Source organism: Streptomyces sp. NPDC005492 (assembly GCF_040605995.1).
In the GTDB taxonomy this organism is placed as follows: Bacteria; Actinomycetota; Actinomycetes; order Streptomycetales; family Streptomycetaceae; genus Streptomyces.
The window spans coordinates 1-57,671 of the sequence record NZ_JBEXDX010000003.1 but is presented as its reverse complement, the minus strand read 5'-3'; the positions used below and the strand labels follow the sequence as shown (position 1 = coordinate 57,671).

Annotated in this window: 47 protein-coding genes (1 of these 47 running past the window's edge); 18 read left to right on the top strand and 29 right to left on the bottom strand. The window is 71.4% G+C overall.

Features of this window, described 5'->3' with window-relative positions; genetic code table 11:
- Both ABZT04_RS05320 and ABZT04_RS05315 read left to right on the top strand, forming a co-directional pair.
- On the top strand, positions 1-95 hold the final stretch of the coding sequence (locus tag ABZT04_RS05320) for an RDD family protein (RefSeq protein ID WP_356053186.1). It extends 496 nt beyond the left edge of the window; only the last 95 of its 591 coding nucleotides appear in the window; its start codon lies off the left edge, out of view; it ends in the stop codon at positions 93-95.
- A gap of 172 nt (positions 96-267) precedes the next feature.
- Positions 268-720: an ALF repeat-containing protein gene (locus tag ABZT04_RS05315; protein WP_356053184.1), complete on the top strand. Its 453-nt coding sequence runs from the start codon at positions 268-270 to the stop codon at positions 718-720.
- Positions 721-1,175: 455 nt separating this feature from the next.
- Here ABZT04_RS05315 and purH read toward each other — a convergent pair whose 3' ends face one another.
- Both purH and purN read right to left on the bottom strand, forming a co-directional pair.
- Entirely contained in the window at positions 1,176-2,741 is a 1,566-nt protein-coding gene (gene purH / locus ABZT04_RS05310) for a bifunctional phosphoribosylaminoimidazolecarboxamide formyltransferase/IMP cyclohydrolase (protein WP_356053181.1), read from the bottom strand.
- Positions 2,738-3,367 carry a phosphoribosylglycinamide formyltransferase gene (gene purN, locus ABZT04_RS05305; protein ID WP_355923803.1) on the bottom strand — a complete coding sequence of 210 codons (630 nt, stop codon included), beginning with the start codon at positions 3,365-3,367 and terminating at the stop codon, positions 2,738-2,740. Before purN ends, purH begins: the two co-directional genes overlap by 4 nt.
- A 318-nt stretch (positions 3,368-3,685) precedes the next feature.
- Here purN and ABZT04_RS05300 point away from each other — a divergent pair, with 318 nt between their 5' ends.
- Complete coding sequence (locus ABZT04_RS05300; RefSeq protein ID WP_356053179.1) at positions 3,686-4,450, top strand: hypothetical protein; 765 nt, start codon at positions 3,686-3,688, stop codon at positions 4,448-4,450.
- A 13-nt stretch (positions 4,451-4,463) separates the two neighbouring features.
- On the opposite strand, the gene ABZT04_RS05295 is transcribed toward ABZT04_RS05300, so the two are convergent.
- Entirely contained in the window at positions 4,464-6,212 is a 1,749-nt protein-coding gene (locus tag ABZT04_RS05295; protein ID WP_356053177.1) for a DUF6350 family protein, read from the bottom strand.
- Between the two features lie 96 nt (positions 6,213-6,308).
- Here ABZT04_RS05295 and ABZT04_RS05290 point away from each other — a divergent pair, with 96 nt between their 5' ends.
- Positions 6,309-7,262: an RNA polymerase subunit sigma-24 gene (locus ABZT04_RS05290; RefSeq protein ID WP_356053175.1), complete on the top strand. Its 954-nt coding sequence runs from the start codon at positions 6,309-6,311 to the stop codon at positions 7,260-7,262.
- Between the two features lie 73 nt (positions 7,263-7,335).
- On the opposite strand, the gene sucD is transcribed toward ABZT04_RS05290, so the two are convergent.
- The 6 genes from sucD to ABZT04_RS05260 form a co-directional block, all read right to left on the bottom strand.
- Complete coding sequence (sucD, locus tag ABZT04_RS05285) at positions 7,336-8,220, bottom strand: succinate--CoA ligase subunit alpha (protein ID WP_355923795.1); 885 nt, start codon at positions 8,218-8,220, stop codon at positions 7,336-7,338.
- Positions 8,221-8,242: 22 nt separating this feature from the next.
- Positions 8,243-9,421 carry an ADP-forming succinate--CoA ligase subunit beta gene (gene sucC / locus ABZT04_RS05280; protein WP_356053173.1) on the bottom strand — a complete coding sequence of 393 codons (1,179 nt, stop codon included), beginning with the start codon at positions 9,419-9,421 and terminating at the stop codon, positions 8,243-8,245.
- 525 nt (positions 9,422-9,946) lie between these two features.
- Positions 9,947-10,780: a hypothetical protein gene (locus tag ABZT04_RS05275; protein WP_356053169.1), complete on the bottom strand. Its 834-nt coding sequence runs from the start codon at positions 10,778-10,780 to the stop codon at positions 9,947-9,949.
- Between the two features lie 65 nt (positions 10,781-10,845).
- A complete protein-coding gene (locus ABZT04_RS05270) occupies positions 10,846-12,027 on the bottom strand; it encodes a VWA domain-containing protein (protein ID WP_356053167.1) in 1,182 nt (393 codons plus the stop codon).
- 139 nt (positions 12,028-12,166) lie between these two features.
- A complete protein-coding gene (locus ABZT04_RS05265) occupies positions 12,167-14,524 on the bottom strand; it encodes a DUF5682 family protein (RefSeq protein ID WP_356053165.1) in 2,358 nt (785 codons plus the stop codon).
- 84 nt (positions 14,525-14,608) lie between these two features.
- A complete protein-coding gene (locus ABZT04_RS05260; RefSeq protein ID WP_356053163.1) occupies positions 14,609-15,739 on the bottom strand; it encodes an AAA family ATPase in 1,131 nt (376 codons plus the stop codon).
- A 156-nt stretch (positions 15,740-15,895) separates the two neighbouring features.
- On the opposite strand from ABZT04_RS05260, the gene ABZT04_RS05255 reads away from it, so the two are divergent.
- Both ABZT04_RS05255 and ABZT04_RS05250 read left to right on the top strand, forming a co-directional pair.
- Positions 15,896-17,248, top strand: coding sequence for an SWIM zinc finger family protein (locus ABZT04_RS05255; RefSeq protein WP_356053161.1), 1,353 nt, complete (start codon positions 15,896-15,898; stop codon positions 17,246-17,248).
- Between the two features lie 32 nt (positions 17,249-17,280).
- Positions 17,281-18,885 (top strand): DUF5691 domain-containing protein, encoded by a 1,605-nt coding sequence (locus ABZT04_RS05250; RefSeq protein WP_356053159.1) that lies wholly within the window; start codon positions 17,281-17,283, stop codon positions 18,883-18,885.
- A gap of 39 nt (positions 18,886-18,924) precedes the next feature.
- Here ABZT04_RS05250 and ABZT04_RS05245 read toward each other — a convergent pair whose 3' ends face one another.
- Positions 18,925-19,341: a cobalamin B12-binding domain-containing protein gene (locus ABZT04_RS05245; RefSeq protein ID WP_356053157.1), complete on the bottom strand. Its 417-nt coding sequence runs from the start codon at positions 19,339-19,341 to the stop codon at positions 18,925-18,927.
- Positions 19,342-19,568: 227 nt separating this feature from the next.
- On the opposite strand from ABZT04_RS05245, the gene ABZT04_RS05240 reads away from it, so the two are divergent.
- Positions 19,569-20,435, top strand: coding sequence for an alpha/beta fold hydrolase (locus ABZT04_RS05240; protein ID WP_356053155.1), 867 nt, complete (start codon positions 19,569-19,571; stop codon positions 20,433-20,435).
- Positions 20,436-20,441: 6 nt separating this feature from the next.
- On the opposite strand, the gene ABZT04_RS05235 is transcribed toward ABZT04_RS05240, so the two are convergent.
- Positions 20,442-20,627, bottom strand: coding sequence for a hypothetical protein (locus ABZT04_RS05235; protein ID WP_356053153.1), 186 nt, complete (start codon positions 20,625-20,627; stop codon positions 20,442-20,444).
- Positions 20,628-20,962: 335 nt separating this feature from the next.
- Between ABZT04_RS05235 and ABZT04_RS05230 the strand changes: the two genes are divergently transcribed.
- Positions 20,963-22,489 (top strand): M23 family metallopeptidase, encoded by a 1,527-nt coding sequence (locus ABZT04_RS05230; RefSeq protein WP_356053151.1) that lies wholly within the window; start codon positions 20,963-20,965, stop codon positions 22,487-22,489.
- 12 nt (positions 22,490-22,501) lie between these two features.
- Here the strand turns inward: ABZT04_RS05230 and pcrA are convergent, their stop codons facing one another.
- Positions 22,502-25,003, bottom strand: a complete 2,502-nt coding sequence (gene pcrA, locus ABZT04_RS05225; protein WP_356053149.1) for a DNA helicase PcrA — start codon at positions 25,001-25,003, stop codon at positions 22,502-22,504.
- A gap of 235 nt (positions 25,004-25,238) precedes the next feature.
- Between pcrA and ABZT04_RS05220 the strand changes: the two genes are divergently transcribed.
- A complete protein-coding gene (locus ABZT04_RS05220) occupies positions 25,239-26,390 on the top strand; it encodes an NlpC/P60 family protein (RefSeq protein WP_356053146.1) in 1,152 nt (383 codons plus the stop codon).
- 97 nt (positions 26,391-26,487) lie between these two features.
- A complete protein-coding gene (locus ABZT04_RS05215) occupies positions 26,488-27,471 on the top strand; it encodes a tellurite resistance/C4-dicarboxylate transporter family protein (protein WP_356053144.1) in 984 nt (327 codons plus the stop codon).
- Here ABZT04_RS05215 and ABZT04_RS05210 read toward each other — a convergent pair.
- Complete coding sequence (locus ABZT04_RS05210; RefSeq protein WP_356053142.1) at positions 27,449-27,802, bottom strand: hypothetical protein; 354 nt, start codon at positions 27,800-27,802, stop codon at positions 27,449-27,451. The genes ABZT04_RS05215 and ABZT04_RS05210 overlap by 23 nt on opposite strands.
- A gap of 415 nt (positions 27,803-28,217) precedes the next feature.
- Between ABZT04_RS05210 and ABZT04_RS05205 the strand changes: the two genes are divergently transcribed.
- Positions 28,218-29,297 carry a C40 family peptidase gene (locus ABZT04_RS05205; protein WP_356053140.1) on the top strand — a complete coding sequence of 360 codons (1,080 nt, stop codon included), beginning with the start codon at positions 28,218-28,220 and terminating at the stop codon, positions 29,295-29,297.
- 13 nt (positions 29,298-29,310) lie between these two features.
- On the opposite strand, the gene ABZT04_RS05200 is transcribed toward ABZT04_RS05205, so the two are convergent.
- Positions 29,311-30,030, bottom strand: coding sequence for a response regulator transcription factor (locus ABZT04_RS05200; RefSeq protein ID WP_356053138.1), 720 nt, complete (start codon positions 30,028-30,030; stop codon positions 29,311-29,313).
- The gene (locus ABZT04_RS05195) at positions 30,027-31,355 is read right to left on the bottom strand and encodes a PspC domain-containing protein (protein WP_356053136.1); all 1,329 of its coding nucleotides are present in this window, start codon (positions 31,353-31,355) and stop codon (positions 30,027-30,029) included. Before ABZT04_RS05195 ends, ABZT04_RS05200 begins: the two co-directional genes overlap by 4 nt.
- 119 nt (positions 31,356-31,474) lie before the next feature.
- Between ABZT04_RS05195 and ABZT04_RS05190 the strand changes: the two genes are divergently transcribed.
- Both ABZT04_RS05190 and ABZT04_RS05185 read left to right on the top strand, forming a co-directional pair.
- The gene (locus ABZT04_RS05190) at positions 31,475-32,896 is read left to right on the top strand and encodes a PspC domain-containing protein (RefSeq protein WP_356053134.1); all 1,422 of its coding nucleotides are present in this window, start codon (positions 31,475-31,477) and stop codon (positions 32,894-32,896) included.
- Entirely contained in the window at positions 32,883-33,125 is a 243-nt protein-coding gene (locus tag ABZT04_RS05185) for a hypothetical protein (RefSeq protein ID WP_356053133.1), read from the top strand. Before ABZT04_RS05190 ends, ABZT04_RS05185 begins: the two co-directional genes overlap by 14 nt.
- On the opposite strand, the gene ABZT04_RS05180 is transcribed toward ABZT04_RS05185, so the two are convergent.
- Together ABZT04_RS05180 and ABZT04_RS05175 are read right to left on the bottom strand one after the other, a co-directional pair.
- Positions 33,126-33,656: a DoxX family protein gene (locus tag ABZT04_RS05180; protein WP_356053132.1), complete on the bottom strand. Its 531-nt coding sequence runs from the start codon at positions 33,654-33,656 to the stop codon at positions 33,126-33,128.
- A gap of 138 nt (positions 33,657-33,794) precedes the next feature.
- Positions 33,795-35,075, bottom strand: coding sequence for a hypothetical protein (locus ABZT04_RS05175; protein WP_356053131.1), 1,281 nt, complete (start codon positions 35,073-35,075; stop codon positions 33,795-33,797).
- 152 nt (positions 35,076-35,227) lie between these two features.
- Here ABZT04_RS05175 and ABZT04_RS05170 point away from each other — a divergent pair, with 152 nt between their 5' ends.
- Positions 35,228-36,118 carry a DUF4429 domain-containing protein gene (locus ABZT04_RS05170; RefSeq protein WP_356053129.1) on the top strand — a complete coding sequence of 297 codons (891 nt, stop codon included), beginning with the start codon at positions 35,228-35,230 and terminating at the stop codon, positions 36,116-36,118.
- A gap of 5 nt (positions 36,119-36,123) precedes the next feature.
- Here ABZT04_RS05170 and ABZT04_RS05165 read toward each other — a convergent pair whose 3' ends face one another.
- A complete protein-coding gene (locus ABZT04_RS05165) occupies positions 36,124-36,918 on the bottom strand; it encodes a class II aldolase/adducin family protein (protein ID WP_356053127.1) in 795 nt (264 codons plus the stop codon).
- 118 nt (positions 36,919-37,036) lie between these two features.
- Here ABZT04_RS05165 and ABZT04_RS05160 point away from each other — a divergent pair, with 118 nt between their 5' ends.
- On the top strand, positions 37,037-37,510 hold the full coding sequence (locus tag ABZT04_RS05160) for a pyridoxamine 5'-phosphate oxidase family protein (protein ID WP_356053125.1): 474 nt from the start codon (positions 37,037-37,039) through the stop codon (positions 37,508-37,510).
- A gap of 3 nt (positions 37,511-37,513) precedes the next feature.
- On the opposite strand, the gene guaA is transcribed toward ABZT04_RS05160, so the two are convergent.
- The gene (gene guaA, locus ABZT04_RS05155; protein ID WP_356053123.1) at positions 37,514-39,085 is read right to left on the bottom strand and encodes a glutamine-hydrolyzing GMP synthase; all 1,572 of its coding nucleotides are present in this window, start codon (positions 39,083-39,085) and stop codon (positions 37,514-37,516) included.
- 292 nt (positions 39,086-39,377) lie between these two features.
- Here guaA and ABZT04_RS05150 point away from each other — a divergent pair, with 292 nt between their 5' ends.
- Positions 39,378-39,635, top strand: coding sequence for a chorismate mutase (locus tag ABZT04_RS05150; protein WP_356053119.1), 258 nt, complete (start codon positions 39,378-39,380; stop codon positions 39,633-39,635).
- Positions 39,636-40,195: 560 nt separating this feature from the next.
- On the opposite strand, the gene ABZT04_RS05145 is transcribed toward ABZT04_RS05150, so the two are convergent.
- The gene (locus ABZT04_RS05145; protein WP_356053116.1) at positions 40,196-41,332 is read right to left on the bottom strand and encodes a hypothetical protein; all 1,137 of its coding nucleotides are present in this window, start codon (positions 41,330-41,332) and stop codon (positions 40,196-40,198) included.
- Positions 41,333-41,454: 122 nt separating this feature from the next.
- On the opposite strand from ABZT04_RS05145, the gene ABZT04_RS05140 reads away from it, so the two are divergent.
- Positions 41,455-42,561, top strand: coding sequence for an LAETG motif-containing sortase-dependent surface protein (locus tag ABZT04_RS05140; protein ID WP_356053114.1), 1,107 nt, complete (start codon positions 41,455-41,457; stop codon positions 42,559-42,561).
- A 75-nt stretch (positions 42,562-42,636) separates the two neighbouring features.
- On the opposite strand, the gene ABZT04_RS05135 is transcribed toward ABZT04_RS05140, so the two are convergent.
- From ABZT04_RS05135 to ABZT04_RS05120, 4 genes are all read right to left on the bottom strand, one after another.
- Positions 42,637-44,415, bottom strand: a complete 1,779-nt coding sequence (locus ABZT04_RS05135) for a GMC family oxidoreductase (RefSeq protein WP_356053112.1) — start codon at positions 44,413-44,415, stop codon at positions 42,637-42,639.
- Positions 44,416-44,456: 41 nt separating this feature from the next.
- Positions 44,457-46,088, bottom strand: coding sequence for a succinic semialdehyde dehydrogenase (locus ABZT04_RS05130; RefSeq protein WP_356053110.1), 1,632 nt, complete (start codon positions 46,086-46,088; stop codon positions 44,457-44,459).
- Between the two features lie 104 nt (positions 46,089-46,192).
- On the bottom strand, positions 46,193-47,680 hold the full coding sequence (locus tag ABZT04_RS05125) for a serine/threonine-protein kinase (protein WP_356053108.1): 1,488 nt from the start codon (positions 47,678-47,680) through the stop codon (positions 46,193-46,195).
- A gap of 44 nt (positions 47,681-47,724) precedes the next feature.
- Complete coding sequence (locus tag ABZT04_RS05120) at positions 47,725-48,618, bottom strand: MBL fold metallo-hydrolase (RefSeq protein WP_356053106.1); 894 nt, start codon at positions 48,616-48,618, stop codon at positions 47,725-47,727.
- Between the two features lie 102 nt (positions 48,619-48,720).
- Here ABZT04_RS05120 and ABZT04_RS05115 point away from each other — a divergent pair, with 102 nt between their 5' ends.
- Positions 48,721-49,641 (top strand): AraC family transcriptional regulator, encoded by a 921-nt coding sequence (locus ABZT04_RS05115; RefSeq protein ID WP_356053104.1) that lies wholly within the window; start codon positions 48,721-48,723, stop codon positions 49,639-49,641.
- Here ABZT04_RS05115 and ABZT04_RS05110 read toward each other — a convergent pair.
- From ABZT04_RS05110 to ABZT04_RS05090, 5 genes are all read right to left on the bottom strand, one after another.
- Positions 49,638-49,979, bottom strand: a complete 342-nt coding sequence (locus ABZT04_RS05110; RefSeq protein WP_356053102.1) for a hypothetical protein — start codon at positions 49,977-49,979, stop codon at positions 49,638-49,640. The genes ABZT04_RS05115 and ABZT04_RS05110 overlap by 4 nt on opposite strands.
- Positions 49,976-51,598: a serine/threonine-protein kinase gene (locus ABZT04_RS05105; RefSeq protein WP_356053100.1), complete on the bottom strand. Its 1,623-nt coding sequence runs from the start codon at positions 51,596-51,598 to the stop codon at positions 49,976-49,978. The genes ABZT04_RS05110 and ABZT04_RS05105 overlap by 4 nt, the downstream gene beginning before the upstream one ends.
- A 49-nt stretch (positions 51,599-51,647) precedes the next feature.
- Complete coding sequence (locus ABZT04_RS05100) at positions 51,648-53,264, bottom strand: serine/threonine-protein kinase (RefSeq protein WP_356053098.1); 1,617 nt, start codon at positions 53,262-53,264, stop codon at positions 51,648-51,650.
- A gap of 29 nt (positions 53,265-53,293) precedes the next feature.
- The gene (locus ABZT04_RS05095) at positions 53,294-54,934 is read right to left on the bottom strand and encodes a serine/threonine-protein kinase (RefSeq protein WP_356053812.1); all 1,641 of its coding nucleotides are present in this window, start codon (positions 54,932-54,934) and stop codon (positions 53,294-53,296) included.
- A gap of 157 nt (positions 54,935-55,091) precedes the next feature.
- Entirely contained in the window at positions 55,092-57,632 is a 2,541-nt protein-coding gene (locus ABZT04_RS05090; RefSeq protein WP_356053810.1) for a protein kinase, read from the bottom strand.
- Positions 57,633-57,671: the final 39 nt, after the last annotated feature.

The following is a 57,671-nucleotide window of genomic DNA, read 5'->3' as shown; positions in this document are numbered from 1 at the left end:
CGTGCTACCTGGGCTGGCTGTGGCCGGCCTGGGACGCGAAGCGTCAGACGTTCGCGGACAAGATCATCGGCTCGATCGTGATCCGCACCCAGTAGGACGCACTCACGCCTCGGGGCCGTGTCACCAGGTGGTGATACGGCCCCGAGGCGTTTCCACGGCAGCAACGGCCCCCACAACACTGCCTGCACGCGGCAATGACTCCTGGAACCCGGCGGTGCGACGATCACCGCTCATTCCAAGTCCCGCTCTCCGAAGGCAGGTTCACCAGTGAGACCCACCCGCCGAGCCGCGCTGTTCCTCGCGGCCACCGCCGTCACCCCGGCCCTCCTGCTCGCCGCACCGGCGCACGCGGCCGACGCGACAACGACGACCACCGTCGTGGCCGCCTACTCCCCCGTCGACCCGACGACGGTGGACACCATGTCCGAGGACGACCTGCGGATAGCGGTCCTGCGCATCCTGGCGGACCCCGACTCCGGCAAGGCGGTCACCCGCGAGGCCAACAAGGCCCTCGACGGCACGGTCGACGACCTCCGCACCTTCCTCAAGACGGGCTACCGCCTCGCCCAGGCCGAGGACGACCGAGTCGCCGTCTTCCGCATCCTGGCCGACCCCACCATCAGCACGGCCCTCCGGGCGGCAGCGGAACAGGTCATCGACGGAACTCCGGAGGAGCTGCGGTACTTCATCGAGGTGGGCCAGTACGAGGTCGACGGCTAGTCCCAGCCACCGCACCGATGCCCTGATAGAAGAAGCGGACCGAACCACCCGGCTCCACCACGGCCTTGACGCCCGCCTCGACGAGGACCTGCGGTACCTCACGAGGCGGGGCAATACGAGACCGACGGCCAGGACCCACCGGGGGCGAGTCCCCACCACCACCCCGGCGCCCCAGCGGAAGAAGCGGACCGAACCGCCCGGCTGGACCACGGCCTTGACGCGAGCCTCGATGAGAACTTGCGGTACTTCATCGAGAGTGGGGCAGTGGGAGGCCGACGGCCAGGACCCGCCGACGAGGGTCCCAACCACCCACCCCGGCGACCTAGTAGAGGAAGCGGACCGCACCACGGCCTTGACGCCCGTCTCGGCGAGGAGCTGCGGTACCTCACGAGGCGGGGCAGTACGAGGCCGACGGCCAGGACCCGCCGACGACGGGTCCCAACCACCACGGTGACCTAGTGGAAGAAGTGCCGCGTCCCCGTGAAGTACATCGTGACGCCCGCCTTCTTCGCGGCCTCGACGACGAGTTCGTCGCGGACCGAACCGCCGGGCTGGACCACGGCCTTGATGCCGGCCTCGGTGAGGACCTCCAGGCCGTCAGGGAAGGGGAAGAAGGCGTCCGAGGCCGCGTACGACCCTCGTGCCCGCTCCTCGCCCGCCCGCTCGACCGCCAGCTTCGCGGAGTCCACGCGGTTGACCTGGCCCATGCCGACGCCGACCGAGGCGCCGTCCTTGGCGAGCAGGATCGCGTTGGACTTCACCGCGCGGCAGGCCTTCCAGGCGAAGGCGAGGTCGGCGAGGTCGGACGCGGACAGCGCCTCGCCCGTCGCCAGCGTCCAGTTGGCCGGGTCATCGCCGTCGGCCTGGAGGCGGTCGGCGACCTGGAGCAGCACTCCGCCGTCGATCGGCTTCAGTTCGACGGGGTTCGTCGGAGCGCCCGCGGCCTTCAACACCCGGATGTTCTTCTTCTTGGCGAGGATCTCCAGCGCGCCGTCCTCGTAGTCGGGCGCGACGATGACCTCGGTGAAGATCTCGGCCACCTGCTCGGCCAGTTCCTTCGACACCGGCCGGTTGACCGCGATCACCCCGCCGAACGCCGACAGCGGGTCACACGCGTGGGCCTTGCGGTGCGCCTCGGCGACATCCGAACCGACCGCGATGCCACACGGGTTGGCGTGCTTGATGATCGCGACACAGGACTCGGCGTGGTCGTACGCGGCCCGGCGCGCGGCATCCGTGTCCGTGTAGTTGTTGTACGACATCTCCTTGCCGTGCAACTGCTCGGCCTGCGCGAGCCCACCGCCGTCGGCGGACACGTACAGCGCGGCCGGCTGGTGCGGGTTCTCGCCGTAGCGAAGGGTGTTCTCCCGCTCCCAGGTGCCGCCGAGGAAGTCGGGGAACTGCGACTCGTCCACGGGCGCGTACGCGCTCGCGAACCAGCTCGCCACCGCCACGTCGTACGACGCCGTGTGCTGGAAGGCCTCCGCCGCGAGCCGCTTACGGGTGGCGAGATCGAACCCGCCGGTCCCCACGGCGCTGAGCACGTCCGCGTACCGGGCCGGGCTGGTGACCACGGCGACCGAGGGGTGGTTCTTGGCAGCGGCACGCACCATCGACGGACCGCCGATGTCGATCTGCTCCACGCACTCGTCGGGGGACGCGCCCGAGGCGACCGTCTCCCGGAACGGGTAGAGGTTGACGACCACCAGGTCGAAGGGGGCCACACCCAGCTCGTCGAGCTGCTGCCGGTGGCTCTCCAGGCGCAGGTCGGCGAGGATGCCGGCGTGCACCTTGGGGTGCAGGGTCTTGACCCGTCCGTCCAGGCACTCGGGGAAGCCGGTCAGCTCCTCGACCTTGGTGACGGGGACACCCGCGGCGGCGATCCGCCCGGCGGTGGACCCGGTGGAGACCAGCTCGACGCCGGCCTCGTGCAGGCCGCGCGCCAGCTCTTCCAGGCCGGTCTTGTCGTAGACGCTGACCAGCGCGCGACGGATGGCCCGCTTGTTGCTCTCGGCGGTCACTGGATAACTACCTTTCGTCCCTCGATGCGATAGCCGTTGCGGGCGAGCCGCCCCACGACATCGACGAGCAGCGTTCGCTCGACTTCCTTGATGCGCTCGTGCAGAGCGCTCTCGTCGTCCTCGTCCCGGATCTCGACCACGCCCTGAGCGATGATCGGCCCGGTGTCGACGCCGTCGTCGACGAAGTGGACGGTGCAGCCGGTGACCCGGGCGCCGTACGCGAGCGCGTCCCGTACGCCGTGGGCTCCCGGAAAACTGGGCAGCAGGGCGGGGTGCGTGTTCACGACCCGGCCGCCGAAGCGGGCGAGGAACTCCTTGCCCACGATCTTCATGAACCCGGCCGACACGATCAGGTCGGGCTCGTACGCGGCGGTCGCCGCGGTCAGCGCCGCGTCCCACTCCTCGCGGGTGGCGAAGTCCTTCACCCGGCACACGAAGGTGGGCAGCCCGGCGCGCTCGGCACGGGCGAGGCCCTCGATGCCCTCCCGGTCCGCGCCCACGGCCACGATCTCGGCCCCGTACGCCTCGACACCGACGGTCTCGACGGCGTCCAGGAGCGCCTGCAGATTCGTACCGGATCCGGAGACCAGCACGACAAGGCGCTTGGCCACGGGCTTGGCGGCCACGGCGGGGCCCTTTCTCGGGGGAGCGTCTTCAGTACGGCCGACTCGTGCGTCCACTCGTGCGTTCATACGAATGCTTCGCGCCCCGGGATACGGGGAAGTCTACGAAGCGGCCGACCGTCAGCAACGATACCGGCACACCGGACAGCCCCCACGGGACGGGGGCGTGGCCGGAAGGTAGCGTCTGGGGCGAGCGGGTTCGGGAACGCGGCTGCCGTACGGCACGTTCACGAAGCGACAGCTCGTGTCAGCTCATGTCGGAGACGTATCCACCAGACGTATCCACCAAGACGTATCCATCAAGGGGAAGACGCTCATTTGATGCCGGACCGCAGTCTGCGACTTCTCACGTTCCCCCCGCAGTCGGTGCTGCTCCGAGAGCGGCCCTCCTCGCCGCCCGACGCGCCCTCGGAGGGAAAGAGCGGTGCGGGGCAGGACGACAACCCGTTCGCGCCGCCGCCCGAGGACGCCCCGGACCGGCCGTGGCAGCCCCGGCGCCCGGAGGGTCGCGACGGTGACGACGCCCCGCAGGGTGACGGCGGTCGTTCGCCGTGGGGCAGCCAGTGGAGCGACCAGCAGCCGGGGCGCTCCCAGGGCGGCTTCGGCCAGCGGCCCGGCAGCCCCACCGGACAGGGCGGTCCCGAGGGCCCGGGCAACGGCGGTCCCGGCCAGGGAGGCATGCGCTGGGACCCGACGGACCCGGTCCAGCGCCACGCCCGTTACTCCCTGCTGAGCGGTATGTGGGCCTTCTTCTTCGCCCTCTTCAGTTGGCCGTACGTGGCCCTGTTGCTCGGCGCGCTGGCCCTGTACTGGGGCGGCAGCGCCCTGCGCGCCAAGTCCGGCCCCACCGACCCGGACACCCCGGCCGTGCCCGAGGCGCAGGCCCGCCCGCAGACGACGGCGGCGGTGAGCGGCGTGGTGACCGCGGTCCTCGCCATCGCCCTGGTCGCCGCGATGTTCGCCGCGCAGCTCGCCTACAGCGACTACTACACCTGCGCCAACGACGCCCTCACCAACGAGGCCAAGCAGTCCTGCAACCAACTGCTCCCGAAGGATCTGCGGGGGTTGCTGGGCACCGCCAACTGACGGACTGCGTCGGTCAGTTCGGCTCGGGCGGCCCGGCTTCGTCCGACTGTTCCGGTGGAGTGGACGCCTCCCTCAAGGCCGCCCAGCGGTCCTCGCGGGAGGCGTTGTCGTACCAGGGGGTGGGCGAGGGCTCCGGCGGTACGTCGACAGGCAGGAAGTCGTACGGGTCGAACGTGGGGTCGCGGTCGTAGGCGATGTACGGCTGCTCGACGGAGGCCTGCACCGGTACGGGCATCGGCGTCTCCTTCGGCTTGCGGGTGAACCAGCCCCGGACGACCGTGAACGGCCTCCGGAACCAGCGCCGTCCCGGGTCCCCCACCACAGGCGCAGGCGCAGGCGCAGGTGTCGGTGCCGGTGCCGGTGCCGGTGTCGCCCTCGGCACCCGGGGTGCCCGCAGTCGCCAGGCCCTCACCCCCACCGCCGTGGGCACCGCCACCACCGCGATCCAGCCCAGCACCGCGCTTCCGGTCTGCCACCACACCGGCCCGAACCGGGCGAGCGCGGCGCCCCCGAGCGGGCCGCCGGACAACTCCGCGAGCAGCGCCAGCGCCACGGCGCACAGGACGGCGGCGAGCAGGGCGGTGGCGGCGGTACGGCCCAGCGGCCAGGGGTCCGGCACCGGAGTTGTCGCACCTCGTGAGCCGCTCGTGGCTTTCAACTCGCCCTCGCCGTCGCCCCGTTGACCCGCCGCCACCCGCGCCACGAACCAACCGGCCGTCACCCCGGCCGCCAACGGCACCAGCCCCGCCAGCCAGTTCAGTGGGGTTCCGGTGCCCGCGTCCGGGACCGCCGCGAGGAGGGGGAACGGCGGGAGGAGGGGGGCCGGGTCCGAGGTGAGCGGCGCGACCGTGTGGCTGACGCCGAGCGCGAAGCCGGGGCCGAGGCCGTAAGAGGCGGACCACACCGCCGCGTTGGGGATCAGCGCGATGCAGAGCAGCACGACGGCGAACCGGCCCGACAGCCCCTCCGTCAACTGGAGGAAGGACGTCCGGGCCGCGCCGCCGTGCCAGACCAGGGACCCCCCGAGCAGCAGCGCACCACCTCCGACGAGCACCGCCGTGCCGAGTCCCGCGGCACGCGCGGCCGTACCGATCCGGGCCCGGGACACGCTCGCCTCCGGGCCGAGGACGAGCCGCCGCAGCCCGGCCGGCAGCAGGATCAGCACGCTCAACACCGGTTCGCTCGGGCGCCCGTACGCCGTCCACACGCCCGACCCGGCCGCGCCCGCGGCGAGCAGCGGCAGGCAGATGGCCGTCCAGCCCCAGGAGGGGGAGAGTTCACCGCCGGAGGCGTAGAGGGCGGCGGCGGTGCCTACGCCGAGGTAGCCGAGGGCGACGCCGGTCCAGGCGGTGCGGGCCGGCACCGGTGGGATGTCGGTGGCGTCGCCGGCGTCTCCCCCGCCCAACACCGCGTCGCGCGCCGCCCGGTGCAGCAGCCACACCGGCAGGGCGAGCAGGAGCAGCGGGGTGACGCCCACGGGGGCCGGGACTCCGGAGAGGGTGTGGGCGCGGACCAGTTCGACGCCGTGCGCGAGGAGCCAGAGCGCGGCGGCCATGTGCAGGGCACCGCCGGGCCCGCTGTCGGGGTACGGCGAGCTGATCCACAGCACCATCACGAGCGCGGCGAACGAACCGAGCCCGAGCCCCGCCGCGACCGCGCCACCCAGGAGGCTGGCGCCCAGTCCGGGGGATCGGTCGCGCATCCGGGAGAGCAGGGGCGACAACGACGGTCGGCGGTGGGTCATCGGCATCACGCCCGCCATGCTCCCAACGACACGCGCTTTTCCGTCGTAACAGGCGAACCTCCGAAGTGTCGCTCAATATACGTTTATGTACTTTTTCGCACGAAGGGGCGCCCGGTGACGCAGAAGTCCGCAACCCCGCTCCCTCCAGCGACGGTGACGGAGCCTCAGCAGAAGCCACCGGCCCAGGTGGTGTCGCTGGTCAAGGGGGTGGACACCCCTGCATCCGAGCCCGTACTCGTGCCCCTGTCGATCGAGGAACCACCCCGCGCGCCCCTGACGCCCGCTCAGGCCTTCGACGCGCTCTACGCGTTCTGCGCACCCGCCCTCGTACGGCAGGCCTATCTGCTGACCGGGCGGCGTGAACTGGCGCGGGAGTCCGTGGAGCGGGCCTTCCAGGTCGCCTGGGAGCGCTGGCCGGAGGTAGCGGTCGACCGGGACCCGGCCGGCTGGGTGCGCGCGATGGCGTACGAACACGCCCTCTCCCCCTGGCACCGCTTCCGCCCCAGATACCGACACCCGGAGCCCCCGCCCCCCGACACCGCCGACCGCGCCCTGCTGACCACACTCCTGCGCCTCCCGCCGTCGTACCGCCGCACGCTCCTCCTCTACGACGGGGTCGGGCTCGGGCTCGCGGAGACCGCGGCGGAGACGGAGTCGAGCACGCCGGCCGCCGCGAACCGGCTGCTGAACGCGCGCGAGGCGATCGCCGCGCACCTCCCGGAACTGTCGGACCCGGCCGAACTGCACCGACGGCTGACCGAACTGGCCTCCACGGAGCGGCTGCGCGCGGCCAAGCCGCCGACGGTGCGGATCGTCGGCGAACGCCGGACCCAGTTCTGGACCCGGGCCGCGATCGCGCTGACGGCCGCCGTCATCGGCACCACGACCCTCACGCTGCGGACCGCGCCCACGCACTACGAACCACCGGTGCCGTTGAGTCAGCGGGTGGAGGGAGTGCCGCCGCGGGTGGTGCAGGGGGCGCTGTCGGACGCGGAGGTGGAACTGCGGGACAAGCTGCGGAGCGGGATGACGAGCGGGCCGGAGCGGATGATGCCCGAGCCGAGGTGAGGCGAGGTGAGCATGCGTAAGGGCCCGCGCCTCCGAGGAGGTGCGGGCCCTTGCACGTTCAGGCGATGCTGCTTCAGCCGGCCAGGATCTCGCGCGCCAGCTTCGCCGTCTCGGTCGGCGTCTTGCCGACCTTGACGCCGGCGGCCTCAAGGGCCTCCTTCTTCGCGGCGGCCGTGCCGGAGGAGCCGGAGACGATGGCGCCGGCGTGGCCCATGGTCTTGCCCTCGGGCGCGGTGAAGCCCGCGACGTAACCGACGACCGGCTTGGTCACGTTCTTCGCGATGAAGTCCGCGGCCCGCTCCTCGGCGTCGCCGCCGATCTCACCGATCATCACGATCAGGTCGGTGTCGGGGTCGGCCTCGAACGCGGCGAGCGCGTCGATGTGCGTCGTACCGATGACCGGGTCGCCACCGATGCCGACGGCGGACGAGAAGCCGATGTCCCGCAGCTCGTACATCATCTGGTAGGTCAGCGTGCCGGACTTCGAGACCAGACCGATGCGGCCCGGCTTGGTGATGTCGCCCGGGATGATGCCGGCGTTCGACTGGCCCGGGGTGATGAGACCGGGGCAGTTCGGGCCGATGATCCGGGTCTTGTTGCCCTTGGCCACGGCGTACGCGTAGAAGGCGGCCGAGTCGTGGACGGCGATGCCCTCGGTGATGACGACCGCGAGCGGGATCTCGGCGTCGATCGCCTCGACCACGGCGGCCTTGGAGAAGGCCGGCGGTACGAAGAGGACGGATACGTTCGCGCCCGTCTTCTCGATCGCCTCGGCGACCGTGCCGAAGACCGGGATCTCGGTGCCGTCGACGTCGACCGTGGTGCCCGCCTTGCGCGGGTTGACGCCACCGACGATGTTCGTGCCGTCGGCCAGCATGAGCTTGGTGTGCTTCATGCCCGTGGAGCCGGTCATGCCCTGGACGATGACCTTGCTGTCCTTGGTGAGGAAGATAGCCATGGCTGTGTCTGTCCCTCTTCCCTTACTTCGCAGCCGCGAGCTCGGCGGCCTTGTCGGCCGCGCCGTCCATGGTGTCCACGCGCTGGACCAGCGGGTGGTTGGCGTCGGAGAGGATCTTGCGACCCAGCTCGGCGTTGTTGCCGTCGAGGCGGACGACGAGGGGCTTGGTGACTTCCTCGCCCTTGTCCGCGAGGAGCTGCAGCGCCTGCACGATGCCGTTGGCGACCTCGTCGCAGGCGGTGATGCCGCCGAAGACGTTGACGAAGACCGACTTGACGTCGGGGTCGCCCAGGATGATCTCCAGGCCGTTCGCCATCACGGCAGCGGACGCGCCGCCGCCGATGTCGAGGAAGTTGGCGGGCTTGACCCCGCCGTGCGCCTCACCGGCGTACGCGACGACGTCGAGGGTGCTCATGACGAGACCCGCGCCGTTGCCGATGATGCCGACCTCGCCGTCGAGCTTGACGTAGTTGAGGTTCTTCGCCTTGGCGGCGGCCTCGAGCGGGTTGGCGGAGGCGTGGTCGACCAGCGCCTCGTGCTCCGGCTGGCGGAACTCGGCGTTCTCGTCCAGCGAGACCTTGCCGTCGAGGGCGATGACACGGCCGTCGGCGACCTTCGCGAGGGGGTTGACCTCGACGAGGAGGGCGTCCTCCTTGACGAAGGTGTCCCACAGCGTCACCAGGATCTCGGCGACCTGCTCGGCGACGTCGGCCGGGAACTTCGCCTGCGCGACGATCTCACGGGCCTTCTCGATGGAGACGCCCTCATTGGCGTTGACCGGGACCTTCGCGAGGGCCTCGGGGTTCTCCTCCGCGACGACCTCGATCTCCACGCCGCCCTGGACGGACGCCATGGCGAGGAAGGTGCGGTTGGTGCGGTCGAGGAGGTACGAGACGTAGTACTCCTCGACGATCTCGGGCGCGGTCTCGGCGATCATCACCTTGTGGACCGTGTGGCCCTTGATGTCCATGCCGAGGATGTCCGTCGCACGCGCGACGGCCTCGTCCGGGGTGGCGGCGAGCTTCACGCCACCGGCCTTGCCGCGGCCGCCGACCTTCACCTGGGCCTTGACGACGGACTTGCCACCGAGCCGCTCGGTGGCTGCGCGGGCCGCCTCAGGCGTGTCGATGACTTCACCGGCCAGCACCGGTACATCGTGCTTGGCGAAGAGGTCCCTCGCCTGATACTCGAACAGGTCCACGCGCTTCCGTCCTCAGTGATCTCGCGGTTCGTTGGATGCGTGGGCGTGCCGCGAAGGGCAACGTGACGTCCGCTGTCACAAGGGAGGCGCACACGGTGACCGAGCGCGCGGCATGTCCGTCTCGCAGGTTATCGCTGGTTGCAGGGGGCCCCTAAATCGAGGGTCACACCTGAGCGGTGATACCTGTCACATGATGCCGGATTCCGTGACACGGAGTGCCGTGGACGGATCGTTCGTGCGGGACCTCACTGGGCTGGGGTCGGCCCAGTGAGGTCCCTTGTACGACCCCTTAGGGGTGCGGGGCGGATGATTCCCACCCCAATGAGAATCTTTCCGCCTATACCGTGGGATTCACCCCGGACAAACCGATGGCTTTCGACCGTCCGGGGTCACTGCCTCACGGAGTCGGTTGCTCCCGGCGCCGGACGGCCCGTCGCGGTTCCCACCGCGCGGCCGGTCCGTGTGCAGACATTGCGTGCGGCCCGTGCGCTCTGGGCGCAGGCCACCTGCCGGGAGGGGGGCTGTCTAACCTGGGAAAACCGGAATGTCCCGGTACCTGTCCCGAGTCTCGGCCGCGTCCACACGCGCGGCGACACCGGGCACGAATCGCACGGGCACGGGGTTCTCCGAGGTCACGGCGTGCGCGTCACAGTGCCGCGAGGTGCCGTTGTCCACGGCCGACTGGTTGCGCAGCGCGCCGTCGAGGTCGCCGTTCGGCGCCTGGTGCGTGGGCGCGGGCCCGGACCTCGCGCGATGCGCGTCGGGGTGGTGCGGTACGGCAACCGCGACATCGGCGACGAGATGCGGTCCGTACGAGGCATGGGAGGCGTCGACGGTCACGTCGGCGGGAGCCGGAGCCGAGTCGGCCTTAGGAGTCGGGGCTGGCGCCGTATGCGCTGCGGGCATCGTGTGCGCCGGAGACGTCTGCACGGGAAGCCCCGGCTGACTCGGTTGAGTCGGTTGGACCGGCTGGGTCGGCGCGCTGGGGAGTGAGGGCAACGTCGTGGGTGCCTTGGTCAGCACCTCGGTCACCGTCTTCTCCACCACGTCGCTCACGGGCCGCACGACCCGCTCCACGGTGTCCGAGACCGGAGCCAGCACCGGAGCGAGAACGGGGACCTGCGCCGGGGCCCGCACCGGGACCTGCACCGGGACGGGGAGGGACTTCACCACCGAAGCCACCACCGGTATCCCCGGCTGCTGCCCCGGAACCCCCTCCGCCGCCTGCGCCTGCCCTCCGCACAGGAGGCCTAGCGCGAACAACCCGCCCACCAGCAGCGCCAGTTGCAGCGCACGCCGCCCAACCGCCGTGCGCGTCACGCGCAGAGCGGCAGCGGGCAGGGGGGTCGGCCAGTTCATGAGGCGTCGATACTTGCACGAGCCGCCCTCGGACGCGCAACCCCCCTGTCCCCCAAGCCCGTTCGTCACACGGTGTCCGGTATCGGCAGCGGCCGCTTCTCGATCGCCGCGGCCATCACCTCCGGGAACAGGTCGGGGGTGCACGCGAACGCCGGCGCCCCCAACGCACCGAGCGCGGCGGCGTGTTCACGGTCGTAGGCGGGCGCGCCCTCGTCGGACAGCGCGAGCAGGGTCACGAACTGCACCCCCGACGCCTTCATCGCCGCGACCCGCTTGAGCATCTCGTTGCGGATCCCCCCTTCGTAGAGGTCGCTGATCAGCACGACCACCGTCTCCGCGGGCCGGGTGATCTGCGACTGGCAGTACGCGAGCGCCCTGTTGATGTCCGTACCGCCACCGAGCTGTGTCCCGAACAGCACGTCCACCGGGTCGTCGAGCTGGTCGGTGAGGTCGACGACCGCCGTGTCGAAGACGACGAGCCGGGTGTTGATCGACCGCATGGACGCCAGCACCGCCCCGAACACGGAGGCGTAGACGACGGACGCCGCCATCGACCCGGACTGGTCGATGCAGAGGATCACTTCCTTCTTCACGGACTGGGACGCGCGCCCGTATCCGATCAGCCGCTCGGGCACGACCGTCCGGTACTCCGGCAGGTAGTTCTTGAGGTTGGCCGCGATCGTGCGGTTCCAGTCGATGTCCTGGTGGCGCGGCCGGTTGATACGGGCGCTGCGGTCCAGGGCGCCCGTGAGGGTGGCCCGGGTGCGGGTGGCCAGCCGCTTCTCCAGGTCCTGGACGACCTTGCGCACCACCGCCCGCGCCGTCTCCTTCGTGGTCTCCGGCATCGCCTTGTTGAGGGAGAGCAGCGTGCCGACGAGGTGCACGTCGGCCTCCACCGCCTCGAGCATCTCCGGTTCGAGGAGCAGCGTGGACAGCCCGAGCCGGTCGATGGCGTCGCGCTGCATGACCTGGACGACGGAGGACGGGAAGTACGTCCGGATGTCCCCGAGCCAGCGCGCGACGGACGGCGCCGACGCCCCGAGCCCCGCCGAACGGTCCTTCCCCGGCCGCCCCTTGTCCCCTCTGCCGTACAGCGCGGCGAGCGCCCCGTCCATCGCGACGTCCTGCCCGGACAGCTCGCACCCGGTGCCGTCGGCCGTATCGCCCCCGAGCACCAGCCGCCAGCGCCGCAACCTCTCCTGGCCCGGGTCCGCGACCCCGCTGACACCGACCGCCTCGGTCGTCATCCGCGCACCCCCTTGCTCAGCCCTTCCCACAGCGGTACGACCCGCACGGACGTCGCCGGGCGGTCCTCGGCCCGTCGCCCGGCACCCGCCGCTTGAGCCTTCTCCCCGGGCCTCGTACCCTGCCTGCCGCCACTCGTCGTCATCCCGCCACCCCCGCAAGCTCGTTGTCGGTGTTCCCCGCCATCTCGTCCAGCCCCAGCAGCAGCCGCAGTACCGGCACCACCGCGTCCGCGCGCCCGGCGTCCAGCTCCGCGCCGAACCCTGGTACCCCGGCAGCCGTCGCCGTCACCCCCATCCCCTTCCCCGGCCCGCGCCGCACCAACTCCCCGAGCGTCCGGCGCACCCCCGGTTCGTACGACGAGAACGTGCGCCGCAGCAGCGGCAGCACATCGGTGAACGCCTCCGCCGGCACCCCGGTCAGCCACGCGTCCACCAGCCCGAGCAGGCGCTCGTCGTGTACGAGGAGCAGCCCGCCCCCGCCGCCGACGAAGCCCTCGATCCACGCGGCCGCGTCCGCCGGCGGCGTCCCGGGCGAAAGCACCAGCCCCATCAGCCGCGCCGCCTCGTCCGCCTCCAACTCCCCCTCGTCCAGCAGAAGTCGCACAGCTCGCCCACGGATGACCCCCGGCACTGTGTCCCGCATGGCGAGCGTCCGCAGCACGGCACGCCAGCGGTCACGCAGGTACCGGTGACCGGCAGCGTCGCCGTGCCCGGATCCGGGGACGTCGTCCAGCAGGGCCACCGCCCCGTGCACCGCGTCCACATGCCGCCGCATCTCCTCGGCGGCGTCCGTGTCCAGGGCTGCGCAGGCCGGGGGCAGGCCGACGAAGACCCGCTCGGCGAGGCCCGCGGCGACCTCTGTCAGCGCCTGGGTGTCGGTGCCGCGTACATCGCCGTAGCGCAGGGAACGGACCAGGGCGGGCAGGGCCTGGGCGAGGTGGCCGACGTCCGCGTCGAGGGCCGCGCGGTCGGCGAGGACCTTCATCACCACCGGGAGCGCGTCGGGCAGTTCGGCCAGCAGGCAGTGCTCGGCGAGTGCGGTGACGTCGGCGAGGCTCTGCGCCCCGACGGCGTCCGCCTCCGCCTTGGCGGTCGACGCGGCGAGCACGGTGGTGCCCCACACGCCCGCCTCGGCGACCCGCACCGCCAACTCCGGTTCCCAGCGCAGCCGCCACGTCTCCCGGAACGTACCCGTGCTCCCCCGCGAGGCGACCGGCTCGCCCCACTCGATACGCAGCAGCCGCAGCCGGTGCAGCAGCCTGCTCCGCCCGGCGTCGGTCTCCTTGCGCAGGTCGAGCTCCAACTCCCGCTCCAGCGCCTCCGGTTTGAGCCGCAGCCTGCGCTGCGACCGGTCCAGGTCGCGCTGCAACGGCACGGCGGGCGCGCCCGGCGGCACCTCGCCCAGCACATCCCCGACGACGAGGCGGTCGTGCACCAGCGACAGCGGGACGTCCGAGCCCTCGCACAGCACCGCCCGCACCGCGTCGGTGGTCTCACCGAGCCCCGGCAGGGGACGGCCGCGCATCACCGCGAGGGTCTCCGCCAGCCGTACGGCCTCGATGACATGGGCCGAGGAGACGATCCGGTCCTCCTCCCGCAGCAGCCCCGCCACCTTGGTCATCCACCGCTCGATCGGCCGGTCCCGCGCGCTGAAGAGATGGCCGTACCAGCCCGGCGAGTCGATGCCCGCGCCGTACCCGCTGGCCCGCGACAGCCGACGGTGAGTCCACGGCACCCAGGTCAGATCGGCCTTGACCTTGGGCAGCCCCTTCAGCAGTGCGCGGTCCGCCGCGACGGCCGTCCGCTGTCGCAGCGCGGGCACATGCCAGGCCCCGCAGACCACGGCCACGCCGTCCTCGAACTCCCGCTGCGCCGCCCGCACTTGGAGCCGCATGTACGCCTCGCGCACGAGGTCCCGGTCGTGCCCGCCGACCCCGTACGTCTCGCGCAGCGCCCCCATGGCCTCCTCCAGCGCGGTGAACGGCGCGAACGCGTCCCGCTCCCCCACCCCCCGGTGCTCGACGACGTCCTCCCACCAGCGCTCGGGATCGTCGTACCCGGCGGTCTCGGCGAGCACGGCGAGGGGATCGACACGGACGTCGGCTGCGGACTCGGCGGTCGGCTCCGACTCCTCCGCCTCCCCCGTGGGCTCGTCCTCCGCGCCCTTCCCCCACGCCAGGGTGTGGATGGCCGGGAGGTCGATGAAGCGGGCCGGGACCTCGTGCTCCAGGGCCCAGCGGATCGCGACCCATTCCGGTGAGAACTCGGCCAGCGGCCAGAAGGCCGAGCGGCCCGGTTCGTCCACGGCGTGGGCGAGGAGGGCGACGGGCGGCCGCATGTCCTCGTCGGCGGCCAGCGGGATCAGTGCGTCGGCCTCGGGCGGCCCCTCGATCAGCACGACCCGCGGCCGGGCCGCCGTCAGCGCCGCCCGCACGGCCCGCGCCGAACCGGGGCCGTGGTGCCGCACCCCGAGCAACAGCGGCTCAGCTCCGCTCACTTCGTCCCCCTCCCCTTCGGATCCAGCTCCATGTGGTGTCGTCGTCGACCGGTCCGCCGAATCGACCGGGGCCCCCTGCCCCGCTCACGCGCTCACCTCGCGGCAGGCCCGGTAGAAGTCCTTCCAGCCGTCGCGCTCCCGGACGACCGCCTCCAGGTACTCCTGCCAGATGACCCGGTCGGCGGCCGGATCGCGGACGACGGCGCCGAGGATGCCCGCGGCGACATCGCCCGGCCGCAGCAGTCCGTCGCCGAAGTGGGCGGCCAGGGCAAGGCCGTTGGTGACGACGGAGATCGCCTCGGCCGTCGACAGCGTGCCGCTGGGCGACTTCAGCTTTGTCCGGCCGTCCGCCGTGATGCCGTCGCGCAGCTCGCGGAAGACGGTCACCACCCGGCGGATCTCGTCGACGCCCTCGGGCACCGACGGCAGGTCGAGGGAGCGGCCGATCTGGTCGACGCGGCGCGCGACGATCTCGACCTCGGCGTCCGCGCTCTCCGGCAGCGGCAGCACCACCGTGTTGAAACGGCGGCGCAGGGCGCTGGAGAGGTCGTTGACCCCGCGGTCGCGGTCGTTGGCCGTGGCGATCAGGTTGAAGCCGCGGACCGCCTGCACCTCCTGCCCCAACTCCGGTATGGGCAGCGTCTTCTCGGAGAGGATCGTGATCAGCGAGTCCTGTACGTCGGCCGGGATGCGGGTCAGCTCCTCGACGCGCGCGGTCATCCCCTCGGCCATGGCCCGCATGACGGGGCTGGGCACGAGGGCGTCGCGGCTCGGGCCGTTGGCGAGCAACTGCGCGTAGTTCCAGCCGTAGCGGATCGCCTCCTCCGGGGTGCCGGCGGTGCCCTGCACGAGCAGTGTCGAGTCGCCGCTGACCGCTGCCGCGAGTTGCTCGGACACCCAGGTCTTGGCGGTGCCGGGCACCCCGAGCAGCAGCAGTGCGCGGTCGGTGGCGAGGGTGGTGACGGCGACCTCGACGATGCGGCGCGGGCCGACGTACTTGGGTGTGATCACCGTGCCGTCCGGCAGCGTGCCGCCGAGCAGATAGGTGGCGACCGCCCACGGCGACATCTTCCAGCGGACCGGGCGCGGCCGGTCGTCCTGCGCGGCCAGCGCGGCGAGTTCGGCCGCGAAGGCGTCCTCGGCGTGCGGGCGCAGCGCCTCGTTCGGCGCGCTCTCGTGCTCGCGCTCGGGCGTGGTTTCTACGGACACAGTCATGGCTGAGGCCCCCTCCAGCTCGGCCGGTTCGGATCTGGTGTCCACCGTGCACCACGCCACTGACAATCCGTTCTGACCTGCGGAAACGTCTGCGGGAGGCCGCCCGTCGGACTGCTCGCGGACCGATTGTCAGTGCCGGGATCTACCTTCGATGTCATGACTCAGCAGGGGGTGCGCTGGACGGCTGACCAGGTGCTGGCACTGGCGCCTGACGCAGCGTCACGCAAAGCGGGAAGCAAGCTCGGGGCGGCGGGGCCGTGGTCCGAGGCGGGCAGTTCTGACGAGGGGACGATGTGGGGGCTGTGCAAGGGCAGCGGCAGCAAGCCGTATCAGACGGTCATCGACATCGCGGACGCCGCGGGGCCGGCGTACAAGTGCAGTTGTCCGAGCCGCAAGTTCCCGTGCAAACACGCGCTGGGACTGCTGCTGTTGTGGGCGGGCGAGGACGGTGCGGTGCCGCCGGGGCAGGCGCCGGGCTGGGCCGAGGAGTGGCTGGCGGGACGGCGCAAGCGGTCGGAGGAGAAACGGGCGGCGGGCGCGTCCGGTTCCCCGTCCGCCGCTGATCCGGAGGCGGCGCGGCGCAGGGCGGAGCGCCGGGCCGAGCGGATCACCGCGGGCGCTGCGGAGTTGGAGCAGCGGCTGACGGACCTGCTGCGCACCGGCCTGGCCTCGGCGGAGCAGTCGGGGTACGCGCTGTGGGAGGAGACCGCGGCCCGTATGGTCGACGCGCAGGCTCCCGGACTGGCCGCGCGGGCAAGGGAGTTGGGGGCGATCCCGGCATCGGGTCCCGGCTGGCCGGTCCGGCTGCTGGAGGAGTGCGCCCTGCTCCACCTCCTCGACCAGGCCTGGCTGCGCCGCGAGCGCCTGCCCGACGAGCTGGCGGCGACGGTCCGTTCCCGCGTCGGCCTCTCCGGCTCGGCGGACGGCCCGCCCCTGCGCGACCACTGGCTGGTCCTGGCCCAGTACGACACGGCGGACGCGAAACTGACGACACGAAGAATATGGCTGTACGGCACGGAGTCGGGCCGCACAAGCCTGCTCCTCTCCTACGGCGCGGCGGGCCGCGCCCCCGAGTTGGCGCTGCCCGTCGGGCTGGCCCTGGGGGCGGAGGTGTCCGCGTTCCCGGGCGCCGGGCAGCTCCGGGCTGCCCTGGGCGAGCAGTTCGCGCCGCCCTCTCCCACGACGGTACGGCCGCAGGGGGTGACGACGGCGCGGGCCGCCGCCCACTACGGGGAGGCGCTGCGACACGACCCGTGGCTGGACGCGGTCCCTGTGACGCTGGACCAGGTCGTACCGACCCCGGACGGCGATTCCTGGCAACTGGCGGACGCCGACACGGACTCGGCGCTTCCGCTCACCCCGGCCGCCTGCTCCCGTCCCGGCCTGTGGCGACTGGTCGCCCTCTCCGGAGGCGCCCCGGTCAAGGTCTTCGGCGAGCTGGGCCACCGGGGTTTCACCCCGCTGACGGCCTGGCCGGAGGGGACCGGAGAGCCGGTGTCCCTGTGCTGAGCGCACCCACGAACTCGACGGAAAGGCACCGCATGAACAGCACCTCCGCCGCGGGCGACTGGGAAGAGCTCGTCACCACGGCACTGCTCGGCACGGACCGCCGTACACCTCCGGGGCACGCCCAAGGCCAGGACGCACCCGTGGCGCTGCTGGACGCGGCGGCCGTGGAGACCGTACGGCGGCGGGCGGGGCTGTGTCCGGCGCGGGCGGCGGAGCGCCCGGAGCCGGCCTCGCCCGACGCGCGTCCGGCGCTGCCCGCGGCGGCGGCCCGCAGGCTGGCGATGCTTCTGGCCGACCGTCCCGGTGCGGGCGGCGGGGGCCGTAGGGGCACCTCACCGGATCTCATGGAACTGCTGCCCCAGTGGCTCGCGGCGGCCAACGCACGCGGTTTCGCCGCGCCCGTCCAGGCCTTGCCCGCACTGCTGGACGCGGCCCGGGGGCGTACGGATCTGCGGCCGGCGGCGCTGGAGTTCGCGGGCCCGCGCGCGCTGTGGCTGGCCCGGCTGAACCCGGACTGGCGGTTCGCCCTGCGCGCGACACCGGGCGGCGGCGCGGCCCTGCCGGACCTCGACGACTCGGACGGCGTCCAACAACTGTGGCAGGAGGGTCTGTTCGCCGAGCGGGTCGCCCTGCTCGCGGCGATACGCGCGCAACGACCCTCTGCCGCACGCGAGTTGCTCGTTACGACCTGGACGACGGAGCGCGCGGAGGACCGGCTGATGTTCCTCGACTCGCTGCGGACGGGCCTCACGGCCGAGGACGAGCCGTTCCTTGAGCAGGCGTTGGCCGACCGGAGCCGCAACGTACGGGCCACGGCGGCGGAGTTGCTGTCGGCGCTCCCGGACTCGGCGCTCGCCGCGCGGATGGCGGTCCGGGCGTCGGCCTGCGTGGCCGTCGACCGCACAAGCGCGGAACCGGGCCTGGTAGTCGAGGCACCGCACGAGTGCGACCCGGGCATGGAGCGGGACGGTGTGGTCGCCAAGGCTCCGACGGGACGGGGTGAACGCTCTTGGTGGCTCGGCCAGTTGGTGGAGGCGACACCGCTCGGGACCTGGGAGCGGCGGCTCGGCGGGCGTACGCCCAGGGAGATCGTGGCGCTCCCGGTGGCGGACGACTGGCGGAGCGAACTGCACGCCGCGTGGTGCCGGGCTGCGGTGCGGCAGCGGAACGCCGCGTGGTCCCGGGCGCTGCTCGGCACCCCGTCGGCACCCGAGGCGGGCGGACCGGGAGCGGTCTCCTTGGCCGAACGCGCCAAGCTGCTGGGCACGTTGGGCGGGGACGAACGGGCCGAGTGGGTGGCCGGGTTCATCGCGGCACAAGGGCTGTCCGAGGCGTTCCAACTGCTCGGGGTCTGCGCGGTGCCGTGGGCCGCGCCGCTGGGGCGGGCTGTGGTGGACGCGCTCAACATCGCGCGGGACGCGGGGAGTTATCCATGGAGCTTCAGTGGGGTGATGGGGCTGGCCGAGCGGTGTCTCGACCCGGCGGAGGCGAGTCGGCTCGACGGGTTGCTGGCGGTGCCGGACGAGTCGGAGGACGCGGCGCCGGGGGCGGGGGGTTATTGGGCGGAGGCGTTCCAGCGGCTGGTGACGACGTTGCGGCTGCGGGCCGCTATGGCGGAGGAGTTGGGGGCGGCGTAGAAAACAGGTGTCCAGCGCGCCCCCCGTCTCCCGGGAGTCCTACGCCCCGGCCGGCTGTCGCGCGTTCTCCCTCACCCAGTCCACGATCGACTGGGTGGTCGCCCCGGGGGTGAAGATCTCCGCGACGCCCTTCTCTTTGAGGGGGGCGATGTCCGCCTCGGGGATGATCCCGCCGCCGAAGACCAGGATGTCCTCCGCCTCGCGCTCCCTGAGCAGCGCGATGACGGCGGCGAAGAGAGTGTTGTGGGCGCCGGAGAGGATGGAGAGGCCGATCGCGTCGGCGTCCTCCTGGATCGCGGTGTCGACGATCTGCTCGGGGGTCTGGTGGAGGCCGGTGTAGATGACCTCCATACCGGCGTCGCGCAGCGCCCGCGCGATCACCTTGGCTCCACGATCGTGTCCGTCGAGCCCCGGCTTGGCCACCACCACGCGGATCGGACCCGCTGCCACACCCATCACTGCCTCCAAGTGAACGAACGTTATCTCCAGCATCCCGCACCCGGCAGTTTCGCGGTGGACACCGAGGGGGAAATCACACGAAGGGACACGTTCACCGCGCAGCGTTCCAGCGGGAACAAGCGCAACGGGAGCCGCAACGGGGTCGCGGGAACCTTCGCGGTGGCCTCCCACGAGGGCACACGGGGGACGGAGCTGTCGTTCCGTGTGCCGACAGGAGGCCGCCCATGAAGGTCACCAGGGCGGTACTGCCCTTTCTCCCCCTCTGCCAGCGCCTCCTGCCCAGCAGGCTGGCCGGCCTCTCCATGACCCTCCTGAAAGCGACCACCCTGGAGTTCGTGATCCTCGCGGGCCACCTTCTCCTCTATCCGTCCGGCATGGCCCAGGAACGCCGGGCGCCGCTTCCTCCGGCCCCCTCCCCGGCGGACGCGACGCCGCTGCCGACCGAGGCGAAACCCCCGGTGGTGCTGTTGCACGGGTTCATCGACAACCGCTCGGTGTTCGTGCTGCTCCGCCGTTCCCTGGCCGAGCACGGCCGCCGACAGGTTGAATCGCTCAACTACTCGCCGCTGACCTGCGACATCCGCACGGCGGCGGAGCTGCTGGGCCGGCACATCGAGGAGATCTGCGAGCGCACGGGCAGCAGGGAGGTGGACATCGTCGGGCACAGCCTCGGCGGGCTGATCGCGCGGTACTACGTGCAGCGGCTCGGCGGTGACCTGCGGGTTCGCACCCTTGTGACGCTCGGTACCCCGCACTCCGGCACCGCCGTCGCACCGTTGGCCAACGCCCACCCGATCGTCCGCCAGATGCGGCCCGGCTCGCCGGTGATCGAGGAGCTGACCCGCCCCGCCCCCGGCTGCCGCACGCGCTTCGTCAGCTTCTGGAGCGACCTCGACCACCTGATGGACCCGCTGGAGACGGCCTGCATCGCCCACCCCGACCTGATCACCCAGAACGTCCAGGTCAGCGGCATCGGCCACCTCGCCCTCCCCATCCACCCCACCATCGCGACCGGCATACGCCAGGCCCTCGACACCCCGCGGGCGGAGGCCCCGGCGACTACCCGCACAGGCGGCCTGACGGTGGCCTGAGCAGCGCTACTGATAGCAAGGATCCCCGCACAGAACAGTGACAGTGCCGACCTCGGCGGGCGAGACGGCCACCACACCCTGCGCACGGCTGGTCTCCCACGGCATGGGGGCGGCCGATGCCGCCGGGCCCACGACGCCGACAGTCACCACGGCCAGCGCCACGACGATCCCCACACGCTTCAACGCCCTCATCACGCTCTCCCCACGTCCTCTACGCCGGATGTCGTCGACCGCCAGTCAACGCACCCGACCGCCGACGCGGGAAGCATTTCCACGCCCTTCGAAGCGTGCGCACAAGGCGTTGACAACCGCCGAACAGCCTCGGACCTCGAACGCCATTCGAACGCCAGGCCAAACCCATGCCCGCCGTCCCCCGAAACACGGCCGAATGACCGTTTCCGGCAGACGCGAAACCTGGCGAAGATTGTCGCGCCCGCATACCGCCGGGTACAGTCGCCGCACTGCTCTGGCAGCCCCTGTTGTCGGCGAAAGAGAAGTTGGTGAACGACCCTCACCCGTCGGGAATCATGACTACCCCGGCCCCGGCTTCCGATGCCGCCTCGGCGCAATTCGCGTCCTACGGCGGGCAGGACGCCCACTACGGTGACTTCACCACGTACGGCGACCACACCGCCACGGGTTTTCATCCGGGCGCGGACGGCGGTCACGCCACCGCGAGCTTCGCCACCGACCCCCTCTTCGGCGACATGCCGGGCCACGGCCACGACGCCGGCCCGCACACCACCGGCGCATACGACTCCTCGGCCTGGTCCACGGGTGCTCAACACACCCTGAACTACGACCCGTACGCGGCCCAGCACCACGCCGCCTATGACACGGGCGCCTACGAGACCAACGCCTGGTCGGCCGACTACCAGCAGCTCTCGCACATCCCGCCGCAGAGCGCCGGCCCCGACACCAGCGGACAGTGGGACGCGAACGCCTGGCTCCAGCCGGACCCCGCGGCCCGTCCCGCGGCCCCCGCCGACCAGACCCAGCAGTGGGAATGGGGCACGCAGGCCTTCGACACGGGCGCGTACGACGCCACGCAGTGGAACGCCGACGGCACCGCCGCCGACGCGACCACCACCTTCGAACAGGCCTCGCACGAAGAGACGTACCGCGAGACCTACGACGAGACGTACGACGAAGTCGCCCCGGAAAACGGCGAGTTGACGGCCACCGGTGAGCCGGCCGCGCTCGACGAGGCCGAGCCGGCAGCGGACGGGTCCCGGCCCCACCCCGAACTCCTCGAAGACCAGGAGGAGTTCACCCCGGCCCCGGCCGCCGCCTCGCGCGCCGCGTCCCGCAACGGGAGCCGCTCCCGGCGCCGTACACCCCCGAAGCGCTCCGCGCTGCTGACCATCGCCGTACCGTCCGCGTGTGTGATGGGTGTCGCCGGGATCGCCGCCGCGTCCGTCGGCACGCTGACCGGTGGCGGCAGCGACACCACGGCCTCCGCCTCCGACGCGACCACCGTGAAGCCGGCCACCGCGAACAACAAGCTGGACGCCCAGATCAAGAGCCTCTCGGCGGGTGCCGACGACTTCGCCGACCGGGCCAGCCGTACGCAGGAACGTATCGACCTCAAGGCCCAGCAGGAAGCCGACAAGAAGAAGGCGGCGGCGGAGGCGGCCCGCAAGGAACGGCTGCGCCCCAAGTACGTGCTCCCGGTCACCCAGAAAGGCCTGAGCGCCTACTTCGGCCAGGCCGGCGTCAACTGGATGTCCGTGCACACCGGCATCGACTTCCCCGTCTCGTACGGCACGACGGTGATGGCCGCGACGGACGGCGTCGTCAGCACCAAGTGGAACAGCGCCTACGGCAACATGCTGATCCTGACCGCGAAAGACGGCACGCAGACCTGGTACTGCCACCTCTCCAGCTACCGGGTCGCTTCCGGTACGACGGTGAAGGCCGGCGACCCCATCGCGTACTCCGGGAACTCCGGGAACTCCACCGGCCCACACCTGCACTTCGAGGTGCGCCCCGCGGGCGGCGCGGCGGTCGACCCGCTCCCGTGGCTCCGCAGCCACGGGCTCGACCCGACGTAACTCGCCCTCCCCCTACAGCTTTTCCACCGGCGCGTACCGCAGCAGCAGCCGCTTCGGCTTCGGCTCCCCGAAGTCGACGGTCGCCTCCGCGTTCGCGCCCGTGCCCTTCACCCCGACCACCGTGCCGAGGCCGAACTGGTCGTGGGTGACCCGGTCGCCGACGGCCAGCGCGACGACCGGCTTCTCCGAGGTCCTGCGGGTGGCGAAGCCCGAGGCGCCCGACGCCGAGGAACGCGAACGGGACGAGGACAGCGAGGCCGCGATACCCGAGGCCGGGCCCGTGGACGGCGGGGCGGCCATGGCGCCGGTCCGCTTCCACTCCACATGCGCGGCCGGGATCTCCTCCAGGAAACGGGAGGGCGGGTTGTACGACGGCTGCCCCCAGGCACTGCGCAGCGAGGAGCGGGTGAGGTACAGGCGTTCCCGCGCGCGCGTGATGCCCACGTACGCGAGGCGGCGCTCCTCCTCCAGCTCCTTGGTCTGGCCGAGGGCGCGCATGTGCGGGAAGACGCCGTCCTCCATGCCGGTGAGGAAGACGACCGGGAACTCAAGTCCCTTGGCGGTGTGGAGAGTCATCAGGGTGATGACTCCGGAGCCGTCCTCGTCCTCGTCCGGGATCTGGTCCGAGTCGGCGACCAGCGCCACCCGCTCCAGGAAGGCGGCGAGCCCCACGGGCGTCTCGCTCTCGCCGTCCCCTTCGCTGTTCTCCTGCTCAAACTCCAGGGCTACGGCGGCGAGTTCCTGGAGGTTCTCGATGCGGGTCTCGTCCTGGGGGTCGGTGGAGGCCTGCAACTCGGCGAGATAGCCGGTGCGTTCGAGGATGGCCTCCAGGACCGTCGCCGGGCCGGCGCCGGACTCGACGATCGTCCGGAGGTCCTCCATCAGCGTGTTGAACTTCTTGACCGCGTTCGTCGACCGCGCGGCCATGCCGTACGCCTCGTCGACGCGCTTCAACGCCTGCGGGAAGCTGATCTTCTCGCGCTGCGAGAGGGCGTCGATCATCGCCTCGGCGCGCTCGCCGATGCCGCGCTTGGGCACGTTCAGGATGCGGCGCAGCGGGACCGCGTCCTCCGGGTTGGCCAGCACACGGAGGTAGGCCAGGACGTCCCGGACCTCCTTGCGCTCGTAGAAGCGGACGCCGCCGACGACCTTGTAGGGCAGGCCGACGCGGATGAAGATCTCCTCGAAGACACGGGACTGGGCGTTCGTCCGGTAGAAGACGGCGACGTCCGAGGCCTTCGCCTCGCCCGCGTCGGTGAGACGGTCTATCTCCTCGGCGACGAACTGCGCCTCGTCGTGCTCGGTGTCCGCGACATAGCCGGTGATCTGCGCGCCCGCGCCCGCGTTGGTCCACAGGTTCTTGGGGCGGCGGGACTCATTGCGCTCGATGACCGCGTTGGCGGCGGAGAGGATCGTCTGCGTGGAGCGGTAGTTCTGCTCCAGGAGGATCGTCGTCGCGTTCGGGTAGTCCTCCTCGAACTGGAGGATGTTGCGGATCGTCGCGCCCCGGAAGGCGTAGATCGACTGGTCCGCGTCACCCACGACGCACAGCTCGGCGGGGGGCAGGTCGTGCTCGGCGGGCGGTACGTCCTCGTCGTGCGCGCCCGTCCCGACCAGTTCGCGCACCAGGGCGTACTGCGCGTGGTTGGTGTCCTGGTACTCGTCGACCATGACGTGCCGGAAGCGGCGGCGGTAGTGCTCGGCGACGTCCGGGAAGGCGCGCAGCAGGTTGACCGTCGTCATGATCAGGTCGTCGAAGTCGAGGGCGTTGGCCTCGCGCAGCCGCGACTGGTACATCGCGTAGGCCTGGGCGACGGTCTTCTCGAAACCGTCGGTGGCCTGGGCGGCGAAGTCCTCCTCGTCGATCAGCTCGTTCTTCAGGTTCGAGATCTTGGCGCTGAAGGACTTCGGGGGGAAGCGCTTCGGGTCGAGGTCCAGGTCGCGGCAGACCAGGGCCATCAGCCGCTTGGAGTCGGCGGCGTCGTAGATCGAGAACGAGGACGTGAAGCCGAGCTTCTTCGACTCGCGGCGCAGGATGCGCACACACGCGCTGTGGAAGGTCATCACCCACATCGCGTTGGCACGCGGGCCGACGAGGTGCTCGACGCGCTCCTTCATCTCGCCCGCGGCCTTGTTGGTGAAGGTGATCGCGAGGATCTGGCCCGGGTGCACATTCCGCTCGCCGAGCAGATGGGCGATGCGGTGGGTGAGCACACGGGTCTTGCCGGAGCCGGCGCCGGCCACGATGAGCAGCGGGCTGCCGGAGTGGACGACGGCCGCGCGCTGATTCTCGTTCAGCCCGTCCAGGAGTGCGGCCGGGTCGGCCACCGGGCGGGGGGCGCCGTCCCGGTAGTAGGCGTCCCTGCTCGCGGGCGCGCCGAACTGCCCGGCGAACAGGTCGTCCGGGGCCTGCTCCGGTCCGTACTCGTCGTCGGGCGGCGGCGGGGGCTCTTCCTCGTGGGCCGGAGGGGCCTTGAGATCCGCCAGGAAGCTGTCGTCAAAGAGGCTGCTCATCGCTCTCCGAGTTTAGGGCGCCCCACTGACAACCGACCGCCACCCCGAGAACTCGGCACATTTCACGGTCCAGAACCGTCCCGTCACGATCAGCGACGATCACTCCCGTTCATGGCCAAGGTCACGAAAATGTATCGGGCATATCGAACATCAACCTTCACACGGGCCACACGAGTTGGTTAGCGTTCGATCAAGTCGCAGGCCCGCAGGGCAACTTTGGAAGGGGTCGGCTCCTTTGGCGTCGTCGCACCGCAAGCCGCGTTCCGCGGGCTCGCGCATCGCAGGCATACGGACCCCCGCCATCGCCACGGCCGCGCTCACCTCGGTGGCCCTCCTCTCCCAGACCGCGAACGCGGCCCCGGCCGCCGACGACGGCAAGCCGAGCGTCGAAGAGGTCGAGAAGAAGGTCGACGACCTCTACCGCCAGGCGGAGTCGGCGACCGACAAGTACAACGCGGCCAAGGAGAAGACGACCAAGCAGCGCAAACGCGTCGACACCCTCCTGGACGACGTGGCCCAGCGCACGCAGAAGCTCAACTCCGCGCGGGAACAACTGGGTTCGTTCGCCGCCGCGCAGTACCGCACCGGGGCCTCCGCTCCCGACACCGCGACCTTCCTGCTCGCGGACAGCCCGCAGGACTACTTCGACCAGACCCAGTTGATGAGCCGGCTGACCAGCCGCCAGAAGGACGCGGTCGACGCGTACGTCACCGAGCAGTCGGCGACGATGAAGAAGCGCCAGGAGGCGTCCGAGAGCCTCCGGACCCTGGGCGACACACAGAGCGACCTGAAGACCGCCAAGGCCACCGTCCAGAAGAAACTCTCCACCGCGCGGGAACTGCTCTCGCAGCTCACCGCACAGGAGAAGGCGCGCCTCGCGGCGATCGAGAAGAAGAAGCAGCAGGAGGCCGCGGCCGAGGCGGCGGCCCTGGCGAAACGGCAGGCGGAGGCGGCGAAGGACACCTCTTCCTCTTCCGGCTCCTCGACGTCGTCATCCTCATCCTCGTCCTCCACCGACGCCTCGTACGCCACCAAGGCCGCCAAGGCCCTCGCCTTCGCCCGCGCCCAGGTCGGCAAGCCGTACGTCTGGGGTGCCACGGGACCCGGGTCCTACGACTGCTCGGGCCTCACCCAGGCCGCCTGGAAGGCCGCCGGAGTCACCCTCCCGCGCGTGACCACCGACCAGGTGAACGCCGGCACGACGGTCTCCCTGGCCGACGCACAACCCGGTGACCTGGTCTTCTTCTACGACGACATCAGCCACGTCGGTATCTACATAGGCAACGGCATGATGATCCACGCCCCGAAGCCCGGCGCGTACGTCCGCGAGGAGTCGATCTACTACGGCGGCTCGTCGATCATCCACAGCGTGGTGCGGCCTGCCTGAGCGCAGCCCGCCGATGCAGGCGCGCGTGCAGGTGTTTTTGAGGTCCACGCGCGCGTGGCCCCCCGTCGCCATAGGGGTGGCTCCTTAGCATCGGACCATGTCCGGTACCTCCCGTTTCCGCGCCTGGTGGGCGCAGCGTCCGCCGGCGGCCGGGGCCGCCGTGATGGCGACCGGCATCGTGTCGGTGGGCCTCCATCTCCGCGGGTACGAGGTGCTGTCCCGTATCGCCTTCACGTTGGCCTGCGTCTGCTGGCTGGGACTGGCCGCGGACTTCGCCGTACGGCTGCTGTGGGACCGGCGGCGGTGGCTGACGGAGGCGGAGTCGCCCGGTGCGCTGACGGCCGTCGCGGCGACCGCCGTACTCGGGACCCGGTTCTCGCTGGCGGGCCGGCAGCCGGTCGCGGAGGCGCTGCTGGCGCTGGCCGCGGTGCTCTGGCCGGTGCTGCTGGTGCGAGTCGTAGGGAACTGGCAGGGGCGCATGCCCGGGACCGTGTTCCTTGGCTGTGTGGCCACGCAGTCGCTGGCCGTGCTGGCGGCCACGCTCGCCGCGGCCGAGTCGGTGGCGTGGCTCGCGCACACGGCGCTGGTGCTCTTCTGGTTCGGGCTGGTGCTCTACGGCTTCGCGCTGGCCCGTTTCGACATGCGGCAGGTGATCACGGGGGCCGGTGACCACTGGATCGCCGGGGGTGCGCTGGCCGTCTCGGCGCTGGCCGGTTCGAAGCTGATCGCCGCGGACAGCGCGCGGCTGTATCTGTGGAACTCCGACAACCGGGGCGTCCTGCGTGCCGTGACAGTGACGCTGCTGGTGCTCGACCTGGCCTGGTGCGTGGTCCTGGCGGCCGCCGAGGTCGCCCGGCCCAGACCACGTTACGACGTGCGCCGCTGGTCGACGGTGTTCCCGCTCGGGATGACGGCGGCGGCCACGCTGTCCGTGGGCAGCGCCGTGGACATCTCCTCGCTCAGGACGCCCGGTGAGGTGGTGCTGTGGATCGCGGTGGCGGTCTGGCTGGTGGTCGCCACGGGGACGGTCCGGTCCTACCTCGCAGCCCCGGCCGGGGTCACGTCCACAGGACCGCGATGAAGATGTTCACCATGGTGAGCCCGCCCACCAGCGCGAACTGATTCCTGTCGACGCTCTCCTCGTCCCGCTTCACATAGACGAGCCCGAGGATCACGACCAGCAGCGCGAGCTTGATGCCGATCTTGATGTTGTTGACGTGCTGATCGTCGGCCTGGTTGAGGCCGACCAGGATCGCACCGGTGACCAGCATGGTCAGCGCGCCGTGCAGCATGCCGGGCACGAAGCGGGCCGTGCCCTGGCCCATCGCCTTCATCTGGGTGAGGAAACCGCCGAGCAGCGCCGCGATGCCGATGATGTGCAGGCCGACGAAGAGATGGATGAGTACGTCCATGAGGCCGGAGCCTAGCCAGGGGCCCGGTCGCCGACCGACACCGCCCCTCCCCCACCCGTCTCCGGTCCTTGCATATATGCGGCCCATAGCAGCGTGCCGTCCCTTGCCGTGCCGGAACCCTCGCATCGGTCAGCGCGCCGCCCGAAGGGGGCGGCCCCGGACCGGGATCACAGTCAATTACCGGCACTTTTCGGTCACCTCGTGCCAGTTCCGTACATGCGTTACCGGGCCGTCATCATCAGGTTTAGCGTCCTCCACCAGGTGACCGGCTCCCCACCGCCGCCCGGACCAGGGGCGGCAGTCGGACATCACCGCCGAGAAGGTCCGGCGGCGGCCCGCTCCCCCTGTGCGGGCCGCCGCCGGACGCGCAACCGCCCGCTCCCCCGGCGGTCGTACGAAAGGACGTGCAGTCCACGTGGCAGCGCACCGCAAGCCCCGACAGCGCTCGCTCAGCGGCAACACGGCCCGGACCGCCGCCACGATCGCCCTCGCGGGCGCGGCGACGGCGACGGGCTTCGACGGGACCTCGCACGCCGAGCCGCAGCTCACACCGACGCAGGTCAAGGCCAAGGTGGACAAGCTGTACCAGGAGGCGGAGGTCGCGACCGAGAAGTACGACGGCGCGAAGGAGAAGGCGGACGCGGCCGAGAAGAAACTGAACACCCTGCGGGACGAGGCGGCGCGCAAGACGGAGAAGCTCAACTCGACCCGGGAAGCGCTGGGTTACGTCGCCGCCGCGCAGTACCGCAGCGGCGGGATCGACCCCGCGGTGCAGCTCATGCTCTCCGACGACCCCCAGCAGTACCTGGACGGCGCCGAGTTCGCCGACCGCGTCGGCCACCGGCAGACGGCGGCCGTCGCACTAGTACGGCAACAACTGCGCGAGATCGAGCAGTTGCGCGGCGCCGCACATATCGAGCTGACCTCTCTGAAGTCCCGGCAGGCGGCTCTCGGCAGGCACAAGAAGACGATCAACGGGAAGCTGGACCAGGCTCGGCGGCTGCTGTCCGGGCTGACCGCGCAGCAGCGGGCCCAGGTCGGGGACGGCACGGCCGGTGGCACCGGACGCGCGTCCCGGTCCTCGACGACCGCACGGGGGGCGCTGGACGCCCCCGGCTCCTCCGCCGCGTCGGCCGACGCCCCCAACTCCCGTGCCGCGGCGGCCGTTTCCTACGCCTACCAGAAGCTCGGCAGCCCCTACGTCTGGGGCGCCACGGGCCCCAACGCCTTCGACTGCTCGGGCCTCGTCCAGGCCGCCTACAACTCCGCCGGTATCTCGCTGCCCCGCACGACCTACGCCCAGATCAACGCCGGCCAACGGGTCTCCCGGTCCGAACTGCGCCCCGGCGACCTGGTGTTCTTCTACTCGGGCATCAGCCACGTCGGCATCTACGTCGGCGACGGCCAGATGATCCACGCCCCGAACCCGACCGCTCCCGTACGGCTGGCGCCGATCGACCAGATGCCGTTCGCCGGGGCGACGCGGGTGGTGTGAACTCCCTTGCGGGTCACACCAGTCGGCGGGCCGTCGCCCAGCGGGTCAACTCGTGCCGGTTCGACAACTGGAGCTTCCTCAGCACCGCCGAGACATGGGACTCGACCGTCTTCACCGAGATGAAGAGCTGCTTGGCGATCTCCTTGTAGGCATAGCCGCGCGCGATGAGGCGGAGCACCTCGCGCTCGCGCTGGGTGAGGCGGTCGAGGTCCTCGTCGACCGGCGGGGCGTCGGTCGACGCGAAGGCGTCCAGGACGAAGCCGGCCAGGCGCGGGGAGAAGACCGCGTCGCCCTCCTGGACACGGAAGACGGAGTTGACGAGATCCGTGCCGGTGATCGTCTTGGTGACATAGCCGCGCGCACCGCCCCGGATCACCCCGATCACGTCCTCCGCCGCGTCCGACACGGACAGGGCCAGGAAGCGGACGGGCTGCTCGGCGTCGCTCATCAACGCGGCGCAGCGGCGCAGGACTTCGACCCCGCCGCCGCCCGGCAGATGGACGTCGAGGAGGACCACCTCGGGGCGGGTCGCGGTGATGACCGTGACCGCCTGGTCGACGTCGGCGGCCTCACCGACCACCTCGACACCGGTCTGCTCGGTCCGGCCGATCTCGGCCTGCACCCCCGTACGGAACATGCGGTGGTCGTCGACGAGGACCACGCGCACGTGACGCCCGCCCGCGCCTTCGCCGGTCGGCTCCACAGGCTCGTTCGTCTCGGTCGTGTCGCTCATGACGTCTTCTCCGCCCTCTCCATCTCCAGCTCGACCTCGGTACCGCCGTCGGGCACCGCGCGCAGGCGTGCCGTGCCGCCGTGGCGCTCCATACGGCCGATGATCGATTCTCTGACGCCCATGCGGTCGGTGGGTATCGAGTCGAGGTCGAAGCCCGGTCCGCGGTCGCGGACGGACACGAAGACCTTCTTCCCCTCCACCTCGGCGTAGACCTGTACGGCGCCGCCCTCGCCACCGTACTTGGCCGCGTTCACCATCGCCTCGCGCGCGGCCTGCATCTGGGCGCCGATCCTGTCGTCGAGCGGGCAGTCGCCGACGACGACGACCTCGATGGGCACGCCGTGCTTGTCCTCGACCTCCGCCGCGCTGCGCCGCACCGCCTCGGCGAGGGTGTCGGGTTCGTCGGCCTCGTCCTTGCCGGTGCCCTCCGGTTTGTAGAGCCAGGCGCGCAGGTCGCGCTCCTGGGCGCGGGCGAGACGGCGCACCTCGCTCGGACTCTCCGCGTTGCGCTGGATCAGGGTCAGGGTGTGCAGCACCGAGTCGTGGACATGGGCGGCGACCTCGGCGCGCTCCTGGGCGCGGATGCGCATCAGGCGCTCCTCGGAGAGGTCCTGGGTCATCCGCACGAGGTAGGGGCCGGCGAGCAGGGTGATGCCGACGAGGACCGCGAGGGCCGCCTGGAGAACCGAGCCGAGGTGGGCGGCGGAGCCCTGCAGCACGAAGATCGCGGTGGCACCGGCGGTGACCAGCAGGACTCCGCCGCACGCGCGCAGCAGGCTGAGCGTACGGCGGCGGCTGCCGACCTCCGCCCAGCGGGCGCGGCGGGCATTGTCCGCCTGGCGCCAGACGAGGGCGACGCCCGCGCCGACGAGGACGGTCGGGAAGAGGTAGGCCTTCGCGCCGTCGCCCAGGTTCACATTGCCGACGAAGACGAGTGCCACGACGACCATGAGGAGCAGGGCGACGATCTGGCCCTTGTCGGGCTTGCGGGCGACGAGTCTGCGGCGGCCGTCCGGCGAGGTCTCGGTGGAGACGAGGGACGGGGGCCGCTGACCGGCGACACCGCCGACGCCGAGCGGCACGAAGAACCAGAACGAGGCATACAGCAGCGCGCCGAGTCCGTCCGCGAGGAACAGGCCCACGAACACCAGCCGCACCCAGATCACGGGCAGCCCGAGATGCCCGGCGAGGCCCCGCGCGACACCACCGAGCCAGCGTCCGTCACTGCTGCGGTAGAGCTTGCGCGGCGGCCGCGGGTCCTCGACTGGCAGTGCTGCGGCTTCCGGCATGCCACCGATGTTCACACGCCCCGCCGTCCGGGGCATCAGGGTCGACCCCCGAGACTGCCCTGATCTTCGAAAACGGCGGCCTGCGGGCGGATTTCAGGGTTCGGCCAGGGTCGTCCCGACTGCCATCGGGGCCTCGGGCCGGGCAGCATGGACGCATGACAGATCACGAGCGCGCCGCGACGGGTCCGGGACCCGGCTCCGGCCCGGGCCCGGCAGCGGGCGGCGGGCCGCAGGACGCCGTGCCCGGCGCGGGCGCCGCGTCGCCGCCGGGTGCCGCACACGGCGACCCCACCGCGGCCGCGCCTCCGCACCGCTTCCGGCGGGACCGGCGGTTCAAGGTGCTCGCGGGGGTGTGCGCCGGGCTCGGCCGGCAGTGCGACATGGACCCGGTGATCTTCCGGATCACGCTCGCCGTGCTCTCGGCGACGGGCGGCATCGGCCTCATCTTCTACGGCTTCGCCTGGCTCTTCGTCCCGTACGACGACGAGGAGGAGAACGAGGTCCGCAAGCTCTTCACCGGCCGGGTCGACGGCCAGGCCCTGGCGGCCGTGCTGTTCGCGCTGGTCGGCTGCGGTGTCTTTCTGTCGATGCTGAGCAACGCCAGCGTGCTCACCTTCGCGGTCGTCCTCTCCCTGCTGCTGGCCGGCGCTGGGTACTGGTCGCGGCAGCGCGGCGCCCCCGACCCCGACCCGCTGGCCGCGCAGGCGGTCGCCGACGCCCCTCCGGAGGCCCAGGCGCCACCGGTGCCCGCCTCCTACCCCTCCTGGTGGCGTGACCCGATCGTCAAGGACGGCACGCATGTCGGTGGCACCGGCTATCTGTGGGGTCCCGGAGACTCCCGCGGCCGTGACATCGCGGACGTGATCGACATCGGCCTCAGCCCCTCGTACGCGCACTGGCCCGAGGACCGGCGGACCCCTCGCCCGCCGGTTCCGAAGCCGCGCGGCCCGCGCTGGATCGGCGGCTGGGTGTTCCTCCTCGCCCTGTGCGCGGGCGGCCTCGGCACCGCCGTGAAGTGGGACGACCAGGCGCTCGGCACCAGCCTGCAGACGGGCCTGGCCTGTGCCCTCGTCGTGTTCGGCCTGGGCATCGCGCTGAGCGCGTTCCTGGGGCGTACGGGGGCGGGCTCGGTGTTCCTCGCGATCGTCACGGCCGGCCTGCTGGCCGCCTCGGCTGCCCTGCCCAAGGACCTCACCACCCACTGGGAGCGGCTCACCTGGCAGCCCGCGGCGGTGGCCGACGTACAGGCAAAGTACGACCTGGGGAACGGGGTGGGCACGCTCGACCTGACCCGGCTGCGGCTGACCAAGGGCCAGACGGTCGCGACGGACGCGGAGGTCGGCGTGGGGCAGTTGAAGGTGATCGTGCCGTCGGACGTGACGGTGGAGCTGAATGTGGACGTGGGCGTCGGGGACATCCAGTTGCCCGGCGACGACAAGAAGGACGTGGACGTGGAGCCGGGCAAGCACCAGCAGGTCACCCTGCCCCCGGCGGCGGGCGTCAAGAGCACCGGCACGCTGGACCTGGACCTCCAGGTCGGCGTCGGACAGGCGGAGGTCAGCCGTGCCGCGTCATGAGTTCCAGCCAGGGAAGCTGGTCGCCGGTCTCTTCTTCGTCGCCGCGGGCGTGGTCTACGCCGGGGACGCGGGCGGGCTGTGGGTGACCGAGTGGTTCGCGGTGATCCCGCTCGTCACGGTCGGACTGGTCCTGGCCGGCGTGGCGGCGGGTGTCAACGGGGCGGTCCGCAGACGCCGGAAGGCCGGCCGTACGAGCACGGCCGACCCCGGTGCTGAGATATCCGGCTGACTACCGGTAGCCGCCCGACCGTTGCCTGCGCCTGGCGCGGAGTGCCGCGTCCAGGGAGAACACGGAGGCACCCGCGAGGACGAGGGGCAGCCAGGCCATCAGATAGGCGAGGTCGTTGCCGTAGTAGTACGGACTGTTGGCCCAGCTGATGGTCAGCCACAGGCTGAGCGAGATCAGCGCTCCGCCGAGTGCCGCGAGGCGGGCGAACAGGCCGATCAGAGTGCCGATGCCGACGGCGAGTTCGCCGAAGGCGATGGCGTAGCCGAAGCCGACGGGGTTCTTCAGGGCCAGGTCCACCAGGGCCGGGATCGCCGCGGAGTCGCGGACCGCGCGCATCGTCTCGCCGATCGAACCGGCGCCGGAGGACTTCATGAAGGCACTGTCGGTGAGTTTGTCCAGGCCTGCATAGATGAAGGTGACGCCGAGGAAGACGCGCAGGGGAAGCAGAGCGTATCGGGTGGCGGTGTCCCGCCAGCTCCGGTCGCCGTCGAGGTAGGGGGTTTGTGTATCCATTCGAGTGCCGTGAGTCATCGCCCTTAGCCGCCTCTCGCCGCCGTTGACCCCTCAACAGACCATACGTACGAAAAGGGGGATCCGCTCAACCACGCTGCAACCAGTTTTCCCGATCTGGGCCCGACTCGGGCGATGGGCGGCCCGCTTCTGGCGGCGTCAGTCCGTGACGTCGACCGTGCAGGTGTTCGTCTCCACGCCCGCCGCCGTCACGACCTGGACCTCCACGCGTCCCGGCTCGACGTCGACGGGGACGGGCACGGTGAGGAGGGTGTCAGTGGGGTTGGAGAAGCCGCCGGTGACCGGGACCAGGGGGACATGGACGTTGACCGGGCCGATGCGAACGACCATGCGGGAGAGCCGGTCCGCGGTCTGGGCGCCGGGAGGTACGAAGCCGGCGCCGCGGATCTCGATGTCGTCGCCGGTGCGGATGGGGGCGTCCAGGTCGCCCGCCTCGCGGGAGCGCACCACCGAGAGGATGACCGGGCGGCCGCCCTCGGCGTACTTGCCGGCCAGGTAGGTCGCGGCCGAGATCAGCACGACCACCGCCAAGCCCCAGGGCAGGTCGGGCAGTTGGTCCGGGCGGCGGGCGAGGCGTACGGCGACGAAGACGAGGGCGACGGCGCTGATCACGACGTACTGGATGTCGGCGAAGGTCCCCCGGCCCGCGTCGTCGGTGAGGAGGTCGGCCGCGCGAGGACGGTCGGCCGGGATCTTCTGGAGGCGCTGGCCGAGGACACGCAGGCCGACGACCCGGCGCACGAGCACGGCGATCGCGCAGACCACGGCGAGGACGGTCACCACACCGGCGCCGCGCGCGAGTTCGAGGCCGGAGATGAGGGCGTCGCGTTCGGCGTGGTCGGAGGCGGCGGCGAGGCGGCCGGCCAGGACCAGCACCGCGTACGCGACGAACAGCACCCAGGAGACGGCCACCGCGCGGGAGGTCGACAGCCGGTTGTCCTCACCGATGACCGGCGCGAGCGCCCCGCCCCGCGCCCGGTGGAACCAGGAGGCGGCCGTCACCGCGCCGGCGACCACGAGCGCGGCCAGCAGCCCGGCCGTGCGGGCCGCCGTCCAGCCCGCGCCGATCGCGGTGAGCGACTGCACCAGCAGCAGCGTGACGAAGGCTCCCCACACCGCGAAGGCCGTGCGGTGCCACAGGCGCGCCAGCCAGGCGCCGCCCTCGGCGCGGCCGCGTTCGGCGACGTCGTCGGCGGACTGGGTCAGTTCGTCCGAGACCCACTGCCGGGAGGCGGACGCCGAGTGCGCCACCGCCGCGGGCAGTCCCTCGCCGGCCGCGAAGCCGTCCCGCTTGACGAGGAACGCGGCGACCGCGCGCCGATGCCCTTCCCGTGCTCCGTGCGGGCAGTCCCCGCAGGTGCAGCCGCCTCCGTGGGCAGCGACGTGCTCGCCGCCCTGTCTCGCCTCCTGCACCGCCACGCCCGATGCCTGCCTTCCCCACGGTGATCCGACACAACTCCCGCACGACAACAGCGGATTGTGCCCTACGGGACACGGCCCGCGGTCGGCAGGTCTGGTCAGCGCGGGTGAAGTGGCCGCCGCCGTGTTGACCCGGCTGCGAGAATTTCCCTATGGCCGAGATCATCCAGCGCGACGGGACCTGGGTCTTCGACGGCACAACGGTCCGGATCACGCCGGGACTTCACCGCTCCGTGCCGCTGTTCCGGCAGACGTACGGCGAGATCGCGGTGCCCCTCGAAGCCGTCGCGGGCGTCGTCTACGAACCGGAGCGCAAGCGCGGCCGGCTGCGGCTGAGGCTGCGCGAGGGCGCCGACCCGCTGCTCCAGGCGACCGGTGGACGGCTGCCGGACGCGGCGGATCCCTACCGGCTGATCGTGGACATCGACCGGTCCGGGATCGCCGAGTACGTGGCGGAGGAGATCCGGCACGCGCTGCTCCTCGACCAGATCCCCAAGGAACCCACCCGGACCTATCTCCTCCCCGGCCCGCCGGTCCCCGTCTCCGTCCGCTCCTCCGACGGCACGGTGTCCTTCGACGGCGCCCAGGTGCGCATCGACTGGGCCGACACCTCCGAACGCGTCAAGCGGGCGACCGGGCCGCGCATAGTCGCCGTGGGCGATCTCGTCCAGGTGGAGTGGCTGCCGAACTCCGGTTACGAGGACGGGTTCATGCGGTTCGTGACCCGCGAGACGGTGTTCTCCAAACTGCCGCCGGAGAAGGACCCGTACGCCCTCGATCTGTGGGGCAGCACCCGCCGCGATCTGCTCACCGCGCTGGTCGCGACGGCGGTGACCGCGCGGCTGCCGCACCCCTCGGCGCGGGAGCAGAACGGCGAGTCCACGGACCGGCCCCCGCACGCGGCCACCGTCCCGCCGCCGGCCGACCATCACGACGTGCTCCTGCGCAGACTGCGGGAGTTGGGCGAGCTGCACCGCGAGGGGGTGCTCACGGACGAGGAGTTCAGGATGACCAAGGCGGCCGTGCTACGGGGTTTCGGCTGAGGGCGTCAGCTCAGGAGGTCCGGCTCGCTGCGGCTGATGTCCTGCCACAGGGGCTGGTAGTTGATCCACGCGACCAGGTCGCCGCCGGTCTGTTCGCGGGTGGCGACGGCGAGTTTGTGGTCGATGAGCAGGGGCCGGCCGGCCGCCTTCGCGAGGAGCTGGACCTGGCAGGAGCGTTCCATGGACACGAACCACCAGGCCGCCGCGTCCACCGAGTCGCCCACGGTGAGCAGCCCGTGGTTGCGCAGGACCAGCGCCTTGCGGGAGCCCAGCGCGGCGGCGATCCGCTTGCCCTCCTCGGCGTCGACGGCGACGCCGCTGTAGGCGTCGTAGAGCGCGTGGTCCTCGTAGAAGGCGCAGCTCTCCTGGGTGATCGGGTCGAGGAAGTCGCCGAGGGCGGAGAGCGCCCGGCCGTGCACGGAGTGGCAGTGGGCGACCGAGACGACGTCCGGGCGGGCGGCGTGGACCTGGGAGTGCACGGTGAAGGCGGCCTGGTTCACGTGGTGGCGGCCCTGGAGCACCTGGCCGTCGGAGTTGGCCAGCACCAGATCGCTGACGGTGACGTGCCGGAAGGGCATCCCGAAGGGGTTGACCCAGAAGCAGTCGGTGAACTCGGGGTCGCGGGCGGTGATGTGCCCCGAGACCCCGTCCTCGAAGCCGAGCCGGCCGAACAGGCGCAGGGCGCCCGCGAGCCGTTCCTTGCGGTGCCGGCGTTCGTCCTCGGCCGACTCGTGCATCGGCGGCATGGCGAACCGCAGCCGGTCGGTGGGCAGGGGGGAGGGCGGCGTCGGCCCGTGCATCGGTCCTCCAGCACTGGGTTTGTTGTAAGGGCGGAAGTTACCGCCGGTCGGTCGAAAAGGGCAGTGCCGATCTGTAAAGACGACAGAGGTTGTCGGTTATCGGCGGAACACTCGCCGTATGACAGCGAACTGGGCCGCCTTCACCGCGGCCGAACCGGACCTCGCCACGACGGTCGAAGAGCGTTTCGGCGCCTTCACCCACCACGTTCTCGCGACCCTGCGCAAGGACGGGTCGCCGCGTACGGCCGGGCTCGAAGTACGGTTCCTGGACGGCGAGTTGTGGCTCGGGATGATGCCCGACTCGCTCAAGGCACTGGATCTGCGGCGCGATCCGCGCTTCGCGCTCCAGGCGAACCCGGGGGCGGGCACGGAGATGGGCGGCGGGGATGTGCGGGTCGCCGGGCGGGCGGTGGAGGTGACGGATGCCGGGGCGAAGGGGGCGTACAGCAAAGAGGTGGAACCGCCGGAGCCGTTCCACCTCTTCCGCACCGAGCTGACGGAGGTCGTGCGGACCTGCGTCGAGGACGAGAAGTACCTGGTCGTCCAGATCTGGACGCCCGGGGTGCCGGTGCGCACCATCAGGCGTACCTGAGGGCTACTCCCACTCGATGGTCCCCGGCGGCTTGCTCGTGATGTCGAGGACGACCCGGTTGACGTCGGCGACCTCGTTGGTGATCCGCGTCGAGATCTTCGCGAGGACGTCGTACGGCAGCCGCGACCAGTCGGCGGTCATGGCGTCCTCGGAGGAGACGGGACGCAGAACGATCGGGTGGCCGTAGGTGCGGCCGTCGCCCTGGACGCCGACGCTGCGGACGTCCGCGAGGAGGACCACCGGGCACTGCCAGATGTCACGGTCGAGGCCGGCCGCCGTCAGCTCCTCGCGGGCGATGGCGTCGGCGTCGCGGAGCAGGTCGAGGCGGTCCTTGGTGACCTCGCCGACGATCCGGATGCCGAGTCCGGGGCCCGGGAAGGGCTGGCGCTGGACGATCTCGTCCGGCAGGCCCAGCTCCTGGCCGACCATCCGGACCTCGTCCTTGAACAGCTTGCGGAGCGGTTCGACGAGTCGGAATTCGATGTCCTCGGGGAGGCCGCCGACGTTGTGGTGCGACTTGATGTTGGCCGTGCCGGTGCCGCCGCCGGACTCGACGACGTCCGGGTAGAGCGTGCCCTGCACCAGGAAGGCGACCTCGGGCCCCTCGTCCGCGATGATCTCGGCCTGCGCCTGCTCGAAGACGCGGATGAACTCGCGGCCGATGATCTTCCGCTTCTGCTCGGGGTCGGAGACCCCGGCGAGCGCGGTGAGGAAGCGCTCCTCCGCGTCCACGACGACCAGCTTGACGCCGGTCGCGGCCACGAAGTCCTTCTCGACCTGCTCGGTCTCGCCCTTGCGCATCAGACCGTGGTCGACGTAGACGCAGGTGAGCTGGTCGCCGATGGCACGGGCGACGAGGGCGGCCGCCACGGCGGAGTCGACACCGCCGGACAGACCGCAGATCGCGCGCTTGTCACCGACCTGCTCGCGGATCAGGGCGACCTGCTCGTCGATGACGTTGCCGGTCGTCCAGTCCGGGGTGAGGCCCGCGCCCCGGTACAGGAAGTGCTCCAGGACCTGCTGGCCGTGCGTGGAGTGCATGACCTCGGGGTGGTACTGGACGCCGTAGAGCTTCTTCTCGTCGTTCTCGAAGGCGGCGACCGGGACGACGTCCGTGGACGCGGTGACCGTGAAGCCCTCGGGGGCCGCGGAGCAGGCGTCGCCGTGGGACATCCACACCGACTGCTCGTCCGGGGTGCCCTCGAAGAGCGTGGAGGACGACCGGGAGACATGCAGCGGCGTACGGCCGTACTCGCGGGCGCCCGTGTTGTCGACGGTGCCGCCGAGGGTGGTCGCCATGAGCTGGAAGCCGTAGCACATGCCGAAGACCGGGACGCCGGCCTCGAAGAGGGCGCGGTCGAGGCGGGGGGCGCCCTCCGCGTACACCGACGAGGGGCCGCCGGAGAGGATGATCGCCGCCGGGTTCTTGGCGAGCATCTCCGCGACCGGCATGGTGCTCGGCACGATCTCGCTGTAGACCCGGGCCTCGCGGACGCGACGGGCGATGAGCTGGGCGTACTGCGCGCCGAAGTCGACGACCAGGACGGTGTCGGGGGCGGGGGTCGCTGCTGACACGGGGGCCTTCCGGCGGTGGGGCGGGGTCTGTGGTTACCGATTCTAACGGGGCTGGCCTGGGACGCCTTGCCGTGCGCTGGATATCCCGACCGCGGTGGCTATACTCGCCGCATGCTCACGCACCCGACCTTCCTCTTTACCTATGGCACCCGGCCCGCCGGCTGCCATGGTCGTACTGCTTGAGCCACTGACAAGCGACTTCCCAGGCGCCCCGGGCCGACAAGGCCCGGGGCGCCTGTCGTTTCCCGGGTCATGTCGCTCCGGGGCGGCCTTTCCGACGAGGAGCCCCCTGATGACCGCCACCACCCCCGAGCAGACCATCGCCGACGCCCGCGAGCGCATCGACGCCCTGGACGACCGGATCATCGGCCTGATCCAGGAACGGGTCGCCGTGTCCGCCGTCGTCCAGCAGACCCGGATCGCCTCCGGCGGCCGGCGCGTGCACCTGTCCCGTGAGAACGAGATCCTCAGCCACTACAGCGAGGCGCTCGGCAAGCCCGGTACGGCCCTGGCGATGACGCTGCTCGAACTGTCCCGGGGTCGTATCTGAGTTCGGGCCCGCTCTCACCCGTACGGCGCGTGACCGCCCCGCGGACCGCTTCGTTGTGGTGATGTCCGTGCCAGCCAGGGACGGGCCCGAAAGAACCACGCGTGGCTCGCTGGGGCGATAGACGTACGGATCGTGCCGTATGTCGTGGGACCTCGCTCCAGGGTCGTGACCGGACGGCAGGGGACAGCAGCCCGGTCACCCAAGAGAACGGTCGGCTCCGGGGACGCCCGGGGCCGCCCGGCGGAAAATGCAAAAATGCACAAAGCCGGACCGAACGGTTGCGAAGGCCGCGTCCATCGAGCACGATGCCTAGAAGGCCCCCGAGCCCCAAGTCCCAGTCCAGACAACCGCATTGCAGTGCACTGTCCCACCGCCAAAGGTCGAGACCAAGCGCGCGCCCCGTGTGCGCCGGGGCGCCGACCCAGGGCACTCGAGACAAGCGGCGCAACCCCCCGGCGCCGCTCCCAGGCACCGGCGCTGCCCTGACGTCGGTGCTGACGGAGAAGGGCCCCGCGGCTCCGTCCCGCGGGGCCCTTCGCTTGCCCGTCGTCCGGTGGGCGTCAGGTCCGGCTCACCGTCCCGCAGGTCTCGTCGCCCTGCTCCTGGCCGAGGTCCTTGCTGCGGTCGTACGGGTCCGTCGTCGGGCCCGTGGGAGAGGCTCCCGTCGGCTCGGCCGAGGGGAAGTCCGGGTGGAAGTAGCCGTCGTAGATCTGGCAGGCCGTGTTGCCGAAGTCGGAGTCGTAGTTGACGACGCTGAGGCGGCCGGAGGTGACCTGGTAGCGGGCGGGGTCGAGGAGTTCGAGGTCGAGCACGCGGCGGACGATGGTGCGGGTGACCTCGGTGGAGCCGTCGGTGCGGACCACCGGGTAGACGAAGGTGTAGTCGGCGTGGATCTCGACGCCGGAGTGCTCGCTCTTCTTGAAGGTGATCCGGCCGCGCGTCTTCACGACGTCGCCGACCAGCCGCACCTCCTGGGGGTCGAAGCGGCTGAAGAACAGCAACGGGTCGTTGCTCTTGGCCGGGGTGCTCAGGGACGTGGTCAACCGGTCGACCATCCCGGGCTGCTTGGGGTCCAGCACCGAGAGCGCGGCGGTCGGGCGGTCACCGCGGAGTGTCGTCGGGGCGAGGTTGGCGTCGACGAGGAGCTTCTGGGCCTGCTGGAGGGCGAGTTGGACGCGGTCCTTGGAGAACGTCCCGATGGCCGTCGCCTTCGGCAGGACGATGCCGGCCTTGCCGTCGGCCCAGTTCAGCGCTGGTGAACCGGCGAACGGCCGGTCCAGGGTGGGGGTTTCGGGGTCCACGGCGGAGGGCGCGGCGGTCGGGGCGGCGGTCTCCGGCGCGAGGGGGGTGACCCCGGCCTCCGACGCGTTGTCGCCCTTGTTGAAGGGGTCGCCGGGCAGCAGTGACGGTTTCATCGCCACCACCGCGACGGCTGTCGCGAGCGGCACGCCGAGCACGGCCCACACCCGGCGCCTGCGCCGGGCCCTCCCGTTCATCTGCTGCCAGGCCGGGCCGGTGCGCCACCCCTCGGGCTGTTCGCTGTTCTTCAGTCGCTCCGTCACCTGACGTGCGCGGGCGGACGGTTCCTTCGGCGCGGAGGCGCGGATGTCCCGCTCCGTGTCGCGGGCGAACTGTTCCCAGACATCGTCGGGGATCTCCGGGGTCGAGGACGGTTCCTCGGCAGGCTTGTCAGACACGTCCCCAAGTTCTAGACGTTCCGAAAGCCTGTTCACAAGAAGAACTTGGGTGTGACACAGCCCACATAAGAATCAGGTGAGAGTCCGCACAACCCTTCACAGGTTTCCCGGGTCTCACCTGCATGACCAAGGGCCACACCCGCGCCCCACACGCGGAGCCCTCCACCCCGCGTGCTGCGCTGTCGCAGCACACCGGACTTCTTGAGGACTTCATGAAGCTTCGCCGTGCCATGGCCGCGGCGGCCGCGACGGCCGCCATCGCTCCACTCGCCCTGCTGTCCGCGCCGGCCGCGTTCGCGGACGAGTCGCCGTCGGCGGGCTCGACCGAGAGCGCGAGTGCGAGCGCGAGCACGAGCGAGACGGCGTCCCCGACGGCCACGGTCACCCCGTCGACCTCCGACACCTCCTCGCCGACCGGCACCACCGTGCCCACCGCCACGGCCACGGCCACGTCGTCCGCGAGCAGTTCCGCGTCCGCCACGCCCACCACCACGGCCGAGCCGACCGGTGAGCCCACGGACCCGGACGTGCCGTTCTGCGAGGACCTGGACGAGGACTTCTCCGACGCCAAGGTGTCCGCGGACATCAAGGGCCTGCCCGGCAAGATCGTCGCGGGCGACGGCTTCCACAGCTTCAAGCTGACCGTCACCAACGACTCGAAGACCACGGTCGACGGCGTCGCCTTCTACGCCGAGGTCGAGAACTACGAGCTGGACGAGTCGAAGTACCTGAGCCCGTACGTCGACCTGGAGTTCAAGAACCCCGAGTCCGGCTCCTGGGAGCGCATCGGCGACGACGACTGGGCCGGTGACTACTTCTTCTACGTCAACGAGCTGAAGTCCGGGAAGAGCGAGACCGTCTCCCTGCGCGTCAGCATCAGCGCGAAGGCCCCGGCCGGCGACGCCTACTCCTTCGGTTCCGGCGCCTACCTCGACAACGTCAAGGGCCAGGACTGCATCGCCGAGGGCTGGGCCCAGTACGACTTCGAGGTCCTGAAGGCCGGCTCCAGCAACACCGACCCGGGCAGCGCCACGCCGAGCGACGGCGACAAGGACACCTCGGTGAAGAAGCCGCAGGGTGACGTCTCCGAGCTGCCGACCGGCAACCTCGCCGAGACCGGCTCCAGTTCCGCGCTGCCGGTGATCGGCCTCGTGGGCGGTGCGGCGGTCGTCGCGGGTGCCGCGACGGTGGTCATGGTGCGTCGGCGCAAGAGCGGGGCGAGCGCGTAACACGTAGCTCGCCGAACGAAGAAGGACCTGCGCTCGGAGGGGGGCGCAGGTCCTTCTGTCTGTCCGGATCCTCCGCTACGGCTTCGGTGGCACCGTCGGCATCCCGAGGAACGGCAGCTTGAGCGCGCCGAACGCGCCCTCCGGGACCGCCGGTTGACGCGGTTCCACCGGCTCCAGGCGTTCGTACGGCAGCCCCTGCTCCGGGCGCGGGTCCTGCTCGCCCTTGTTGGGCCAGTACGACATCGCGCGCTCGGCCTGTGCCGTGATGGTGAGCGACGGGTTGACGCCGAGGTTCGCGGAGACCGCCGCACCGTCGACCACCGAGATGCCGGCGTGGCCGTAGAGGCGGTGGTACGGGTCGATCACGCCGGTCTCGCGGGAGGCGCCGATGGGGCAGCCGCCGAGGAAGTGCGCGGTGAGCGGGGTGCCCATCAGTTCGCCGACGTTCGAGCCCGCGAAGCCGTTGATCTCGGCGGCGATCGCGGTCGCGCCCTCCGAAGCCGCCTTTATCTGCTTGGGGTTGGGGGCACCGTGTCCCTGACGGGCCGTCAAAAGCCCTTTGCCGACGCCGTCCGGTTTCAGGTACGTCGTCAGGGAGTTGTCCAGCGACTGCATCACCAGACCGATGATGGTCCGCTCCGACCAGCGGCGGTTGGAGAGCGAACGGAGGACCAGGAGCGGGTGGCGGGCCGCGCTCGACAGCCAGGCCAGCACCCTCGACGAGCCCTCCGCGTACGGGACTTGGAGGATCGAGAGGCCGCCCATCGAGTTGGAGCCCTTGCCGTAGCGGACCGGTTCGATGTGGGTGTTCGCGTCGGGGTGGATCGAGGACGTGATGGCGACGCCGCGCGTGAAGTCGACCCGGGGCTCGCCGGTGGCCTTGCGGTAGCGGCGGCCGGTCGTCTGGGCGCCGACCAGCGCCTCGGAGTTGGTACGGGTCAGCTCGCCCAACTTGCCTGATATGTACGGCAGTTGGCCGCCCGCCTTCATACGGTGCAGGAGGGTCTGGGTGCCGTAGGTGCCGGCGGCGAGGACGACCCGGCGGGCCTTGAAGGTCTTCCCCTCGGCTGTGCGGCGCGCGTCGGTCGGCAGGGTCGCCACCGCGTAGCCGCCCTGCGAGTCGTCGGTGACCGACACGACCGTCGTCATCGGGTGGACCACGGCGCCCGCCTTCTCGGCGAGGTAGAGGTAGTTCTCGTTGAGGGTGTTCTTGGCGCCGTGCCGGCAGCCCGTCATGCACTCGCCGCACTCGGTGCAGGCCTTGCGGTCCGGGCCGGCGCCGCCGAAGTACGGGTCGGCGACCCGCTCGCCGGGCCGGGCCTTCGCCGTGCCCTCGGCGTCCTCGCCGTCGCCGAAGAAGACGCCGACCGGGGCCATGTGGAAGGTGTCGCCGACGCCCATCCGCTGGGCCGCGGCCTTCAGATGGACGTCGGAGGGGGTCATCGTCGGGTTGAGCCGTACGCCGAGCATGCGGCGGGCCTGGTCGTAGTACGGGCCCAACTCCTCCTGCCAGTCCGTGATGTCACGCCACTGCGGGTCCTCGAAGAACGGCTTCGGCGGGACGTAGAGGGTGTTGGCGTAGTTGAGCGAACCACCGCCCACGCCCGCGCCCGCCAGCACCATGACGTTGCCCAGCAGATGGATGCGCTGGAGGCCGTACATGTTGAGCTTGGGGGCCCACAGGTAGTTCTTCAGGTCCCAGGAGTTCTTGGGAAGGGTGGCGGGGGTGAAGCGGCGGCCTGCCTCCAACACGCCTACCGTGTAACCCTTTTCGGTCAGGCGCAGGGCGGTCACGGAGCCGCCGAAGCCGGAGCCGACGACTATCACGTCGTAGTCGTAGGTGTCCTGGGGCACGAATTCTCCTCGTTGAGTCTCGGCCTGTTACCTGTTGCCCGTCACCTGAGCCGGAATGCCTTCATCACCCGGAGGCTGGTGCTCATGAACGCGGCGTACTTCTCGTCGTCCATCCCCAGCGAGGGCGCCATCGGCAACAGCCGCTGCTGCGCGACCGTCTGGGCCTCCGTGTACTTGAGGATGCCCTCGGAGCCGTGGCGTCGACCCAGACCCGAGTCCTTCATGCCGCCCATGGGGGACTGCACGCTGCCGTAGGCGGGGGCGTAGCCCTCATTGACGTTGACCGTGCCGGTGCGCAGCCGGGCGGCGACCGCGCGGCCGCGGCGGCCGTCCTTCGTCCAGACCGAGGAATTCAGGCCGTACGACGTGGAGTTGGCCTGCTCCACCGCCTCGTCCTCCGTCTTGAAACGGTAGACGGAGACGACCGGGCCGAAGGTCTCCTCGCCGCAGACCGACATGGGGGCCGCTACGCCGTCCAGGATGGTCGGTTCGAAGAAGTACGGGCCGATGTCCGGGCGGGCCACACCACCGGCCACCACCTTGGCGCCCTTGGCCACGGCCTCCTCGACATGCCGTGTCACCGTCTCCAACTGCCGCTCCCCCACGAGCGATCCCATGTCGGCGCCGTACGCGAGGGACGTGCCGAGACGCATCCCCTTCGTGCGGGCGGCGAAGCGCTCCAGGAAGGCGTCCGCGATGGACTCGTGGACGTACAACCGCTCGATGGAGATGCAGAGTTGGCCGGCGGAGGAGAAGCAGGCGCGGACCGCGCCGGCCGCCGCCTTCTCGATGTCGGCGTCCTCCAGGACCAACATGGCGTTCTTGCCGCCGAGTTCGAGGGAGACGCCGACCAGGCGGGCGGCGGCGCCCTGGGCGACCTCGCGGCCCGTGCGGGTGGAGCCGGTGAAGGAGACGTAGTCGGCGTGCTTGACGATCTCGGGGCCGACGACCGGGCCCTCGCCGAGGACGATCTGGAAGACGTCGGCGGGCAGACCGGCCTCGATGAGGAGGTCGCGCGCCCACAGCGCGGTCAGGCAGGTCTCGGTGTCCGGCTTCATCACCACCGCGTTGCCCGCCACGAAGGCCGGGAGGGCGTCGCCGACGGAGAGTTCGAGGGGGTAGTTCCAGGGGGCGATCTGGCCCACCACCCCACGCGGGTGGCGGAGTTCGGTGACCTTGGTGAGGGTCGGGACGGCGCCGGTGTGCCGCTTCGGGCGGAGGTAGGCGGGGGCCTTGCGGCCGTAGTGGCGGGCCGCGACGGCGACGGCCTGCACCTCCTCGTGCGCGTGCAGCCGCGCCTTGCCGGTCTCCAGTTGGATCAGGTCGAGGACCTCGGCCTGCCGGGCGAGGACCAGATCGTGGAAGCGGAGCAGGACCGCAGCGCGCTGCCGGACCGGCGTGTGCTCCCACAGGGCCTGCGCGGCGCGCGCCGCGTCGAAGGCCTTGGCCACGTCCTCGGGGGTGGACTCGGGCAGGTCGGCGAGCTTCTCACCGGTGAACGGCGTGTGGTTCGCGGTCCGGCCGGAGCCGACCACACCCTTCGTGAGCTGGGCGACCAGCTCCGGGGTGACCACATCGGCGGCGGTACGGGCGCCTGTGGGGGCCGGCGCGAGGGGGTTCGTGCCGGTCGTCGTTTCCGTACCGGTCTTTTCCGGGGCCTGCGAGTCCGTCATGTGCGGCAGGGTATGCCGCGACGGAGGGTTTGGGTACCCGTGGGTAATCGGGATTCACCGAGTACTCACATCGCGCCAGTGTTCACTGGCAACCAACGCGCTGATCAGGGCGTTATGAGGGTGAGCCGAGCACGGGCGCCCTTGAAGAGCGCGGTGCCCTTCTTCTCGTCCCGGGTGCCCTTGGGCATGTCCACGCGCAGCTCGTACATGCGGTGGTCGGAGGTGCGGACGATCAGGGCCATGACGCGGGTGGGGACGCCGGACCGTTCGTCGACGGTGTCGGCGAGGACGGCGTCCTTGTTCCCGCGGAAGCTGGTGCGGGTGTACTGGGGGTTGGACGCGCCCTCCCCCAGGGAGTGGGCCTCGACGAGCGGCACGAGGGCGACCCCGTCCCATTCAGTGAGGCTGACCCGGAGCTCGCCGGTGCCGTAGGTGACGGTACGGGTGCCCGGTGCCGTCCGCGCCTGGAGTTGCTTGTACGGGGCCGGGAGGCGGAGCACGGCGGACATCGCCTTCGGCCGGTGCGCGGTCCAGGAGTCGCCGGTGTCCCTGAGGCCGTGGACGACGATGCCGAGGACCAGAGCCGCGAGGAGGAGTATCCCTACGCCGAGGAGCGGGGCGCGGCGGTAACTGGAGCGTGCGCGAGGGAACTTGGGCTCGGGTTCTTCGGGCTCGGGCTCGGGCTCGGGCTCGGGCTGCGGTACTGCATCGGCGTCCGCATCCGCATCGGCGGTCGGCGGCTCCGGGGCGGTCACGTCCCTTCCCCCGGCCACCGCCTCCAGGACCGCGCCGACCTCCTCCGGTCCCGGCCGCGCCTCCGGGTCCCGTGCCAGCAGCCGCAGGATCAGCGGTCCGAGGGGGCCCGCCCGGGTGGGCTCGGGCGGGTCGCCGGCGAGGATCGCGCCGAGGGTGGACTCCACCGTCGTACGGCGGAAGGGGGACGCCCCTTCGACGGCCGCGTACAGGAGTACGCCCAGGGACCACAGGTCGGAGGCCGGGCCCGCGCCGGTGCCCGACATGCGCTCGGGGGCGATGAACTCGAGTGAGCCGACGAACTCCCCGCTGGCGGTGAGGGATTCCTCGCCCTGTATGTGCGCGATGCCGAAGTCGGTGAGGACGACCCGGGCATGGGGGCCGAGCAGGACGTTGGCGGGTTTCACGTCCCGGTGCACGATGCCCACGGCGTGCGCGGCGCGCAGGGCGCCGAGGACGGAGAGGCCGATGCGCGCGGAGTCGGCGGGGGTGAGGGGGCCGCGCCCGAGCAGTTCGTGCAGGGACTCTCCGCGCACCAACTCCATGACGATCCAGGGGAGTTCGTCCTCGATGACGACATCGTGGATGGCGACGGCGGAGGGGTGGTCGACCCGGGCGGCGGCGCGGGCCTCGCGGTAGAGCCGGTGGGCGGCGCGCTGGAACGCCTCGTCCTCCGGATCGCCGGGCAACCGCGGCTGCTTGACGGCGACTTCACGGTCCACGAGTTCGTCGAACGCCCGCCATACGGTGCCCATGCCGCCGGACCCGATCCGTTCGAGCAACCGGTAGCGACCGCCGACCAGACGTCCGTCGCGCACCTGTTCGCCGACTTCGCTCATGCCCCATGAGTACCGTGCGGGACACGGCCTTGTCGACGAGCCTCCTACATCCCGTCCACCAGCGTGTCGCCGGCCCGCCCCACCCGCGCGACACCCGAACCGCCGAAGTGCGCCGGAATCACCAACTCCCCTTCATCCGCGGCCCGTTCCAACACCCGTCGCCTACTGTCCGCGGCCTGCCGGGGATCGAGACAGAAGCAACTGCTGCACTCGGGATGCGCGATCTGGACCGGACTGTGCAGCAAGTCCCCGACGAACACCGCCCGTTCACCGCCGGAGGAGACCCGGAGGACGGACGAACCGGGGGTGTGCCCGGGTGCGGACTCCAGCGTCAACTGCTCGTCGACGCGGTGGATGCCGTCCCACAGGGTGGCCAACCCGGCGCGGTGCACGGGCGCGACACTGTCCTCGTAGATCAGACGGTCGTCGGGCCGTACCGCACCGCCGTAGTGGTTCTCGGGGCCGAAGTGGAAGTCGTCGACGGCGGGCAGGAGATAGCGCGCGTTGGGGAACATAGGCACCCAACTCCCGTCCACATCATGGGTGTTCCAGCCGACGTGATCCCCGTGGATGTGCGTGTTGACGACGACGTCGACCTCCTCGGGCCGTACGCCGGCCCGTGCCAGTTGCCCCGGGAGGTCGCCCCGGCTCATGTGGAACAGCGGATTGCCGGGCCGTTCCCGCCCGTTGCCGACCCCGGTGTCGACGAGCACGGTCCGCCCGGCGCTGCGCAGCACCCAGGTCTGGAGCGCCACGACCGCGCGGTCGGTGTCGGGGTCCCAGTGGCCGGGGGCGAGCGCCTCGCGGTTCTCCTGCCACACCTCGGGCGGCAGGTCGGGGACGAGGGTACGGGCGGGGGCGTAGGGCCTCGCCCACTCGACGACGCGGACGACTTCGACGTCACCGATCGTCAGGGGCTGTGTGGTGTCCTCGGTCATGGCAACGAGCGTAGGGAGGGCAAGGTGAGTATCTCAATGCGCGCACTTCTCGTCTTGATACGCGAACGTCTCACCGGTGCCGCTCTGGCGTACTGTGCCCGTATGGATGTGGTGAGCGACGCGATCTCCGCCGTGCGGACCGGGCGGCCCTCCTCCAACCGGCTGCTGGTGGGCGGCAGTTGGTGCACACGGCTCGCGCCGTACGAGGGCGCGGGGTTCCATGTGGTGCTCGCGGGAAGCTGCTGGCTGGTGCCCGACCGGGGCGGCGAGGCGCTGACGTTGGGCGCGGGTGACGTCGTCCTGCTGCCGCACGGAGCGGGGCACGTACTGGCGGACTCGCCAGGCGACACCGCGCGGGCGGTGCCGTTCGAGGAGATGCGGCGGCCGACCGGGGACGGCGGGCGCGAGGTCGAACTGCTGTGCGGCAAGTACCGACTGGACCGGAGCCGCACACATCCGCTGATGGCGGAGCTGCCGGAGGTGGTCCATCTGCCGAACCGGGTCGGCCACCACCCCGAACTGCGGTCCGCCGTGGACCTGTTGGCCCGGGAGCTGGACGAACGGCGGCCGGGGGCCTGCCTGGCGCTGCCGAGCCTGCTCGATCTGCTGCTGATCTACATGGTGCGGGCGTGGATGAGCGAGGCGGAGACGGGCAGTTGGCCGTCGGTTCTGAACGACCCGGTGACGACCGCCGCGCTCCGGGCCCTGCACTCCGACCCGGCCGCGCCCTGGACCAACGACCGGCTGGCCGCGGCCGCGGGCGTGTCCCGGGCGACGCTGGCCCGCCGGTTCACCGCGCTGGTGGGGCGGGCGCCGATGGCGTATCTGACGTGGTGGCGGCTGACGTTGGCGGCGACCCGGCTGCGGGACACGGACGCCTCGCTCGCGACGGTGGCCCGGGAGGCGGGGTACGGCAGTCCGTACGCGCTGTCGCACGCGTTCAGCCGGGAGTTCGGGGTGACTCCGGGGAGGTACCGGGGAGCGGTGCGGGAAGACGCACCCGCCCAGTCGCCCCGTAGCTAATCGTCAGCGTCATCCGGGTCGTCGTACTCCTCCGCGAGCCGCAGCCCGAGGTCCGACTCCCATTCCAGGGCCCACAGCCGGAGTTCCGCGATCTCGGCCGCGCCGAGCCCATGGGCGGCGAACTCCTCGTCGCTCACCCAGACCACGCTCTCCAGCCGGTCGCGCAACCCGAAGAGGTCGAAGTCCGTCTCCTCGTCCGCGAGCGCCAACTGCTCCAGCTCGATCACGGAGTAGTGGCGGCCGGCGGCGTACACGTCGACCACATCGCCGGGCAGCCCCCGGTCGCCGAGCGCGCGCACGCTCAGGACCGCGACACCGGCGTCCGTAGCGCCGCTCACAGCCGGTCGACGTCCAGGTTCGCCATCGCCGCCTTCGCGACCTCGCGGCCACGGGCCGTGAAGTCGCCTTCGCCGGGATAGGTGATCGTGAGGCGGTACATGTCGCCGGCGGTGGTCTTGTAGTAGAGGATCTGCACCTCACAGGGCAGGGGATTCTGGCTGTCGTCGGTCACACAGGTGATCGTGTTCGTGGCGGAGGGCTTGCCGCGGTACGTGCCGGTCGGCTTCGGGGCGGTCCGCGCGCCCTTCGCGATGTCGAGGTCGCTGCTGCCGCCCTCCTTGAACTCGCCGTTGTCGTCGTACATCTGGGCGGCCGCCGAGTCCTTGATCTCGCCGAGGGTGTCCTCGGACTTCTTGTCGAGGGCCAGGCCGATCGAGATGCTGCCGCTCGGGTCGGTGTACGTGATCCAGTGGCCCTTGTCGGTCTTGCGGTCGGGGAGGCCCGGCCGGTACGCGGCGGGGACCGCGAGCGTCGCCTCGACATCCGCCACGTGGTGCTTCTTCCAGCCGTCCGGGAGCGTCCGCGACCCCGCGAACGGGTTCGCGATCACCAAGTACGCCGCCACCGCCGCCGCGACGAGCCCCGCACCGAGCCCGAACCACACCTTGCGGCCGGGCCGGCGCGCACCGCCGGGTCGTTCGACGTACCGCACCTCCTGCGTCGGCACCGGTGCCGACGGGTTCGCCACCGCTTCGAGTACGGCACGCACCTGGGCGGCGTTCGGGCGGCGCGCCGCGTCCTTGGCGAGGAGGCCGGTGATGAGGTCGGCCAGCGGGCCAGGCGCCGAAGCCGGCGGCGCGGGCGTGGCGTTGAGGACCGACTGAAGGGTGGCGGGGGTGTTGCTGCGGCGGAACGGGGAGACGCCCTCGGTCGCCGCGTACAGGACCACGCCGAGGGACCACAGGTCGGAGGCGGGGCCGGGGCGCTGGCCCAACACCCGTTCCGGGGCGATGTATTCGGGCGAGCCGACGAAACCGCCGGTGTCGGTCAGGTTCGTCTCGCCCTCGATCTGAGCGATGCCGAAATCGGTCAGGACGACCCGGTCGTACCGGCCGAGCAGGACGTTGTCCGGTTTGACGTCACGGTGCAGGACGCCCGCCGCGTGCGCCGCTTCGAGTGCGCCGAGCACCTGGAGGCCGATCCGGGCCGCGTCGCGCGCGTCGAGGGTGCCCTCCTGCAACACGTCACCCAGCGAACGGCCGGTCACCAGCTCCATCACGATCCACGGACGGCCGTCGACGACGGCCACATCGTGCACGGTCACCACGGCCGGGTGGTCGAGCCGGGCCGCCGCGCGGGCCTCGCGGCGCATCCGCTCGAACGCGTTGTCACGTTCACGTTCGGGAAGGTGGTCCGGCACGCGGGGTTCCTTGACGGCGACCTCGCGGTCCACCGTCTCGTCCTTGGCGCGCCACACCGTGCCCATACCGCCGTGCCCGAGCTTGCCGAGCAGCCGGTAGCGCCCGGCGATCAGACGTCCGGTGCCGGGTTCCCGGGCGGGCGCCGGTATCTGCGGCCGCGGCGGTTGCGATGACTGCGGCGGCTGCGGTAGCGGCGGTTGCAGAACAAAACTCGTCGTGTCGTCGGTCTGGCCGCCCTGTCCCCCATTGCTGCTCATGGGTCCATCCATATCGCGAGGACCACTCCCGCATCCACTGTTGGATCGGTTATTGGGTCGGTCCGAAGGTGTCCAGCGCGACGTCGAAGTACTCCTTCGCCTCCCGCACCTTCCCGACCGGCGCCGACACCCACACGTCGTACATCCGGCCGTCCTGCTCCCAGCACATGTCGTACGTGTGCCGGGCCCCCTCCGCCGTCGTGAAGCCGTTCCAGGTGAACTCCCAGAGCGCGGCGGGGTGTCCGTAGTGGGTGGTGTCCGTGACCTTGCCGTCGTGGTAACCGGGGTTCGTGGCCGCCCCCTTGGCCGCCGCGCTCTTCATCACCGCGAGCGGGCCGCCCGTCTCGGGGTCGGACATCTTGATGCCGAGGCGGAAGGTCTGCCCCGGTGACATGTAGAAGATGCGCTCGCCCTGCGGTACGCGCACGAAGTCCTCCGGTACGGCGAGCGAGAAGCCGTCGGGATCGCGGGCAACACGGTAACCGGAGGGCGCGGTGGGGGTGTTGGCGGTCGCCGAAGGGGAGGGAGTGGGGGACGCCGGTGCCGACGTACCGGTACTCGTCGAGGTCACCGGCGCCGCACCCCCGGCGCCTCCTTCTCCGTCCCCGCGCATCAACAACGCCGCCGCCGACACCCCCGCCCCCGCCATCGCAGCGACCAGCAACGCGGCCACGAGCACACCGCGCGTGGACCGCCGAGGGGACTGCTGCTCCGCCGTAGGAGAAGGCGAGGAGGTCGGTGATGGCGCCAACTTCGGCCGGGGTACATCCCGTTGAGTCGGTGTGTAGCCGGGCACCGGCCGCCCCGCGTGGCCGGATACCGCGTTCGGCGTGCTCCCGGTGTCCAGGAAGGCGCGCAGCATCCGCTCCGCCTCCGCCGCCTCCAGCCGCCGTTCCGGATCGCGTTCGAGCAGTCCTCGTACGACGGGAAGCAGTGGCCGTGCCTGCTCGGGCGGGCGGATCTCGGCGATGACGACCGCGTGCAGGATGCCGCCCAACGAGTCGCGGCGGAACGGCGATTCACCGCTCAGCACCGTGCACAGCAGCGCACCGAGCGACCACAGGTCGGAGGCGGGGCCGGTCCGCGCGCCGGACATCCGCTCCGGCGCGGTGTACTCGGGCGAGCCGACGAACGCGCCGTTCTCGGTGAGTGTGGTGGCGCCCGCGACCTGCGCGATACCGAAGTCGGTGAGGACGACACGGTCGCCGGAGGCTTCCAGCAGGACGTTGGCGGGCTTGATGTCACGGTGCAGGACCCCGGCCGCGTGCGCCGTGCGCAGCGCGCCGAGCAGGGCGACCCCGATCCGGGCGGCCTCGGTGGCGTCGACCGGGCCACGGGTGGAGATCCGGTCGGCGAGGGAGCCGCCGTCGAGCAACTCCATGACGATGTAAGGCCGTTCGTCCTGCTCGACGACGTCGTGCACGACGATGATGTGCGGGTGCGTCAACTGCGCGACCGCCCGCGCCTCGCGCAGGGTACGGTCCCGCTGCTGCCGGGCCTCCTCCTCGGAGAGGGAGTCGTCCTGGGCTATCTCCTTCACGGCGACCTGCCGCCCGAGGAGTTGATCGGTCGCCCGCCACACGATGCCCATGCCACCGCGCCCGAGCCGCTTCTCCAGCCGGTAACGCCCGGCGATCACCCGGGCGTTGTCCCCCTCGGTCCCCATGCGCACCATCATGACGCACCCGGAAGCGGTCAGCCCGAGTCCGGACTCCAGCTCTGCAGGACCGACTTGAACTGTTTGCTCGTCGTCGCCCAGTCCGCGGCCGGACTGGACATGTAGAGCGCGTACTCGATCCCGTCACGGGACATGTACGTCTCCTCGATGGCCCGCCGCGGTCCCGGGTAGGGCGTGTCCTTCGCCTGCGCGGTCCAGGTGTAGTCCCACAGGGAGCCCGGACGGTCGCGGTAGGTGTTCGTCTCCAGGGTCACCCGGTGGTAGGCGACGAGGCGTTGGAGCTGCACTTCGAGGTCGAGCTGGTGGGCGTTCGCGGTGGGGAAGTCCGGGGATGTGTCGATGGCTATGCGGATGAAGTGCTTCTCGTTGTCCGGCGAGTAGTCGACCTGCCTGATGCCGTCGGAGTCGCCGTAGACCTTCCGCGTCCAGCCCTTGGGGAGCGATATGTCGAAGCCCCAAGGGTCGTGGTAGACCTCCCAGCTGGCGGGATCCGAGCTCTGTGGTGTAGCGGTGTTCGAAGTGGGGCTCGGCGACGACGACGCGGACGGGGTGCTGCCCTGGCCCTGAACCTGGTCCCGGTCCTGGTTCCACTTCTGCAGCCCCAGCGCCGTACCGCCGCCGACCAGCGCGGCGAGGACGACCACCAGGACGACCGAACGGAACCGGCGGCGCTTCGGCGGATCCGGCGCGAGGGCCGAGAGGGAGACGGGCGGTGTGTTCTGGTACGTGGACCCCGTGGCCGACGGGTACGGCGTCGTACCCGTGCCGGGTGTGTCCTGCGCGAACCCGCCCTGGCGCGAGCCCACTTGCTGGGTCGGCAGCCACTCCTCCGCCGCTCGCGGGCGCCGCCCCTCGGCCGCCTCCGCGAGCATCTGCTCGGCCTGGTCCGCGTCCGGCCGCAGGGCCGGGTCCTTGTTGAGCAGCGCGGCGATGACGGGCGCGAGCGCACCGGCGTACCGAGATTCACCGGCGTCCTCCTCAACCACGGCCTGCATGGTGGAGAGCGGCGAGGTGCGGCGGAACGGCGAGCGGCCCTCGACGGCCGTGAAGAGCGTGGCGCCCAGCGCCCACAGGTCGGAGGACGGTCCCGGGTCGGCGCCGCGGACGCGCTCGGGGGCGAGGTAGTCGACGGACCCTACGACCTCTCCCGTACGGGTGATGGTGCTGTCGCCCTCGATCTGCGCGATGCCGAAGTCGGTGAGCAGCACCCGCCCGTCCCGCCCGAGCAGGACGTTGCCGGGCTTGACGTCACGGTGCAGGACACCGGCGGCGTGCGCGGCGCGCAGCGCGCGCAGCACCCACAGGCCGATGCGCGCGGCCTCGGCCGGCTCGACGCGGCCGCGCTCCTTGACCTCGTCGGCCAGCGAGTTGCCCTCGACCAGCTCCATGACGATCCATGGGCGGCCGTCGTGTTCGAGTACGTCGTGGACGGTGACGACGGCGGAGTGGTTGATCCGCGCGGCGGCGCGCGCCTCGGCGCGGGTGCGCGCCAGGAGTCTCGGCTGGTCGCTCTCGGACACGTAGAGCGCGGCGGTCAACTCCTTGATGGCGACGACCCGGTGGAGCACCTCGTCGTGCGCACGCCACACTCGGCCCATGCCGCCGCTGCCGATCGATTCGGCCAGCCGATAGCGCCCCGCCAGGAGCAGGCCCTGCATCTGATTCACGTTTCCCCGCAATGCTCTTGACAGGCTCAGCGTAAGGAACGAGCCTCCGGCAGGGAACCATCGGGGTGCCACGGAGACAGCACTGTGACTGTTGTCGCTTTTACAGCCAAACATGAACCGCCGGACTCCGGCGCGCCGCCTGTACGGATCACCCGGTGTACTGATAGGTCGACGACGCCTGGTCGTACAGCCGTGTCACCTCGTCCCGTTGGGCCTCCGGGCCGCGGACCTGCACGATGTGGTACCGGCCGTCGATGAGGAACGCCATGTTGCGTACGAACAGATCGCCGCCCTGGCTGTCCGTCCAGGTGAACTGCCCCTCGGCCATGGTCTTTCCGCCGACCGTGATGGTCCGCAGCCCGGTGGCCGTGGCCCAACTGGAGGCACGGTAGGGCGCCAACTCGCGCTCCGTGTCCCGCTGGTACACCATCGGATCGCTGCCGTACTTCGAGGCGCTGTCCCGCCCCGGCACGACGATCAGCTCGAAACCGCCGTGGGAGTAGACGACTTGGCCGCTGCCGTTCTTCGGCGTACGGGTCCAGCCCTTGGCCACGGCGATCTGGAACCCTTCGGAGTCCTTGCGCAGCACGAAGCCGTCGGCGACGTCCGAGCCGGTCGAGCCGGTCTGCGTACCGGTCGAACCGGCCGGCTGGGAAGGGGTGTTGGAGGCGGCGGGCGAGGTCTGGTCGGGCTGCGGCTGACTGCTCGCCTCGGCCGAGGACTGGCTGGGCGCGGGACTGACGTCCCCCGCGGCCCCCGTCCGGTCCCCCTGCCCCGCGCCGCTGTCCTGACCGGACTTGGGCAGGAAGAGCATGGCGTACGCGACCGCGCCGGCCAGCAGGAGCAGGATGAGGATCAGCAGGGTCCGGCCCAGTCGGCGCGGCGACCCGGTGACCTCCTGCTTGGCCCGCTTGTGCCGCCCGTGCGGACTGGTCGCGGGCAGCCCGGCCCGCCGCCTGCGCACCAGCTCGCCGCGTCGCCGGACGATCGGCAGCCGCCTCGGGTCGGTCGGCGGGGTGGCGACGACATGGGCACCGGCCTCGGGCTCGGGCGCCGAGCGCACCAACGACCGCAGCCAGCCCCGCAGTTCCTCGAAGCCGAGCCGCTCGGTCGGGTCCTGCCGCAGCAGCGACTCCACGACCGGGCGCAGCGGCCCGCACTCCTCCGCGAAGGCGGGCGGCTCCGCGCACACGAGCTGCACCAGCTCGGCGGTCGACTCCTCCGGATAGGGCGCGTGCCCCTGTACGGCCCGGAAGAGCAGCGCGCCGAGCGCCCACAGGTCGGTGGCCGGGCCGATCGGCGCGGCCAACTGCCAGTTCTCGTGCACCGGTACGGCCTGCTCCGGCGACCAGCGCTCGGTGACGGGCCCCACGACCGTCATCCGCACCTGCCGCGCCCGCTCGGCGGCCAACGCGGTGGCGGGCCCACGCCTGATGGGAGCACCGGCCGCGGCCAACTCGTCCCAACGGGCAGGCGGATGCGGAGAGTTACCAGCAACCGGGGTGGGCGGCACCGGCCCGTCGAGGCGAGGGGTGACGACGGGCGGCACGACCGGCTGACCTGCGGTCGTGAGCGCGCCGTAGGGACCGGCCTGCGACGGTACGGCGCCGCCGCCCGCCTGCTGAGGACCCGTCCGGTCGCCCTGCTCTGCCGGAACCGCGCCACCGACACCGGGGCGCGGCACGGCACCGTGCCAGGCGGCGGTGTTGCGGACCCCGTAGGGGTCGGCGATCTGTCCCGGAGGCGTACTGCCGGGCGTGTGCTCCACACCATTGCCCGCGTACGGCAGTCCGGCCGCGCCCTGCTCGCCCTCGGCGGCGGGCCGGGCACCGGGCAGCGCCGGGCGACCCGCCTGCTGGGCCTCCTGCACCCGGGCGGCGGCTCGCGCACCCGCCCGGTACGCGGCGATCGCACCGGCCCGCGCGGCCCGGACGTCACCGCCGGTGTCCGGCTCCCTGCGGGCCAGCGCGGCGGAGGACCCGCCCCCGCCCGCGTTCTCCACACCGACCCCGGGCAGCCCTCCGGCGGCCCGCGCCTCGATCGCGGCCCGCCGAGCGGCCTCGGGATCCACACCCGTCGGACCTACGGCAGCGGCGGGCGCACCGGCACCGGGTCCGCCCCGCGCACCGCCGAACCCGATCGCCCCACCACCGGCTCCGCCGCCACGGGAGTCACCAGGGACTGCGGGAACCGTAGAACCGCTGGGAGCGGGCGAACCGCCCGGAGCCGAAGAGACCGCGGGAACCACCGCCCCGCCCCCGTCCTCGCCTTCCTGGGCCGGCACCGGGTCGTAGCCGCACAGTGCCTCCTCCGCCGCGCCCACCGCTAACCCGGTGAGCATCACCCGACCGTCGTCGCAGACCAGTACGGTGCGCGCGGTGATGTTCCGGTGCACCCAGCCGTGCGCGTGCAGCACCCGCAGCGCCATCAGCACATCGGCGGCGACCTCGGCCGCCCGATACGGCGACAACGGCTTCTCGGCGAGCAGCGCGGACAAGGGCTGGGCGGACACCAGTTCGCTCACTATCCACAGCGAGCCGCCCTCGGCGAACACGTCGAAGACCTGGTCCAGCCGGGGATGGTCGGGGATCCGCGCCGCGGCCTGCGCGGCCTCGACGGCACGCCGGACCGCCTCTTCGACGGTCAGCAGGACCAAGGACGGGTCGGCGAGGTCTGGGACAGCGGTCAGGACTCGCGGGTCAGCCACGGGTGGGTTCTCCTTCCGTGC

What these genes read in the sequence shown, in the direction of transcription:
- sucD (WP_355923795.1), bottom strand. Translation starts at nt 8,220, where the DNA reads ATGGCTATCTTCCTCACCAAGGACAGCAAGGTCATCGTCCAGGGCATG.
- ABZT04_RS05115 (WP_356053104.1), top strand. Translation starts at nt 48,721, where the DNA reads ATGGATGTGGTGAGCGACGCGATCTCCGCCGTGCGGACCGGGCGGCCC.
- ABZT04_RS05300 (WP_356053179.1), top strand. Translation starts at nt 3,686, where the DNA reads ATGCCGGACCGCAGTCTGCGACTTCTCACGTTCCCCCCGCAGTCGGTG.
- ABZT04_RS05250 (WP_356053159.1), top strand. Translation starts at nt 17,281, where the DNA reads ATGAACAGCACCTCCGCCGCGGGCGACTGGGAAGAGCTCGTCACCACG.
- ABZT04_RS05235 (WP_356053153.1), bottom strand. Translation starts at nt 20,627, where the DNA reads ATGAGGGCGTTGAAGCGTGTGGGGATCGTCGTGGCGCTGGCCGTGGTG.
- ABZT04_RS05295 (WP_356053177.1), bottom strand. Translation starts at nt 6,212, where the DNA reads ATGGCGGGCGTGATGCCGATGACCCACCGCCGACCGTCGTTGTCGCCC.
- ABZT04_RS05240 (WP_356053155.1), top strand. Translation starts at nt 19,569, where the DNA reads ATGAAGGTCACCAGGGCGGTACTGCCCTTTCTCCCCCTCTGCCAGCGC.
- ABZT04_RS05210 (WP_356053142.1), bottom strand. Translation starts at nt 27,802, where the DNA reads ATGGACGTACTCATCCATCTCTTCGTCGGCCTGCACATCATCGGCATC.
- ABZT04_RS05105 (WP_356053100.1), bottom strand. Translation starts at nt 51,598, where the DNA reads ATGAGCAGCAATGGGGGACAGGGCGGCCAGACCGACGACACGACGAGT.
- ABZT04_RS05275 (WP_356053169.1), bottom strand. Translation starts at nt 10,780, where the DNA reads ATGAACTGGCCGACCCCCCTGCCCGCTGCCGCTCTGCGCGTGACGCGC.
- ABZT04_RS05140 (WP_356053114.1), top strand. Translation starts at nt 41,455, where the DNA reads ATGACCAAGGGCCACACCCGCGCCCCACACGCGGAGCCCTCCACCCCG.
- ABZT04_RS05150 (WP_356053119.1), top strand. Translation starts at nt 39,378, where the DNA reads ATGACCGCCACCACCCCCGAGCAGACCATCGCCGACGCCCGCGAGCGC.
- ABZT04_RS05190 (WP_356053134.1), top strand. Translation starts at nt 31,475, where the DNA reads ATGACAGATCACGAGCGCGCCGCGACGGGTCCGGGACCCGGCTCCGGC.
- ABZT04_RS05165 (WP_356053127.1), bottom strand. Translation starts at nt 36,918, where the DNA reads ATGCACGGGCCGACGCCGCCCTCCCCCCTGCCCACCGACCGGCTGCGG.
- ABZT04_RS05170 (WP_356053129.1), top strand. Translation starts at nt 35,228, where the DNA reads ATGGCCGAGATCATCCAGCGCGACGGGACCTGGGTCTTCGACGGCACA.
- ABZT04_RS05125 (WP_356053108.1), bottom strand. Translation starts at nt 47,680, where the DNA reads ATGAGCGAAGTCGGCGAACAGGTGCGCGACGGACGTCTGGTCGGCGGT.
- ABZT04_RS05270 (WP_356053167.1), bottom strand. Translation starts at nt 12,027, where the DNA reads ATGACGACCGAGGCGGTCGGTGTCAGCGGGGTCGCGGACCCGGGCCAG.
- pcrA (WP_356053149.1), bottom strand. Translation starts at nt 25,003, where the DNA reads ATGAGCAGCCTCTTTGACGACAGCTTCCTGGCGGATCTCAAGGCCCCT.
- ABZT04_RS05180 (WP_356053132.1), bottom strand. Translation starts at nt 33,656, where the DNA reads ATGACTCACGGCACTCGAATGGATACACAAACCCCCTACCTCGACGGC.
- ABZT04_RS05200 (WP_356053138.1), bottom strand. Translation starts at nt 30,030, where the DNA reads ATGAGCGACACGACCGAGACGAACGAGCCTGTGGAGCCGACCGGCGAA.
- ABZT04_RS05130 (WP_356053110.1), bottom strand. Translation starts at nt 46,088, where the DNA reads ATGACGGACTCGCAGGCCCCGGAAAAGACCGGTACGGAAACGACGACC.
- ABZT04_RS05095 (WP_356053812.1), bottom strand. Translation starts at nt 54,934, where the DNA reads ATGCAGGGCCTGCTCCTGGCGGGGCGCTATCGGCTGGCCGAATCGATC.
- ABZT04_RS05120 (WP_356053106.1), bottom strand. Translation starts at nt 48,618, where the DNA reads ATGACCGAGGACACCACACAGCCCCTGACGATCGGTGACGTCGAAGTC.
- ABZT04_RS05230 (WP_356053151.1), top strand. Translation starts at nt 20,963, where the DNA reads ATGACTACCCCGGCCCCGGCTTCCGATGCCGCCTCGGCGCAATTCGCG.
- ABZT04_RS05100 (WP_356053098.1), bottom strand. Translation starts at nt 53,264, where the DNA reads ATGGGGACCGAGGGGGACAACGCCCGGGTGATCGCCGGGCGTTACCGG.
- ABZT04_RS05255 (WP_356053161.1), top strand. Translation starts at nt 15,896, where the DNA reads ATGACTCAGCAGGGGGTGCGCTGGACGGCTGACCAGGTGCTGGCACTG.
- ABZT04_RS05160 (WP_356053125.1), top strand. Translation starts at nt 37,037, where the DNA reads ATGACAGCGAACTGGGCCGCCTTCACCGCGGCCGAACCGGACCTCGCC.
- ABZT04_RS05195 (WP_356053136.1), bottom strand. Translation starts at nt 31,355, where the DNA reads ATGCCCCGGACGGCGGGGCGTGTGAACATCGGTGGCATGCCGGAAGCC.
- ABZT04_RS05215 (WP_356053144.1), top strand. Translation starts at nt 26,488, where the DNA reads ATGTCCGGTACCTCCCGTTTCCGCGCCTGGTGGGCGCAGCGTCCGCCG.
- ABZT04_RS05260 (WP_356053163.1), bottom strand. Translation starts at nt 15,739, where the DNA reads ATGACTGTGTCCGTAGAAACCACGCCCGAGCGCGAGCACGAGAGCGCG.
- ABZT04_RS05245 (WP_356053157.1), bottom strand. Translation starts at nt 19,341, where the DNA reads ATGGGTGTGGCAGCGGGTCCGATCCGCGTGGTGGTGGCCAAGCCGGGG.